At 71.4% G+C, this 41279-nt stretch carries 33 protein-coding genes, 3 tRNA genes and 1 pseudogene; 20 read left to right on the forward strand and 17 right to left on the reverse strand.

What is annotated here, in order from left to right:
• Nucleotides 1-96 precede the first annotated feature (96 nt).
• Nucleotides 97-450, reverse strand: a complete 354-nt coding sequence (locus tag FM125_RS02510) for a hypothetical protein (RefSeq protein ID WP_087133556.1) — start codon at nt 448-450, stop codon at nt 97-99.
• Between the two features lie 291 nt (nt 451-741).
• Here FM125_RS02510 and FM125_RS02515 point away from each other — a divergent pair.
• Nucleotides 742-818, forward strand: a tRNA-Pro gene (locus FM125_RS02515).
• Nucleotides 819-914: 96 nt separating this feature from the next.
• Here the strand turns inward: FM125_RS02515 and FM125_RS02520 are convergent.
• From FM125_RS02520 to FM125_RS02535, 4 genes are all read right to left on the reverse strand, one after another.
• Nucleotides 915-1415 (reverse strand): carboxymuconolactone decarboxylase family protein, encoded by a 501-nt coding sequence (locus FM125_RS02520; RefSeq protein WP_070637950.1) that lies wholly within the window; start codon nt 1413-1415, stop codon nt 915-917.
• Between the two features lie 147 nt (nt 1416-1562).
• A complete protein-coding gene (locus FM125_RS02525; protein WP_087133557.1) occupies nt 1563-3257 on the reverse strand; it encodes a DUF5129 domain-containing protein in 1695 nt (564 codons plus the stop codon).
• Nucleotides 3258-3306: 49 nt separating this feature from the next.
• Nucleotides 3307-4059 (reverse strand): NAD(P)-binding domain-containing protein, encoded by a 753-nt coding sequence (locus tag FM125_RS02530; RefSeq protein WP_087133558.1) that lies wholly within the window; start codon nt 4057-4059, stop codon nt 3307-3309.
• Nucleotides 4056-4958 (reverse strand): fumarylacetoacetate hydrolase family protein, encoded by a 903-nt coding sequence (locus FM125_RS02535; protein ID WP_087133559.1) that lies wholly within the window; start codon nt 4956-4958, stop codon nt 4056-4058. The genes FM125_RS02530 and FM125_RS02535 overlap by 4 nt, the downstream gene beginning before the upstream one ends.
• Nucleotides 4959-5299: 341 nt before the next feature.
• Between FM125_RS02535 and FM125_RS02540 the strand changes: the two genes are divergently transcribed.
• From FM125_RS02540 to treZ, 5 genes are all read left to right on the forward strand, one after another.
• The gene (locus FM125_RS02540) at nt 5300-5866 is read left to right on the forward strand and encodes a hypothetical protein (RefSeq protein ID WP_070637962.1); all 567 of its coding nucleotides are present in this window, start codon (nt 5300-5302) and stop codon (nt 5864-5866) included.
• Nucleotides 5867-5885: 19 nt separating this feature from the next.
• On the forward strand, nt 5886-6902 hold the full coding sequence (locus tag FM125_RS02545) for an aldo/keto reductase (protein ID WP_245829739.1): 1017 nt from the start codon (nt 5886-5888) through the stop codon (nt 6900-6902).
• Nucleotides 6903-6934: 32 nt separating this feature from the next.
• Nucleotides 6935-7414 (forward strand): hypothetical protein, encoded by a 480-nt coding sequence (locus tag FM125_RS02550; protein ID WP_067191590.1) that lies wholly within the window; start codon nt 6935-6937, stop codon nt 7412-7414.
• 95 nt (nt 7415-7509) lie between these two features.
• On the forward strand, nt 7510-10113 hold the full coding sequence (treY, locus tag FM125_RS02555; RefSeq protein ID WP_245829740.1) for a malto-oligosyltrehalose synthase: 2604 nt from the start codon (nt 7510-7512) through the stop codon (nt 10111-10113).
• Nucleotides 10110-12119 carry a malto-oligosyltrehalose trehalohydrolase gene (treZ, locus tag FM125_RS02560; protein WP_245829741.1) on the forward strand — a complete coding sequence of 670 codons (2010 nt, stop codon included), beginning with the start codon at nt 10110-10112 and terminating at the stop codon, nt 12117-12119. Before treY ends, treZ begins: the two co-directional genes overlap by 4 nt.
• Nucleotides 12120-12137: 18 nt before the next feature.
• Here the strand turns inward: treZ and FM125_RS02565 are convergent, their stop codons facing one another.
• Nucleotides 12138-13427, reverse strand: a complete 1290-nt coding sequence (locus tag FM125_RS02565; RefSeq protein WP_070637971.1) for a DUF4032 domain-containing protein — start codon at nt 13425-13427, stop codon at nt 12138-12140.
• A 203-nt stretch (nt 13428-13630) separates the two neighbouring features.
• Here FM125_RS02565 and FM125_RS02570 point away from each other — a divergent pair, with 203 nt between their 5' ends.
• Both FM125_RS02570 and FM125_RS02575 read left to right on the forward strand, forming a co-directional pair.
• Nucleotides 13631-14518 (forward strand): DsbA family protein, encoded by an 888-nt coding sequence (locus tag FM125_RS02570; RefSeq protein WP_245829742.1) that lies wholly within the window; start codon nt 13631-13633, stop codon nt 14516-14518.
• Nucleotides 14519-14636: 118 nt separating this feature from the next.
• A tRNA-Thr gene (locus tag FM125_RS02575) sits at nt 14637-14710 on the forward strand.
• Nucleotides 14711-14846: 136 nt separating this feature from the next.
• On the opposite strand, the gene FM125_RS02580 is transcribed toward FM125_RS02575, so the two are convergent.
• Complete coding sequence (locus FM125_RS02580) at nt 14847-16016, reverse strand: acyl-CoA dehydrogenase family protein (RefSeq protein WP_087133563.1); 1170 nt, start codon at nt 16014-16016, stop codon at nt 14847-14849.
• Between the two features lie 217 nt (nt 16017-16233).
• Here FM125_RS02580 and FM125_RS02585 point away from each other — a divergent pair, with 217 nt between their 5' ends.
• A complete protein-coding gene (locus FM125_RS02585; protein ID WP_070637977.1) occupies nt 16234-17982 on the forward strand; it encodes an AMP-binding protein in 1749 nt (582 codons plus the stop codon).
• Between the two features lie 258 nt (nt 17983-18240).
• Here FM125_RS02585 and FM125_RS02590 read toward each other — a convergent pair whose 3' ends face one another.
• Genes FM125_RS02590 through FM125_RS02600 form a run of 3 tightly spaced genes read right to left on the reverse strand, consistent with a single transcriptional unit; the run spans nt 18241 to nt 21558 of the window.
• Nucleotides 18241-19032: an enoyl-CoA hydratase gene (locus FM125_RS02590; RefSeq protein WP_087133564.1), complete on the reverse strand. Its 792-nt coding sequence runs from the start codon at nt 19030-19032 to the stop codon at nt 18241-18243.
• A complete protein-coding gene (gene mmsB / locus FM125_RS02595; protein ID WP_070637980.1) occupies nt 19029-20003 on the reverse strand; it encodes a 3-hydroxyisobutyrate dehydrogenase in 975 nt (324 codons plus the stop codon). Before mmsB ends, FM125_RS02590 begins: the two co-directional genes overlap by 4 nt.
• Nucleotides 20004-20031: 28 nt before the next feature.
• On the reverse strand, nt 20032-21558 hold the full coding sequence (locus FM125_RS02600) for a CoA-acylating methylmalonate-semialdehyde dehydrogenase (protein WP_369804909.1): 1527 nt from the start codon (nt 21556-21558) through the stop codon (nt 20032-20034).
• Between the two features lie 372 nt (nt 21559-21930).
• On the opposite strand from FM125_RS02600, the gene FM125_RS02605 reads away from it, so the two are divergent.
• The 4 genes from FM125_RS02605 (at nt 21931) to FM125_RS02620 (ending at nt 28166) form a co-directional block, all read left to right on the forward strand.
• Complete coding sequence (locus FM125_RS02605; RefSeq protein ID WP_245829744.1) at nt 21931-23901, forward strand: S8 family serine peptidase; 1971 nt, start codon at nt 21931-21933, stop codon at nt 23899-23901.
• A gap of 468 nt (nt 23902-24369) precedes the next feature.
• The gene (locus FM125_RS02610) at nt 24370-25842 is read left to right on the forward strand and encodes a S8 family peptidase (protein WP_087133565.1); all 1473 of its coding nucleotides are present in this window, start codon (nt 24370-24372) and stop codon (nt 25840-25842) included.
• 172 nt (nt 25843-26014) lie between these two features.
• Nucleotides 26015-26088, forward strand: a tRNA-Val gene (locus tag FM125_RS02615).
• A gap of 176 nt (nt 26089-26264) precedes the next feature.
• On the forward strand, nt 26265-28166 hold the full coding sequence (locus FM125_RS02620) for a threonine/serine exporter family protein (RefSeq protein ID WP_245829746.1): 1902 nt from the start codon (nt 26265-26267) through the stop codon (nt 28164-28166).
• Nucleotides 28167-28268: 102 nt separating this feature from the next.
• On the opposite strand, the gene FM125_RS02625 is transcribed toward FM125_RS02620, so the two are convergent.
• The gene (locus FM125_RS02625; protein WP_067190871.1) at nt 28269-28946 is read right to left on the reverse strand and encodes a uracil-DNA glycosylase; all 678 of its coding nucleotides are present in this window, start codon (nt 28944-28946) and stop codon (nt 28269-28271) included.
• 144 nt (nt 28947-29090) lie between these two features.
• Here FM125_RS02625 and FM125_RS02630 point away from each other — a divergent pair, with 144 nt between their 5' ends.
• The 3 genes from FM125_RS02630 (at nt 29091) to groL (ending at nt 32434) form a co-directional block, all read left to right on the forward strand.
• Complete coding sequence (locus tag FM125_RS02630) at nt 29091-29384, forward strand: DUF3263 domain-containing protein (RefSeq protein ID WP_245232192.1); 294 nt, start codon at nt 29091-29093, stop codon at nt 29382-29384.
• Nucleotides 29385-29390: 6 nt separating this feature from the next.
• Nucleotides 29391-30488: a LytR C-terminal domain-containing protein gene (locus FM125_RS02635; RefSeq protein ID WP_087133567.1), complete on the forward strand. Its 1098-nt coding sequence runs from the start codon at nt 29391-29393 to the stop codon at nt 30486-30488.
• A gap of 311 nt (nt 30489-30799) precedes the next feature.
• The gene (groL, locus tag FM125_RS02640; RefSeq protein ID WP_067190866.1) at nt 30800-32434 is read left to right on the forward strand and encodes a chaperonin GroEL; all 1635 of its coding nucleotides are present in this window, start codon (nt 30800-30802) and stop codon (nt 32432-32434) included.
• A 162-nt stretch (nt 32435-32596) separates the two neighbouring features.
• On the opposite strand, the gene FM125_RS02645 is transcribed toward groL, so the two are convergent.
• The 5 genes from FM125_RS02645 to FM125_RS02665 all read right to left on the reverse strand — a co-directional run bounded on the left by FM125_RS02645 (nt 32597) and on the right by FM125_RS02665 (nt 36706).
• Entirely contained in the window at nt 32597-33529 is a 933-nt protein-coding gene (locus FM125_RS02645) for a DUF4031 domain-containing protein (RefSeq protein ID WP_087133568.1), read from the reverse strand.
• A gap of 35 nt (nt 33530-33564) precedes the next feature.
• Entirely contained in the window at nt 33565-33855 is a 291-nt protein-coding gene (locus FM125_RS02650; protein ID WP_067190862.1) for a WXG100 family type VII secretion target, read from the reverse strand.
• Between the two features lie 107 nt (nt 33856-33962).
• Nucleotides 33963-35579 carry a sensor histidine kinase gene (locus tag FM125_RS02655; RefSeq protein WP_082739842.1) on the reverse strand — a complete coding sequence of 539 codons (1617 nt, stop codon included), beginning with the start codon at nt 35577-35579 and terminating at the stop codon, nt 33963-33965.
• A 5-nt stretch (nt 35580-35584) separates the two neighbouring features.
• Nucleotides 35585-36292 (reverse strand): response regulator transcription factor, encoded by a 708-nt coding sequence (locus FM125_RS02660; protein WP_087133569.1) that lies wholly within the window; start codon nt 36290-36292, stop codon nt 35585-35587.
• 150 nt (nt 36293-36442) lie between these two features.
• Nucleotides 36443-36706 (reverse strand): hypothetical protein, encoded by a 264-nt coding sequence (locus FM125_RS02665; RefSeq protein ID WP_135103348.1) that lies wholly within the window; start codon nt 36704-36706, stop codon nt 36443-36445.
• Nucleotides 36707-36935: 229 nt separating this feature from the next.
• On the opposite strand from FM125_RS02665, the gene FM125_RS02670 reads away from it, so the two are divergent.
• Nucleotides 36936-37319 (forward strand): cold-shock protein, encoded by a 384-nt coding sequence (locus tag FM125_RS02670; protein WP_067190855.1) that lies wholly within the window; start codon nt 36936-36938, stop codon nt 37317-37319.
• Between the two features lie 3 nt (nt 37320-37322).
• Nucleotides 37323-37970: a DUF3027 domain-containing protein gene (locus FM125_RS02675; protein WP_070637997.1), complete on the forward strand. Its 648-nt coding sequence runs from the start codon at nt 37323-37325 to the stop codon at nt 37968-37970.
• Here FM125_RS02675 and serC read toward each other — a convergent pair.
• A complete protein-coding gene (gene serC / locus FM125_RS02680; protein ID WP_087133572.1) occupies nt 37958-39085 on the reverse strand; it encodes a phosphoserine transaminase in 1128 nt (375 codons plus the stop codon). The two genes, FM125_RS02675 and serC, sit on opposite strands and share 13 nt — an antisense overlap.
• 212 nt (nt 39086-39297) lie before the next feature.
• Between serC and FM125_RS02685 the strand changes: the two genes are divergently transcribed.
• Together FM125_RS02685 and FM125_RS11700 are read left to right on the forward strand one after the other, a co-directional pair.
• Entirely contained in the window at nt 39298-39999 is a 702-nt protein-coding gene (locus FM125_RS02685; RefSeq protein ID WP_067190853.1) for a metal-dependent transcriptional regulator, read from the forward strand.
• A 400-nt stretch (nt 40000-40399) separates the two neighbouring features.
• Nucleotides 40400-41279 (forward strand): annotated as a pseudogene (locus FM125_RS11700) (hypothetical protein); the annotation flags it as partial.

Genomic DNA, 41279 nt, shown 5'->3' on the forward strand with positions numbered 1-41279 from the left:
GTGGTGTGTTGGTGCGCGGGGCCTTCTCTTGCCGGTGCCGGCTGGACCAGTGCCCGTTGTGCCGGCGCCGGGTGGCTGCACCCAGGCGGGCCTGCGTCAGGTGTCCCCGCGCTGCGCGCGCAGCGACTCCAGCCGGATCCGTGAGACGGCGTGGAGTCTGCGTACTGCCTTCAGATGGGACTGTTCCAGCTGCTCCAACTGCTCGAGCAGCTCCGGTGCAGCAGTCGGCTTCTGGGAGTCGGGGACGGCGAGGAAGGCCTCCAGGCGTCGGGGCAGGTGCCGGCACACCACGTCTTCGACGACGAGCGCCTCGGCTGCCCGTCCTTCAGTGAGTTCCGTCCACTGGGGGAGGAGCTCCGCTGTGCGCTCCACGATCTGTGAGGCACGCTGCCAGGTGTCAGGGCGCAGCCGGGTCCGTTCGACCTTCAGGAGCGTCCGCAGCTGCTCCACAGAGTCGGTCAGCGACTGGTGTTGTTCTCCTGCGGCGTCGTGATGCCCGGATGAGGCCGCACCAGGGCTTGCGAAGGGATTCCACCACGGTCGTCGTGCACGTCCCATCGCCGTCGTCCTCCTTGAATTCTCAGGTCTTTGGTCTGTGTCCCATCCTGTCAGGAGTGAGAGCAGGGACGCCCGTCCTGCAGGACCTCCGGCTCTCCACCAGGATCCGCGTGCTTCCGTTTTGCGCGCGGCTGGGGACGCTGGTAGTGTTGTCCTCTGTTGGAAACGCGCAAGCGTGTCCGACGGGGTGTGGCGCAGCTTGGTAGCGCGCGTCGTTCGGGACGACGAGGCCGCAGGTTCAAATCCTGTCACCCCGACCATATGGGGAAGCCCCTGCTCAGCAGAGCGGGGGCTTCGTCGTGTCCGGGGGCCACCATTCGAGCTCGCGTGAGGAGGGACGTCGCGTCCCCGCCGCGTCAGCCCCTCCTCTTCACGGGATGGTGGGAGAGGATGCTGATCCGGTTCGTCGCGTTCATGGTCACGGCGATCCACTGGACCGCCGCGTACTGCCTGTCCGTCAGGTCCCCGTGGGCCATCATCTGCGCCACCTGCTGCTCCTCGGTCTCCGGCAGCCTGGTGGCCGTCTCCGCCAGCCTCAGAGCGGCCCGCTCCTGCGGCGTGTAGACGTCTCCGGCCTCCTCCCACGCCGGCAGCAGGGCCATCCGCTGGGCGCTCAGTCCGGCCTTCTCCGCCAGGCGGGTGTGGATGTCCAGGCAATAGGCGCAGCCGTTGATCTGGGAGATCCTCAGGGAGATCAGCTCCACGAGTTCGGCGTCCAGCTCCGCGTCCTCTGCGAATGCCGCCACGGCCTTGCGCAGGCCCGTCATGGCATCCCACACCTCAGGGGACGCCTTGTCCAAGTAGAAGCGCAGCGGGTCCTCGCGGTCGTCCGCCGGCGTGGGCGCATCGGTGCTCATACCGGACACTGAAGCACGACGACGGCTTCCCCGCCAGGTCTTCCCGTCCTCCTCGGCCTGTCCCTCACCGGCGTCGGCCCGGCGTCAGAGGCGGTGCCCGGCGCGGACGGGCGCCCGCCTCTGCAACCAGGAGCGGTCGGTCACGACTCAGAAGCGCCCGGAGGACCCGGAGCCGGAGAAGCTGCCGCCTCCGCTGCCGTAGCCGGTGCCGCTGGACGAGGAGGAGCTGCTGCGGGACTCGTCCACGGAGCTCCGCCCGGCGTTGTAGCCGGCGCTGTAGGACCAGACTCGCCAGTAGAAGCCGGAGTCGTGGGTGGTGTCCAGGATGGATCCGCTTCGCCCGGGCCTGCGCGTGCGGCGCTGGTCGTCCATGCTGCGGCGCATGGCCACCCTCTCCTTGGACGTCTTCGCGTAGGCGTCGATCTGCGCCTCGGCCAGGGCGTCGAGGCGATCGGTGAAGTCCTGGCGCATCCGGTCGAGCTCGTCGAGGGCCGCCTCAGGGGTGGCCTGCTGCTCGGACAGCTCCGCGCCGAGGGCGGTCAGCCGCTGCCTCATGCTCGTCACCGAGGAGCTCAGGGCCTGGGCGGCGGGGGAGCCGTGCACGGACGAGTCCAGGTCGTCGAGGAGCTGTTCGGCGCCGTCGAGGTCCTCACGCAGGGGTGTGGTCTGCAGGTCCCAGGCGTCCTCCCATCCGGGGTGGCGGTTGAGGAAGGTGTTCGCGGCGCCGATGGTGTCGTCGAGGGCGTCGAGGGTCTGGGCCTCCGTCTTCAGTCGCGAGGCGCGACGGACGATGTCGGCCTTGTGGTGCTGCTTCCGGTCGAGGGCCTCGAGGCTCTCGAGCTCCTCGGTGAGGTCGATGGAGCGGTGCTTGAAGCCGCGGAAGCGCTCCATGAGCGCGGCACCGTACGGGTTGTCCGTGGGCACGGTGGAGGCGTTGACCTCGGTGGCCTCCATGTCCATGGTGACGTTGGTCAGGTGGGTGCGGGACGCCTCGAGATTGCTCCGGGTCTGCTTCCGCAGCGTTCTGCGGTGGTAGGCCAGACCGGCACCGATGCCGCCGCCGGCCAGCGCGGCGCCGCCGGCCCCCAGGTAGACGACCGGGTTCTGGTACCAGGGGCGGGCGATCAGCTCGGCGGCCTCGTCCACGGCGGCGTCGGTCCACTTGGCCTCCCGGGCGGCGCCGGTGGCCGCCTCCCGGATGCTCTCCTGCTGCCCCAGGCTCAGGTCGAGGTCCTCGCCGGCGTAGACGCCCATGATGCGATTGTCCGGGTCCAGGGCGTAGATCAGCAGCCCGTCGGCCCACTTCTGCCCGTCCTGGCTGATCCATTCCGGGCGTGCGGAGCGGGCGTGCTGCAGCACACGGCCGTTGAACTCCTGGGAGGCGCGGTCGTCGCTCAGGTGGTCCAGGCTCGCGCCGCGCTCGGTGTACACCGCCACCTTCACCGGTCCGCGGAACTCGATCTCCGCCAGGTCCCGCTCCAGCTGTGCCGGATCGATGATCCCGGCGGTGTCGTCCAGCACCACCTCGGTGATCGGCTGTCGGTCGGTGCTCCGCTCGCCGGCGGCCTGTTCGGCGGCGGCCGGCCTGGGCTCCTGCCCTGCTGCCGAGGCGGAGAGCAGGGAGGCGCCGACGACGGCCGTCCCCCCGGAGCGCGACGGCCCGCCGGCCGCCGTCGTCTCCGCGAGGGCCGGGGAGGGGCCGAGCAGGGCCAGGCCGAGGACGGCGCCCGCCGCCACCGCGACCGGGAGGCGGGGCCGGTCGGCCTCGAGACGCGCGGACGAGCCGTGCGGCGGCGTGCTCGCCTCGGTGGCGCGGATCTCGGGGCGGTCGGCTCGGCTCATGGCGTTCCTCCAGTGCGGGCTGTCCAGTTCACGGCCGGCGTGGCCGCGCTCACCACCCTAGATGAGAGGAGGCTGTGTCCAGCAGGTGCCGGAGCTCGTCGGCGGTGTGTTCCCCGCCGAAGCCGGGGCCCTCCGGCTCCACGACGGCGGCGCGGCGCAGGCCCGTGAACTGCACCGGGGCGTAGCCCATGGCGGCCACGAGCAAGGCCAGCGCCGCCCGGGCCTGCTCGCCGCCGTGGTCGCTGCCGACGGCCAGCGCGCGGAGGGGTTCCTCGGCCCTGCCGGCGCTGTCCAGGTCGTGGTGCGAGATGTCGAAGAAGGCCCGCAGCACAGGGACGGTGACGCCCCGGTCGCGCAGCCAGGCGGCCACGGCGAGCGTGTCGTCCCCCGGCCGGGAGCCGCCGGCGACGTCGGGCAGGAAGGAGGTGACGTCGTCGGGAAGGCCGTAGCCGCCCCAGGAGTTGGTGAGGTCCACGACGCCCAGCGTGCGCGGGCCGACGAGGTCGGGCACCTCGATCTCGTCGAGGTCCTCGCGGGGGACGGCGATCACCGTCAGCTGCGTGTCCGCGGCGAGCTGGTCGGGACGCACGGCCTCGGCCTCCGGCGCGTAGATGCCCAGGTGGTGGCGCAGCGCGGCCGGCGGACGGGTGGCGGCCATGAGCACGCGCGGGGCGTCCGTGCCGGGGGCCAGCCGGGGGATGCGTGCCAGGGCGCGGGCCAGCGATGTGCCGGCCCGGCCGGCGCCGAGGATCCCGACGGAGTCGGGCAGACCGGGCGCGGAGGTCGGTGTGGAGCCGCTCAACGGATCTCGGTGCGCTGACGGCCCAGGCCGGAGATCTCCACCTCGACGACGTCACCGGCAACGAGCCAGGGGCGCTTGCCGTCCTTGCCCTTGCGGCCGAGGGCGACGCCGGCCGGGGTGCCCATCATGATGAGGTCGCCCGGGTGCAGGGTCACCATCTGGGAGATGTAGGAGACGATCTGTTCGGGGGCGAACACCACGTCGAGCGCCTTGGCGGACTGGCGCTTCTCTCCGTTGACCGTGGTGGTGATCTGGGCCTTCGAGGAGAACTCGTCCGGGGTCACCAGCCAGGGGCCCACCGGAGTGGAGGCGTCCCAGACCTTGCCCTGCAGCCACTCGGAGGTGCGGCCCTGGAAACCGCGGACGGACACGTCGTCCGCCACGGCATAGCCGGCGATGTGCTCACCGGCCTGGGACTCCGGGATACGGCGGCCCGGCTCGCCGATGACGATGCAGAGCTCGCCCTCGTAGTCGAGGCGGTGGTCCTCCTGAGGGATCTCCACGTCGTCCAGGGCTCCGGTGAGGGACTGGGCGAACTTCGCGAACAGGGTCGGATGCTCGGGGGCCTCGAGCCCGGTCTCCTTGATGTGGTCACGGTAGTTCAGGCCCACGCCGATCACCTTGGTGGGGAACGGCACGAGGGTCTCGTACATGAGGGTGGAGACGTCCAGCACGCGGGAGCGATCCTGCTCGGCGGCGGCCAGGGCCTCCTCGACCATGCGGCGCTGCTCGGCCGGCTCGGCGGTGAGGTACTCGCCCACGTCCGTACAGCCTTCGATCTCCACGGCCTCGACGGCGATCTGCGGATCGGCCTCGTCGACGGCGGTGATCACGGCGGCGAACGTGTTGCCCGGGTAGGCGGCGTCCTCGGACGGGCGGCGGAACGTGGCGAGCTTCATGCGTCCCATCACATCACAGCCGGGCCGGTCGGCGGCACCGGGCCGTGCCCCTTGCGCGGCATCCCCGCCCGGCGGCCCCGCCCTGCGCCCGGCCGCGGAACGGCCTCGCCACGTGATGCGGCTCACACCGTCTTGCTAGGGTGGACCTGTGGAGCGCGCCCGGCGGGGCCGTCCGGTCCCCGCTCCCGCTCCGCCCGCTCGGCCCTGGGCGGCCGAGGTGCAACGAGAGAAGGGTCGGACCACGAGCCGTTCGTCGGCGGCGTCCAGGTCGAGCTCGAGGAACAGACTCGAGGAGCAGGACTGAGTGCGCGCTCGTCCTGACTGGAGGAGGGGAGGACGCCGTGGTCCTGGTCTACGGCTACCGCACCGTCTACACCTGGGAGCCCTGGGCGCTCTACGCGGGCGCGCTCCTGTTGCTGGTCGCAGGCATCGGCCTGTTCGTGTGGGGCCGGCGCCGCGCCGCCGAGGAACGGGAGTCCATCCGCGCCGCCGAGGCCGCCGCAGGCCCCGGCGCGGACCGGCGGCGCACCCTGGAGCGGGACGACTGGCGGCGCCTGCGCCGCTGGGAGCTCGTGCGCACCGCGGGCATCGTCGCGGCGTGCGGGTTCCTCCTGCTCGGCTTCCTCGGCCTCCACACCCGGGACGAGGCCCACGTGAACCTGCGGGACAACCTCAAGGCACGCTACGGCGCGGCCCTGATCGTCGCGGACGAGGTCGAGGCGGTGGACGGCGGCTACCTCGTGGAGCTGCACTGGCGTCGCCCAGAAGGGCGTCCGGACCTTGCACCGGACGTCTACGACGCGATCGTGGTCCCGGACGTCCTGGTGACCGTCGAGGACCGCCGTGTCCCCACCGTCACGCAGATCCCGCCCGAGGTGCTGGCGGAGTACCCGGAGCTGAGCGGCTGAACGTGGCACCATGACCGCCATGGACCTGCACCACGACGACGTCCGCGCGCCTCGGCAGACCGCCTCGCCCCTCGTGCTCGGCACCATGGGGTGGGGCACCGACGGGGAGCGCCCGGTGCGCGCCGCGGCGGCCCTGGACGCCGCACTGGCGGCGGGCGTGACCGTGCTGGACACCGCGGACATCTACGGTGACGGCGACTCCGAACGCGCCGTGGGCGCCGCGCTCGCCGGCCTCGCCCCGCAGGTCCGCGACGGACTGCGGGTGCAGACCAAGTGCGGCATCGTGCTGCCGGGGACCACGCCGCCGGGTGCGGCGCCCGGCACCTGCCCGGCGCCGACCACCCGCTACGACTCCTCGCCGCACCACCTGAAGGCCTCGCTCGCAGCCTCGCTCGAACGCCTCGGCACGGACTGGGTGGACACCCTGCTGATCCATCGCCCGGACGTGCTGACCCCGGTGGAGGACACCGTCCGCGCCTTCCTGGACGAGCGCGAGGCCGGCCGGGTGGAGCGCCTCGGCGTCTCCAACCTGCCATGGGAACGGGCGCAGCGGTTCCACGCGGCGCTGCGCAGCCTCTCCGCGGACGGCACCGGCCTGGACTGCGTGCAGGTCGAGCTCGGCCTGCACCACCGGGCCCTGGTGGAGGCCGCGGTGCTCGCCAACCACGACGACGCCGTCCCCACCTCCGGAGCGGCCACGCTGCCGCAGTGGTGCGCGGACGAAGGCATCGCCCTGCAGGCGTGGGGTCCGCTGGGCCAGGGACGCTACACCCGCCGCACCACGGACGAGGCGAGGAGCCCCGAACAGGAGGCGGCCGTCGTCGTGGAGGAGATCGCCGAGCGGCTCGGGCAGCCGGGTGAAGCCGTGGTGCTGGGCTGGCTTCGCCGGCTGCCGTGGGACGTGCGGCCGGTGGTGGGGACGACGGACCCGGGGCGCATCGCGGCGTGTTCACGCGCGGACGACGCCGCCGCGGCCCTCGACCATTCAGACTGGTACCGACTGCTCACCGCGGCCCGCGGTGTACCCCTGCCCTGACCGCCCCCTGGGCCCTGCGAACGGACTCCGCCATGGACGAGAACATCCACTACGAGACGATCAGCTTCACCCTGCCGTGGGTCGGCCTGTGGGCGACGCTGATCTGCGGGGCCATCGCGCTGACGCTGATCCTTGTGGCCGTCGTGCGGGTGCGCCGCCACCGCGCCCACTCGGCCCGGGAGAGTCGCAACGTGGACCCGAACCTGCTGCACGACACCGCGATCCAGCGGCGGGTCGGGTACGGCTTCGCCGTGCTCGCGGCGGCCGCGGCGGTCATGGGCGTGGTGGTCTTCATCCAGGACCGGGCGGCCTTCGAGAGCAACGTGAAGGCGAAGTACCCCGAGATCGTGGAGGTCACGAACGTGAAGCAGACGGGCACGTCCTTCACCGCGGACCTCACCTACGCGGACGGGCACACCGCCGTCGGTGAGCTGGTCATGGTCGAGCAGGCGACCGGCGAGCCCCGGATCGGCGAGGACATCCTGGGCGAGCCCGGCACCGGCGGCATGTGACCCCCGTGCCGGCACCGGCGGCTTATGACCCCACGTGCCCGCACCGGGCCCGCACCCGCAGCCCGGACGGGCACCCGCCTGCTAGCGTCGCTGCCGTGAGCAGCACCGTTCCCGCCGCATCGTCCGGCCGTCGCATCCCCTCCTCCACCTATCGCCTCCAGGTCGACGCGAGCATGGACCTGGCCCGCGTCCGTGCCCTGGTGCCCTACCTGCGCCGCCTCGGCGTGGACTGGATCTACCTGTCCCCGCTGCTGGCCGCCGAGCCCGGCTCCGCCCACGGCTACGACGTGGTGGATCCGACCACCCTGGACCCCTCCCGCGGCACGGACGAGGACTTCGCCGCCCTGGCCGCGGACCTCGAGGCCGCCGGCTCCGGCCTGGTCCTGGACATCGTCCCCAACCACGTGGGTGTGGCCACCGCCGCCGCGAACCCCGCCTGGTGGGACCTGCTGCAGCACGGGCAGGACGCCGCGCACGCCGGCTGGTTCGACGTGGACTGGGGGGCCTTCGACGGCAGGGTGATGGTGCCGATCCTCGGCGAGGGCACCGAGGAGGACCCGGAGGCCGAGCTGGCGCACCTGCGGATCGTGGACCACGAGGGCGAGCCTGCCCTCGGCTACTGGGATAACGTCCTGCCCCTGGCTCCGGGCAGCCTGGACGCCGCCCGCGCCGCGCTGGGGGAGCGGACCGATGACGCGGACGCCGGGGACGAGGCGGCACAGAACGAGCTCGCCCGCGCCGCCCACGACCGCCAGCACTACCGGCTCGTGCCGTGGACCCGCGGCGACGCGCAGCTGAACTACCGCCGCTTCTTCACCATCACCACCCTCGCCGGCGTGCGCGTGGAGGACCCCGAGGTCTTCGCGGCCACGCACGCCGAGGTGGCCCGCTGGATCGACAACGGCTGGGTCCAGGGCCTGCGCGTGGACCACCCGGACGGCCTGGCCGACCCGGGCCAGTATGTGGAGCGCCTGCGCCGCCTGCTGCCGGGCGGGCCGATCTGGATCGAGAAGATCCTCGAGCCCGGCGAGGACCTCCCGGCCGCCTGGGACGTGGAGGGCACCACCGGCTACGACGCCCTCGGCGCGGTGGACCGTGCCCTCACCCCGTCCCGCGCCGCCGGCACCGCCGAGGAGGACGCCGCTGAGAAGGACCGCTGGAACTCGATGGTGCTCGAGGCCAAGCGGGACGTGGCCGCCGGCCAGCTGGCCGCCGAGACCACCCGCCTGGTCCGCGAGGTCCGCCGAGGCCTTCCCGACGACGGCGCCCTCGCCTCCGCCGCGGAGGCAGACCTGGCCGCGGCCCTCGGGGAGGTCATGGCCCACCTGCACGTGTACCGCACCTACCTGCCCACGGGCCGGGCACGGCTGGACGGCGCGCTGGCCGATGCCGCCGCGGCGCGCCCGGAGCTGGCCGGGGTGCTGGACGCGCTCGCTCCGCTGCTCACGGACCCGGCCCATCCGGCGGCCCGCCGCATGCAGCAGACCTCCGGCATGGTCATGGCCAAGGGGGTGGAGGACCGCTGCTTCTACCGCTACACCCGCTGGGCCCACCTCAACGAGGTCGGCGGCGACCCCTCGGACGCCGGCGGAGACGCCGAGGCGCTGCTGCGTGCCTGGGCCCGCCGCTGCGCCGAGTGGCCGCACGCCATGACCACGCTGAGCACCCACGACACCAAGCGCGGCGAGGACACCCGCGCCCGGATCATGGCGCTCGCCGAGCACGCCGACGACTGGGCGGAGGCGTTCGACGAGCTCGACCGGCTGCATCCGCTGGAGGATTCGGACTTCGCCCGCCTGCTCTGGGAGTCCGTGCTCGGCGTGTGGCCGGTGGACGGCACCGCCCCGGAGCCACAGCGCCTCGTGGACTTCGCCCTCAAGGCGGCTCGCGAGGCCGGCCTGCACACCACGTGGACCGCGCAGGACGAGGACTACGAGGCCCGCGTCACCGCCGCCATGGACGCCGCCTGCGCCCAGGACGGGCGGGTCCGCGAGGTCCTGCAGTCCTTCGCCGACCGCATCGCGGCCACCGGCCAGGTGCTCCAGCTGTCCCAGAAGCTGCTGCAGCTCACCGGCCCCGGCGTCCCGGACGTGTACCAGGGCACCGAGCTGCCCACCCCCACCCTCGTCGACCCGGACAACCGCCGCCCGGTGGACTACGAGCGCCGCGCCGCCCTGCTGGAACGGATCGACGCCGGTCTGGTTCCGGCCGGCCCGGTGCTGGAGACGACCGCCGAGGGTCTGGCCTGGACCGCCGCGAGCGGAGACGATGCCGATGCCGCGAAGCTGGCCGTCGTGGCCGCCGCACTGCGTGCCCGCCGGGACCGCCCGCACGCCTTCACCCGCGCCCGTCCGCTGGACGTCACCGGCGCGGCCGCGGACAAGGCGATCGCGGTCGACCGGGGCGAGGCGGTCGTCGTCGTGGTCCGTGAGCCGCTCGCCCTGGCCGCCGCCGGCGGCTTCGGGGACACGGTCGTCCAGCTGCCCTCCGGGCCCTGGCGGGAGGTGCTGACCGACCGCCTCGTGGCCGTCGGCGGGGACGGCTGCGTGCGCCTGGCGGATCTGCTGGCGCGCACCGGGCAGGACGGCACCGTGGCCGGCACCGGGGCCGTGGCGCTGCTGCTGCGGGACGAGACGACCGAGACCGAGACCGAGACCGCGCTGCCGGAGACCGCCGGCGAGGAGGCCGAGACCGCATGACCGACCGTTCCGTGACCGGGCCGATGGCCCCGGCCGAGCAGACCCCGTACAACGACGCCGCAGTCACCGGCGGCGCCGCCTGGTCCCGCCTGGACGGTGCCCGGCTGGACCCCGGTGCCCAGGCCAAGGCGGCGGCGGACGCCGCGCGCGAGGTGCCCTACGCCGTGTGGGCGCCGCATGCCGAGACGGTCGAGATCGTCCTGGTGGACACCGAGCCCGGCGAGCTGCACGACGCCGAGGACCGCTGGCCCGTCAGCGCAGCGGTGCGCATGGAGCGCGCCGGCGGCGGCTGGTGGACGCCGGCGGCGGACGTGGAGGAGGCCGCCGGCAGGGCGAACCCCGGCTACGGCTACCGGGTGGACAGGTCCGCCCCCGTCCCGGACCCGCGCTCCCGCCGACAGCCGGACACCGTGCACGGTCCCTCCCGCCGAGACCGTGAGGCGGCGGACTTCGCGTGGACCGACGCCGGCTGGGCCGGCCCGGACGGCGTGGAGCGGGACCCGTCCGCACCGCAGGGCGGCGGCCTGCGCGGCGCCGTCCTCTACGAGCTGCACGTGGGCACCTTCACCGCCGAGGGCACACTGGACGCGGCGATCGGGCACCTGGACGAGCTCGCCGAGCTCGGCGTCACCCACGTGGAGCTGCTGCCGGTCAACAGCTTCGGGGGTGAGCACAACTGGGGCTACGACGGCGTCGGCTGGTATGCGGTGGACGAGTCCTACGGAGGCCCCGAGGCCTACCGCCGGTTCGTGAACGCCGCCCACGCGCGCGGCCTCGGCGTGGTGCAGGACGTGGTCTACAACCACCTCGGCCCCTCGGGGAACTACCTCGGCGTCTTCGGCCCCTACCTGTCTGCGGGAACCGGCTGGGGCGAGGGCCCCAACCTGGACGGACCGGACTCGGACGAGGTCCGCCGGTTCATCCTGGACAACGTCACCCTGTGGCTGAAGGACATGCACGTGGACGGGCTTCGGCTGGACGCCGTGCACGCCCTGCGCGACACCCGGGCCGTGCACCTGCTGGAGGAGATGGCCGCCCACGCGGACGCCCTGGCCGCGCAGCTGGGCCGCCCGCTGCCGCTGATCGCCGAGTCCGACCTCAACGACGCCTCCCTCATCACCCCACGCGCGGCGGGCGGGCTGGGCCTGGCCGGCCAGTGGAACGACGACGTCCACCACGCGATCCACGTGGCCACCACCGGGGAGACCCACGGCTACTATGCCGACTTCGCCGCCGACGGCGCCCTGGCCAAGACGGTGGAGGCGGGGTTCTTCCACGACGGCACCTTCTCTTCCTTCCGCGGCCGTGACCACGGCCGCCCGGTGGCCGAGGACGTCCCGAACCACGCGTTCGTCTCCTCGATCCAGAACCACGACCAGGTGGGCAACCGCGCCGCCGGCGACCGCACCGCCGCCGCCCTCTCCGAGGGGGCCCTGGCCGCCGCGGCCGCCCTGCTGCTCACCGGACCGGCCACCCCCATGCTGTTCATGGGGGAGGAGTTCGCCTCCTCCGCGCCGTTCCCGTTCTTCACCGCCCACCGTGAGCCCGAGCTCGCCGAGGCGGTGCGCACCGGACGCCGCCGCGAGTTCGCCGCACACGGCTGGGACGAGGCTGCCGTGCCGGACCCGCAGGACCCCGCCACCCGGGACTCCGCCGTGCTGGACCGCGCCGAGGCCGTGGCGGGGCGTGGGGCCCGGATCCGCGGGACCTACCGCGAGCTGATCCGTCTGCGCCGCACCGTGCCGCAGCTCACCGAGCCGCGGCGCGCCGCCACCGCCGTGCAGTCTGCCGCCGACCAGCGGTGGGTGCGCTGGGACCGCCGGACGGCCGGGGGCGGCGACGGGTCCGTCGTCGTGCTCCTGGCGGCGCTCGGCGAGGAGCCGATGCCCCTGCCGGAGGACCTCGTCGGCGCCGAGCTGCTCGCCGGGCACGACGACGACGGCCCGCTCACCGCGGTGCCGGACGTCCTGCCCGCCCCGGGGTTCCTCCTGCTGCAGCGGGGCTGAGCCCGGGACGACGATGCGTCAGGCGTCGTCCGAGGCGAAGGGCGTGGGGATCGCCTTCAGCATGGTGGTGGTCGGGTGGAGGACCACCGCGTCCTCGTCCCGGCGGGCGCGCAGGACCTGGTCGATGTAGTCCTCCACGGCCTCCCAGAAGTGCACCTCGCGCTCCTGGCGCTCGGCCATGTACCAGCGGTGCTCCAGCACCTGGTGCATCACCTCCGCCGGCTCGAGCTTGTGCCGCAGGTCCTCCGGGACCTGCCGGGCCAGCGGCTCGAAGATCTCCACGAGCCAGCGGTGCGCGGCCTCGGACTCCGATGCGTCCGGGTAGACGGCCTGCCGGCGGGACTCGATGTCCTGCAGCAGGCGGCGGGCCTGGTTCTCCTGCACGTCCAGGCCCGTGAGCTGCATGAGCCTGCGGTGGTGGTGGCCGGGGTCCACGACCTTCGGCTGCAGGACCAGGCGGGCGCCGTCGTCCACCGGGCGCAGGGCGTACTCCTCCACGTCGAAGCCCAGCTCGTTGAGGCGGCGGATGCGCTCCTCCACCCTCCAGGCCTCGTCCGGGGTGAACTCCGTGTCAGCGGTCAGCTCCTCCCAGAGCCGGGTGTAGGCCTCCACGAGCATCTCGGAGGTCTCGAAGGGGTCCACGTCCGCGTCCGCCATGTCCCCGGCGGCCAGGTCCATCAGCTCGCCGACCACGTTGGTGCGGGCCACCTCCAGGTCATGGGCTCGCTGGCCGTCCGAGAGCTGCTCGCGCAGTTCCCCGGTCTCCGCGTCCACCAGATAGGCGGCGAACGCGCCGGCGTCCCGGCGGAACAGCACGTTGGACAGGGAGACGTCGCCCCAGAAGAACCCCTCCAGGTGCAGCTGCACCATCAGCAGGGCGAGCGCGTCCATCAGGCGCACCAGAGTGGGCCGGCGCATCCGCTGGGAGAACACGGCGCGGTAGGGCAGGGAGAAGCGCAGGTGCTTCGTCACCAGGATCGCCGGCAGCGGCCGGCCGTCCGCGTCCGTGCGGCCGGTGACCACGCCGACCGGCTCCACTGAGGGGACCTCCTTGCGTTCCAACGCCCGCAGCAGGTGGTACTCGCGGAACGCCAGCTCCTCGGTGGTCTCCTTCACCGCGACCGTCGCGTCCCCGAGCCGGGCGAAGCGCACCACGTGGCGGGAGATGCCGCGGGGCAGGGCCGCCAGCACGTCCTCGGGCCACTGGGCCAGCGGAACGGACCAGGGCAGGGTCAGCAGCTTCGCCGCCGGCCCCGAGGCGCGGCCGGGCGCGGTGATGGACAGGCCGGTGCGGGCGGTGCTCGCCATGGCGGGGCTCCTCGTGACGGCGATCGGGACGGGGGCCGGAACGTGACGCGCGTCGGCCCGGAACACGATCCTCCCAGATCGGCCCAGTATGCTCACATGGCAGTTCACCCCGCTCGACGCGTTCCGTCACGGCGCCGCCGTGTGCCCTGCGCGGCCGGGTGCGGGGACGCCGCATGAGAACACCCGTCCCTCAAGGAGGACCCGTGGCCACCAACAACTCCCGGAAGACGAAGGCCGAGCGCGTGGCCGACTCGCGCGCCCGCGCCCGTCAGATGCAGGAGCAGCAGCGGCGCAGGGAGCGCCGCAACCGCACCATCGCGATCTGGGGCACCGTCGGCGCGATCGTGCTGGTGGTGGGCCTGGTGATCGCCTTCGTGCTCACCCGTGGTTCGCAGAGCATTCCCGACCAGGGCGAGGCCGCCTCCATTGCCAACCAGCAGGGCGGCGTGACCATGACCGGCAAGAAGACCCTCGCCGAACCGAAGGACAAGCTGGGTGCAGAGGTGGACGCCTCCACCGTCAACGTGCCGGAGGAGCCCTCCGAGGAGCAGCCGGAGTCCATCCCGGGCGCCGAGGAGCCGGCGGACGGAGACCCGGCCCAGATCGTCATCTACGCGGACTTCAACTGCTCGCACTGCGCCGAGTTCGAGGAGAGGAACAACGGCTACCTGCAGGACCTGATGGCCGAGGGCAAGGCGACCGTCGAGTACCGCATGGTCGGGTTCCTGGACCGCCCGGGCACCGGCAACTACTCCTCCCGTGCCGCCGCCGCGTCCTACTGCGTGGCAGAGGAGGCGCCGGAGTCCTACGACGCCTTCGTGTCCGACGTGTTCGCCACCTACTCGCAGAAATCGGGCGCCGGCCTCTCGGACGACGAGCTGATTGCCATCGCCAACTCCGCCGGGGCGGATATCTCCTCCTGCGTCAAGGACGGCACCTACCGCCCGATGGTGAAGTACACCACCGCCAAGGCCCAGGAGGCCAAGATCCCGGGCACCCCGGGTGTTTTCGTGAACGGCAAGAACTGGGCTGTGGACGGCAAGGACCAGTCCTTCCAGGAGTTCGCCGACGCCCAGATGGGCGACGAGTGAGCCGCGCCGGAGTGCGCTGAGCGGCGGCGGCCGGGACACCCCGTCCCGCCGCCGCGGCCGCGCAGGCCGCACCCGGTAGGCTGAGGGGACCCGCCGATGCACTCGGCGGGTCCGCTTCGCCTCCTTAGCTCAGCTGGCCAGAGCATCTGTCTTGTAAACAGAGGGTCACCGGTTCGAATCCGGTAGGGGGCTCGCAGACGCGAAGGACCCCCGGAACCACGGTTCCGGGGGTCCTTCGCCGTTCCCCGGCCCCGCCGACCCGGTGCGGGGAGGGGCGGGGGCGAGGGGCCGTCGTCGCCGCGGGCGGGGCCGCAGCCTCACCGGCGGCTCAGCGGAAGGCGGAGACGCCGGTGAGGGCGCGGGCCACGATCAGCGAGTTGATCGCGTAGGTGCCCTCATAGGAGTAGATGGCCTCGATGTCGTTCATGACCTTGGTCATCTCGTAGTCCGCCACGATGCCGTTGCCGCCCAGGGCGTCACGGCCGAGCGACGCGGAGGAACGGGCCAGGCGGGTGGAGGTGGCCTTCGCGGAGGCGGCATGCATCATCACCAGGTCTCCGGCCTCGGCCAGGCGGGCGATCTGACGCATCATGCCGGCCGACGCCATGAGGTTGCCGGCGATCTCGGCGATGTGCTGCTGGATGATCTGGAAGCCGGCCAGCTTCTTGCCGAACTGCTCGCGCTGAAGGGCGTAGGAGCGCAGGATGTCGAACACGGCCTGCTGGGCACCGACGCCCTGCCAGCCGACCCAGGCGCGGGAAGCCAGGAGCAGGTCGTTGGCCTGGGCGAAGGAGGTGGCGCCCGGCAGCAGGGCGTCCTGGCCGACCTCGACGTCCTCGAACACGATGTCCGCGTTCTGCATGATCTTCAGGCCGGTCTTGTGCTCGATCTTCGTGGCCTTGTAGCCCGGGGTGTCCGTGGGCACAAGGAAGCACTTGATCTGGTCGTCTGCGGTGTCGCGGGCCCAGACCAGGGCGATCTGGGCCAGGGTGCCGGCGCCGATCCAGCGCTTGGAGCCGCGAATGGTCCAGCCCTGCTCGGTGCGCTCGGCGGTGGTGGCCAGGCCGCCGGCGATGTCCGAGCCGTGCTCCGGCTCGGTGAGGCAGAACGCGCCGATGGCCTCGAGGGCCTGAAGCTTCGGCAGCCACGCGGCCTTCTGCTCCTCCGAGCCGAGGTGGGCGATGGTGCCCACGATCAGCTCGTTGTGGATGCCGACCAGGGCGGACAGGGACAGGTCCACGCGGGCGATCGCGGCGTGCACCAGACCCTGGAACAGGGCGGAGGAGCCGTCGGTGAAGATCGTGCCGAGGCCCAGGGCGCCGAGGCCCGGGAGCAGATCCGGCACGAACTCGTCCCGGGTCCACGGCTCGATCACGGCCGGGCGCACCACGGTCTGCAGGTGCTCTTCGATCCGCTCCAGACGGGTGCGCTCCTCGGCCGGGAGCTCGGCGCGGAGGTCGAGGAGGTCGGGCGAGGGGAGGGCGTCGGACTGGGGCATCGTCGTCTCCTTCGAAGGGGTGAAGGCACCGCGCCGGTGCGGTGCGTGTCTGGTCGCAGGGTGCTGTGTCTCACGGCGTGACGTGCTCTGGGCGCCCGGGTCGGTGACGTGCCGTTCACTGGGTGAAACAGTCTTCCGTGTGACCTGGGCCACGCCTATGGTGGGAGTCATAGAAACCCGATGTTCCGATCATTGTACGTCCACAGGAGGTAGCACGATGACTGTGACCGAAGAGCTCCGCGCTGCGCGCGACCTGCTCGTGAAGCACCAGCAGGACTATGACGCGGCCCGCCGCGAGTTCGTGTGGCCCCGCTTCACCGAGTTCAACTTCGCCACCGACTGGTTCGACCAGCTGGCCGCAGACCCGCAGCGCGGCACCGCCGACGCCCTCGTGATCGTCGAGGAGGACGGTCGCGTGCTGCGTCGCACCTACGCGGACCTCTCCGCCTCCTCGAAGAAGGTCGCCGCCTGGCTGCAGCAGACCGGTGTGCAGCGTGGCCACCGCCTGATCCTCATGCTGGACAACCAGGTCGAGCTCTGGGAGACCATGCTCGCCTGCATCCGCATCGGCGCCGTCATGGTCCCCACCACCACCCAGATGACCGCGGTGGACCTGCAGGACCGGGTGGACCGCGCCGAGGCCCGCTGGGCCGTGGCCAACGCCAAGAACCTCGCCAAGTTCACCGACGTCGAGGGCGACTGCACGCTCATCCACGTCCCGGGCGTCTATGCCTCCGACGCCGAGAAGGAGGTCCCCCAGGTCGGGGATCGGAAGGTCCTCTTTTACGAGGACGCCTACACGGTGGACGCCGAGCCCGTCCTGGACACGCCCACCGCCGCGGACGAGACCCTGCTGCTCTACTTCACCTCCGGCACCACCTCGAAGCCGAAGCTCGTGGAGCACACCCACACGTCGTACCCGGTGGGCCACCTCTCCACCATCTACTGGATCGGCCTGCAGCCCGGAGACGTGCACCTGAACGTGGCCTCCCCGGGCTGGGCCAAGCACGCGTGGTCCAACGTCTTCGCCCCCTGGCTGGCCGAGGCCACGATCTTCGTGCTGAACTTCGGCAAGTTCGAGGCCGGCGCGCTGATGAAGGCCATGCAGGACGGCGGCGTGACCAGCTTCTGTGCCCCGCCGACCGTGTGGCGCATGCTGATCAAGGCCGACCTGACCCAGCTGAAGACCCCGCCGAAGAAGGCCATCTCCGCGGGCGAGCCCCTCAACGCCGAGGTCATCGACCAGGTGCAGCGCGCCTGGGACGTCACCATCCGCGACGGCTTCGGCCAGACCGAGACCACCCTGCAGATCGCCAACACCCCCGGCGCCCGCATGAAGATCGGCGGCATGGGCCGCCCGCTGCCGGGCTACGAGATCGTCCTCATCGACCCGCTCACGGGTCAGGAGGCCGACGAGGGCGAGATCTGCGTGAAGCTCGACCCGCGCCCGGTGGGCGTGCTGAAGTCCTACTTCGGCAACAAGGAGAAGACGGATGAGGTCTTCCGCGACGGCCTCTACCACACCGGCGACATCGCCTCGAAGGACGAGCAGGGCGTCTACACCTATGTCGGCCGTGCGGACGACGTCTTCAAGTCCTCGGACTACAAGGTGTCCCCGTTCGAGCTCGAGTCCGTGCTGGTGGAGCACCCTGCCGTCATGGAGGGCGCGATCGTCCCGACCCCGGACGAGATGCGCCTGGCCGTGCCGAAGGCCTTCGTGACCCTCGCCGCCGGCTATGAGCCGAACGAGGAGACTGCGCGCGAGATCCTGCAGTACACGGTCACCAAGCTGCCGCCGTACAAGCGCATCCGCCGCATCGAGTTCCGTGAGCTGCCCAAGACCATCTCCGGCAAGGTGCGCCGCGTGGAGCTGCGCTCCGAGGAGGTCAAGCGCCACGGCGGCGAGGAGGTCGGCGGCGTCGAGTACCGCGAGGAGGACCTGGGCATCCAGCGTCCGAAGCGCTGAGGCAGGTCTCCGCGCGGGGACATCTGCCTCGCGCGGGGACACCTGCCTCACGAACTGGTGAGGACACACCGTCATGACGGGGCCTGAGGGGGCTCGAGACGGCGTGTCCTCACCAGTTGGCGAAGGGCGGTGACGGGACAGCGGCAGGCACGCGCACCCCGGGGCAGGCGGTGGGGCAGAACGCCGGCAGGACGACGACGGCCTCGCACCTGACGCTGTCAGGTGCGAGGCCGTCGTCGGGAAGGAACGGGCGGGCCGTCAGGCCTGCTCCCACTCGGGCTTGCGCTTCTCGGCGAAGGCACCCATGCCCTCCTTCTGGTCCGCGGTGGCGAACAGGGAGTGGAAGATGCGGCGTTCGTGGACGATGCCCTGCTGCAGGGTCGTCTCGAACGCGGCGGCCACGGCCTCCTTGGCCATCTGCGCGGACGGCTTGGAGAAGGACGCGATCTTCTGCGCCACCTCGCGCGCCTCGTCCTGGACCTTCTCGTCCTCCACCAGGCGGGAGACGAGGCCGATGCGCTCGGCCTCCTCGCCGTCCACCTGGCGGCCGGTCAGCACCATGTCCATGGCCTTGGCCTTGCCCACGGAGCGGGTCAGTCGCTGGGAGCCGCCCATGCCCGGGATGACGCCGAGCTGGATCTCCGGCTGGCCGAAGCGGGTGCCCGGGCCGGCGATCAGCACGTCCGCCATCATGGCGAGCTCGCAGCCGCCGCCGAGGGCGTAGCCGGTCACGGCCGCCACGACCGGGGTGCGCACACGGCCCAGACGCTCCCACGCCTGGAACCAGTCCGAGGCGTACATCTGGGTGAAGGTCCGGTCCTTCATCTCCTTGATGTCCGCGCCGGCGGCGAACGCCTTGGGGGAGCCCAGCAGCAGGATCGCGCCGACGTCCGGGTCCATGTCGAAGGCCTCCGCGGCCTCGACGACGGCGTTCATGGTGGCCTCGTTGAGGGCGTTCAGCGCCTTCGGACGGTTCAGGGTGATGACGCCGACGCGGCCGTCGGTCTCCGTCAGGATCACGGGCTCGTCAGCGGTGGTCTTCTCGGTCACGCGGTGTCCTCCTTGGACTCGAGGGAGGCCGACGCCTGGTCGGCACGGACGGTCTCGATGATGCCGGAGAAGTCCTTGCGGGCGCCATCGCCGTCGGCGTACGCCTGGTACAGGCGCTGGCTTGTGCGGCCCAGCACGGCGTCCACGTTCTCGCGGTCGAGGGCGGACAGGGCCAGGCCCAGGTCCTTCGCCATCAGCGCACCCATGAACCCGCCGGCGAAGTCCCGGTTGGCCGGGGAGGTCGGCACCGGGCCCGGGACCGGGCAGTTCACGTTCACGGACCAGCACTGGCCGGTGGACGTGCTCATGACGTCGTACTGGACCTGCGGGTCCAGGCCCAGGCGCTCGCCCAGCACGAACGCCTCGGCGGCGCCGATCTGGGTGATCGCCAGCATCATGTTGTTGCATATCTTCGCGGCCTGGCCCATGCCGTGGTCGCCGCAGTGGACGATCTTCGCGCCCATGATCTGCAGCAGCGGCTCGACGCGGGCGAACGCGGCGTCCCCCGCGCCGACCATGAAGGCCAGGGTGCCGTTCTGGGCGCCCACCACGCCGCCGGACACCGGGGCGTCCACGGAGTCGAAGCCCGCGTCCTTCGCCATCTGTGCGGCCTCCTGGGCCTCGGCGATGTCGATGGTGGAACAGTCCACGAACAGGGTGTTCGGCTTCGCGACGGCCAGCAGGCCCTCGGAGCCCTCACCGCCGGCGTAGGTGGCCTTCACCAGGCTGCCGTTCGGCAGCATGGTGATGACCACGTCCACGTCCCGCGCGGCGTCCGCGCCGGTCGCGGCGATCTCGACGCCGGCGGCACGGGCGGCCTCCACGGCCTCCGGCACCGGGTCGAAGCCGGTGACCTGCACGCCCGCCTTCACCAGGTTCGCGGCCATCGGGCCGCCCATGTTGCCCAGGCCCAGGAAGGCCACACGGCGGGCATCCTCGGGGACGACGACGTTCTCGGTGTTCTCGCTCATCTCGGAGTCCTCCTCAGCGGTCTGCGGATCAGGAGCCCTCGGGCATCACGAACGAGGCGCCGGAGCGGATGCCCGAAGGCCAGCGCGTGGTGACGGTCTTGGTCTTGGTGTAGAACTTCAGGCCGTCGGTGCCGTACTGGTTCAGGTCGCCGAAGCCGGAGGCCTTCCAGCCGCCGAAGGAGTAGTAGGCGATCGGCACCGGGATCGGCACGTTCACGCCGACCATGCCGACGTTCACACGGGTGGAGAAGTCGCGGGCCGTGTCGCCGTCGCGGGTGAAGATCGACACGCCGTTGCCGAACTCGTGTTCGGACGGCAGGCGCAGGGCCTCCTCGTAGTCCTTCGCGCGCAGCACGCAGAGCACCGGGCCGAAGATCTCCTCCTTGTAGATGCGCATGTCCGCGGTGACGCGGTCGAACAGGGTCGCGCCCACGTAGAAGCCGTTCTCGTGGCCCTCGACGGTTGCGCCGCGGCCGTCCACCAGCAGGTCCGCGCCCTCGTCGACGCCGGCCTGGATGAGTCCCTCGATGCGCTCCTTGGCCTGCGCGGTGACCACGGGGCCGAAGTCGGCGCCCTCCTGGTCGGAGGCGCCCATCGTCAGGTCCTTCATGCGCTCCTGGAGCTTGGCGACCAGCTTGTCCGCGGTCTCTTCGCCCACCGGGACGGCCACGGAGATGGCCATGCAGCGCTCGCCGGCGGATCCGAAGGCGGCGCCGATGAGGCCGTCCGCGGCCTGGTCCAGGTCCGCGTCCGGCATGATCACGAGGTGGTTCTTCGCGCCGCCGAAGCACTGGGCGCGCTTGCCCAGGGAGGTGGCGTGCGCGTAGATCGACTGGGCGATCGGGGTGGAGCCGACGAACGCGACGGCCTGCACGGCCTCGTGCTCGATCAGGGCGTCCACGGCGTCCTTGCCGCCGTTGACCACGTTCACGGCGCCGGCGGGCATGCCGGCCTCGACCGCCAGCTCGGCCAGGCGGACCGGCACGGAGGGGTCACGCTCGGACGGCTTGAGGACGATGGTGTTGCCTGCGGCCAGGGCGCAGCCGGCCTTCCACAGCGGGATCATGGCCGGGAAGTTGAACGGGGTGATGCCGGCGACCACACCGAGCGGCTGACGGATGGAGTGCACGTCCACGCCGCGGCCCACCTCGGAGGAGAACTCACCCTTGAGCAGGTGCGGGGCGCCGGCGGCGAACTCGACCACCTCGACGCCGCGCTGGATGTCACCGTGGGCGTCCGGCACGGTCTTGCCGTGCTCCCGGGCGATGGAGCGGGCCAGCTCGTCCGCGTTCTCGTTGATCAGGCGGACCCACTCGAGCAGGATGCGGCCGCGGCGCTGCGGGTTGATGGTGGACCAGGTCTGGAAGGCCCTCTGGGCGGACTCCACGGCCTCGGCCACGCGCTCGGCGCCGCCCAGCGACACCTGGGCGGACACCTCGCCGGTGGCGGGGGTGAAGACGTCCTGCGTCGGCTCGCCGGTGCCCTCGACACGCTGGCCGTCGATGAAGTGGGGGATCAGGGTGGTCATGGTGCGCCGTCCGTTCTGCTCGTCCATGAGCGTTCGATTCCGGAAGATCTGAGGCGGCCGGCCCTGTCCGCAAGCACTGCGGAGGCGGGGTGTGGGCCACGTCTCAGGACGACCATACGCCCTCGAGACGTCCAGGGCACTTTTATGTCCGACTTTCGGAACCGCCGGGCTGATATGGACGTAGGTGCAGCGATCTGTCCGAAGGTGCCGCCGCCTGTCCGATCGTGCCATCGACAGGCACCATGGGACGACGTTTCTCGACGATCGTCCAGGAACGCCCTGCCCTGCTTTCCGGCCTGGTCAGCGGCGCCTACTGTTATCCACATCACCACCGGACCGGGGGGGACGCAAGGGTTGCGGCGGTGTGCCATCATCACCTCTTCCATCAGGAGAACCATCATGGTGAAGACGACCATGACCACCGCCGAAGACCGCCCGACCCGCCGTCTCGGCGCCGCTCTGGCAGCCGCCGTCGTCGCCGGCTCCGCCCTCGCGGCCACTCCGGCCGCCACCGCCACCGAGGTCCCGGCCCCCGCCGAGAAGGCCCCGATCCTGGCGACCCCCGTCGCTGACCTGGCGGCCCGGGGCATGGAGGTCCCGGATCCGAACGCGGACGGCTATGACAAGTTCATCGTCACCTACAAGGAGACCGCCTCTGCGGCCGCCACCGCACAGGGCCGTGCCCATGCCTGGGGCAAGGCCGCGAAGCAGGCCGGCGTCTCCGTGAAGGAGCTGCGCGCCACCGCCGTGGGCTCCCGTGTGATCAAGGCGGACAAGAAGCTGTCCCAGGCCGAGTCCGCGGAGTTCATGGAGACGCTCAAGGCCGATCCGGCCGTCGAGTCGGTCGAGCCGGACGTCATCTTCACCGCGGCCCTTGACCCGAAGGACGCCCTCTATAACCAGCAGTGGGGGTTCCACGGCGCCAACGGCATGCGCGTCCCCGGCGCCTGGGACCACTCCACCGGCTCCGGCGTCACGGTCGGCATCATCGACACCGGCCAGACCAGCCACCCCGACCTGGACGCGAACACCGTCCCGGGCTACGACTTCATCTCCGACCCGGGGAACGCCCGTGACGGCGACGGCCGTGACGCGGACCCGACCGACGAGGGCGACTGGTCCGTCGCCGGCGAGTGCAACTCGCCCTACGCGTCCGACTCCTCCTGGCACGGCAGCCACGTGGCCGGCACCGTCGGCGCCGTGGCGAACACCGAGGGAGTCGTGGGTGTGGCTCCGGATGTGAAGCTGCAGCACGCCCGCGTGCTCGGCAAGTGCGGCGGCTCGCTGTCCGACATCGCCGATGCGATCGTCTGGGCTTCGGGCGGATCCGTGCCCGGAGTCCCGGACAACCAGACCCCGGTGGACGTCATCAACATGTCCCTCGGCGGCTCCGGTGCCTGCAGCGCGACCTATCAGAACGCGATCGACTCGGCCGTGTCCCGCGGCGTCCCGGTCGTGGTCGCCGCCGGCAACGACAACAGGGACGCCTCCGGGGCCACCCCGGCCAACTGCGACAACGTCATCACCGTGGCCGCCTCGGACTCCAGCGGCAACCGTTCCTCGTTCTCCAACTACGGATCCCCTGTGGACGTGACGGCCCCCGGCACGGACATCATCTCCACCGTGAACGCCGGCAAGACCACCCCGAGCTCCTCGACCTACGCCGCCTACAACGGCACCTCCATGGCCACCCCGCACGTGGCCGGCGCGGTAGCGCTGATGCTGGCCAAGGACGGCTCCCTCACCCCGGCCGCCGTCGAGTCGGCGCTGAAGGACAACGCCCGTTCCATGCCGGGATCCTGCTCCGGCGGCTGCGGCGCAGGCCTGGTGGATGCCGCCAAGACCCTCGCCTCTCTGGGCGGCGGCTCGGACCCTGCTCCGGAGCCGGACCCGGAGCCGGACCCGGACCCGATCGGCGGGGAACTGCTGACCAACGGCGGCTTCGAGCAGGGCGCCACCGGGTGGCTCGGCACCGGCAACTCCACCCCGGTGTACTCCGCGGCGGGCTCCCACTCCGGCAACTACCACGCCGCCATGAACGGACTGGGCTACCGCAACACCGCCACCATCGAGCAGCGGGTGTCCCTGCCGGCCGGCAAGACCTCGACCCTGTCCTACGCCCTGCGCGTGGACTCGAACGAGGGAACCTCCGCCGTCTATGACCGCATGAGCGTGATGGTCAACGACGGCATCGCCTCCTACACGCTGAAGACGCACTCCAACATGGAGCAGGGCCGCGGGTACGCGACCCACACCGTGGACCTGTCCCGCTTCGCGGGCAAGGACGTGACCGTGTTCTTCCGTGGCGAGGAGGATGCGTACTCCGCGACCGTCTTCCGTCTGGACGACGTCTCGCTGACCGCCCGCTGAGTCTGCTGACGCGTCGGTGACGCCGCAGGTCCCGCCGGCCTGCACTGACCCGACGGCCCGGCCCGGGGAGCGCCCGCTCCCCGGGCCGGGGTCGTCTGTGCCGGCGCCTGATGTCAAGTACCCCTAGTGCCCGACGACGGCCGCCCACCCCGCGGGGGTGCGCGGCCGTCGTCGTGGGTGCCCCCTCCGGCACCACGGTGCCGGTCACGGTGTACCGGCGTGCAGGCGGACCGTCCCGGCCGACGGGACCAGGGTGCTGACCGTCGGTGCCGCCGGACGTCGACGACCGTGCCGGGATCCGGCACCAAGGTGCCGGATGTGCGCCCACGGATTGAAAGTGACCTGGCTCACCTGCCTAGCGTGAGGGCATCGCCGGACGTCGCGGCGAGGGGAGCTCCCCCAGGGGAGTTCAGGCCGCGACGGACGGAAGCAACCAGATCACCGATCACCTGTCAGAGGAGAAGCCCGATGGCTGCCCACCGAGACAACACCCGCAAGACCGCCCGCCGCGCCGGCGCCCTGCTCGCCGCCGCAGCGCTGGGAGGCAGCGCGTTCGCCGCCGCCCCGGCCCTCGCCGACCAGACCGCGGCCCCGGCCGAGAAGGCCCCGACCATCGCCACCCCGGTTGCCGACCTCGTGGCCCAGGGCATGGCCGCCAAGGACCCGAACGCGGACGGTTACGACAAGTTCATCGTGACCTACAAGGAGGGTGCGCAGGCCGCGACCACCTCCCAGGGCCGCGCGAACGCCTGGGGCAAGGCCGCCAAGGCCGCCGGAGTCTCCGTCAAGGAGCTGCGCGCCACCGCCTCCGGCTCCCACGTCGTGCAGGCGGACAAGAAGCTGGACCAGGCCGCCTCGAAGGCCTTCATGCTCCAGCTGGCCGCGGATCCGTCGGTCGAGTCCGTCGAGCCGGACGCCATCATGACCGTCGCCGCATCCACCCCGTCCGATGCCCTGTACTCGGAGCAGTGGGGCTTCCACGGGGAGAACGGCATGAACGTCGAGGGCGCCTGGGACGCCGGCACCGGCGAGGGCTCCACCGTCGCCGTGCTGGACACCGGCATCGTGGACCACCCGGACCTGAACGCCAACGTCTCCGGCGGCTATGACTTCATCTCGGACGCGGACTCCGCCCGTGACGGCGACGGCCGTGACGCGGACCCGAGCGATGAGGGTGACTGGATCGAGTACGGCGAGTGCAACGCCATGATGGAGTCCGGCTCCTCCTGGCACGGCACCCACGTGGCCGGCACCATCGGTGCGGTCGCGGACACCGAAGGCGTGGTGGGCGTGGCCCCGGACACCACCATCCAGCCGGTCCGTGTGCTCGGCAAGTGCGGCGGCTCCCTGTCTGACATCGCCGACGCGATCGTCTGGGCCTCGGGCGGCTCCGTGCCGGGCGTCCCGGACAACCCCGAGCCGGCCGATGTGATCAACATGTCCCTGGGAGGCTCCGGCATGTGCGGCACCGCCTACCAGAGCGCCATCGACCAGGCCGTGGCCAACGGCACCACCGTCGTGGTCGCCGCAGGCAACGAGTCCCAGCCGGCCGCCAACTCCCGCCCGGCCAACTGTGACAACGTGGTCACCGTGGCCGCCTCCGACGAGCAGGGCTCCAAGGCCTCCTTCTCGAACTACGGCGACGCCGTGGACGTGACCGCCCCGGGCGCGGAGATCATCTCCACCGTGGACTCCGGCACCACCACCCCGGCCGGCGCGGACTACGCCGCCTACCAGGGCACCTCGATGGCCGCCCCGCACGTGGCCGGTGTGGCCGCCCTGCTGGTCGCCAACGGCACTGCCGACCCGGCCGCCGTCGAGCAGCAGCTGAAGGACACCGCCCGCACCATGCCCGGCACCTGCGCCGAGGGCTGCGGTGCCGGCCTCGTGGACGCTGCCGCGGCACTGGGCGGCTCGGACGTCGGCGGCCGCCCTGAGTGATCCGCTGACCTGACACACCGATTCCCCTCGGCGTGAGGGGCGGGGCGGGGACCTGACGGTCTCCGCCCCGCTCCGTGCCCGGGGCAGGGCCCGGTCGACGGTTTGGACGACCGCCGGGACATCGTGTATATTTCAGCGAGTTGCTCCGCCCGCTGTGGGGGAGTCAGACCATGGATCTTTAGCTCAGTTGGTTAGAGCGTTCGCTTCACACGCGAGAGGTCGCTGGTTCGAGTCCAGTAAGATCCACCGCCGCGAGGCCCTCCGTCATGGAGGGTCTCGCTTTTTTCGTGGAGGTGCCTTCCGTGGAGGCGCCCAGGGCGACGGCCGTGCCGGGCCCGGCCCAGACCGGACCGCGCCACGTGCCCGGCGCACATGGTGTACTGGACCGCGTCAGCGGAGCCCAGCAGAGGCAGGAGGTCACGGTGTCACAGGATCCCCAGCAGGAGTCCTTCGACCCGCGCATCCCGGAGGCGCCCGTCGAGGTCTCGGCCATCCCCGTCATCCGGTCCGCCCACGCCGATTCCGACCCCGTCACGTCCCCGGTCCCGGCCGTCCCGGACGCCGCCCTCGACCCCGTGGAGACGGACGCGGGCACCGGCATGGTGGAGATGTCCACCGAGCCGGTGGCGGACTCGCCCCTCACCCAGCCGCCGTTGTCCGAGCCGGTGACCACCTCCGTGCTGGCCCCTGCCGACGGCGACGGCCGCGTCCCTGCCCCGCAGGCCGTCCCCGACCCGGACGCCAACGCCCTCGAAGCGTTCGCCGACGCGGCCCTGCACGAACCCCAGCTCGAGGAGTCCGGCTTCGCCGACGCCCCGTTCGCGGTTCCGGGAGAGCGGTCGCGGGGCCGCCGCCTGCCCCGTCCGCGGCTGCGCCGTTCTCCCAAGCCCGCGGCGGACCCGAATCCAGACCGGGTCGTCTACGGCGAGCACATGCCCACCCAGGCGATCGCCCTTGTGGAGCGCCTCGGCAGCTCCGCCTACGGCCGCCGTATGCGCTCCCGGCTCAGCGCCCGCAAGGCCGATCAGGACGCGGCCGTGGACGCCCGCACCACCCTGGACTTCGCCCTCAAGCTCGGTGAGACGATGTTCAGCTTCGGGGCGAGCTCCATGGACGTGGAGTCCTCGATCATCGTGGTCACCCAGGCCTTCGGCATCCACGAGATCGAGATCGACCTGACGAACCAGGCGATCTCCCTGAACTACGCCCCGGACTCCTCACGGGGAGAGGTGCCGTACACGCTGCAGCGCGTGGTGCGCTCCTGGTCCACGAACTTCGCCGGCCTCGGCCTGCTCCACCGACTCGTGGAGGAGATCGCCGACGGGGAGACGACCCGTGCCGAGGCGCAGCGCCGCCTCGTGGAGATCCGGCGCACGCCCAAACCGTTCCCGGCCTGGTCCGAGGTCATCATGGCCGGCGTCTTCTGCGGCCTGTTCGTGCCGTTCATCGGCGGCACGTGGCGAGGGGCACTGGTGGGCATGGTGTCCACATGGATCGTGTTCTGGCTGAAGATCAAGGTGGAGAAGCGCGGGCTCCCGGAGATCTTCAGCACCATGCTCGGCAGCTTCCTCGCCACCACGATCGCGCTGACGCTGCACGCGGTGAATGTGGGCATCGACCCGTCCCTGGTGATCGCCGGCGGCATCATGATCCTGCTGCCGTCCTCCCGCTTCGTGGCCGCCGTGCAGGACGCCATCAACGGCTTCCCCCTCACCGCGGCAGGCCGCCTGACCTCCGCGCTGCTGGGCTACATGGGCCTGATGGGCGGCATCATGATCGGCGTCATCGGCTCGGAGATCGCAGGCCTGCCGACGTTGGACCTGGCCGAGGCGCCGACGGGATCGGAGCTGCCGGCCATCATCCTGATGCTGCTCGTGGCCTGCGCTGCGATGTCCGACTCGATCGTCGAGCAGGCCACATGGAAGGCACTGATCGCCTCTGGCCTGGTGGCCTCCGCCGCCTACGGCGTCTGGCTGCTGTTCGACGGCATCGGCACGGGCCCGCGCCTGACCCCGGCGATCGCCGCCATGGCGGTGGGCTTTCTGGGCCGCATCGCGGCCCTGCGTCTGGGCTTCCCGCAGATCGTGGTGGTGCTGCCCAGCATGCTCTTCCTGCTGCCCGGTCTGGCGATCTTCCGTGCTCTCTACGAATTCACGGTGGAGTCCGGCTCCACCCTGCTCGGCGTGGCCGGCATCTTCAACGCGACCGTTGTGGTGGCCGCGATCGCCGGCGGCGTGGTCTTCGGCGACATCCTCGCCCGGCCGCTGACAGACCGGATCTTCGTGGGGTCGCGGCCGGCCACCGGCGTCGGCCACGTCCGCTGACCGGAGGCCGCCGCCCGGACCCGGCCGTCGGGTCGGGTGCGCCTGAAGGCGGCGGCGCGTGCCGTCGTCGGGGCGGACAGGGGACGACGACGGACGCCCGCCTCAGGCGGGCAGGCTCCAGTCCACCGGCTGCGCACCGTGCTCCGTCAGCCACGCATTGGCCCGGCTGAACGGCCGCGAGCCGAAGAACCCGCGGTGGGCGCTCAGGGGAGACGGGTGCGGGGACTCGACGACGCCCACCCCGTGTGCACGCAGCGGCGCGGCGAGCCGGCGGGCGTCGGCGCCCCAGAGCAGGGCGACCAGCGGAGCGTCACGCTCGGCGAGGGACTTCACCGCGGTCTGCGTGATCTGCTCCCAGCCGATGCCGCGGTGCGAACCCGGGGAGCCGGCAGCCACGGTGAGGCAGCGGTTCAGCATGAGCACTCCGCGCTCGGTCCACGCGGTGAGGTCGCCGTGCTCGGGTGGGGTGACGCCGAGGTCGTCGGCGAGCTCGCGGTAGATGTTGACCAGGGAGCGGGGGAGCGGCCGGACATCCGGGGCGACGGCGAAGCTCATGCCGATCGGATGCCCCGGCGTGGGGTAGGGGTCCTGGCCGAGCACGAGCACGCGGACGTCGTCGAACCGCTGACGGAAGGCCCGCAGCACGTTCTCCGGGGCCGGCAGGATCTGCTCGCCGGCGGCGCGGCGGGCGCGCAGCTGTTCGGCGACGGCGGCGAAGGCGGCGTCGTGGTCGGCGAACACCCGGGCCCAGCCCGGCTCCAGCGGCGCGATGAGGTCCATCCCGCCAGGCTATCCGGACACGCTCTGCGCTCGCCTGCGGCAGGCCGTCCGGCAGTCCGCGGGCGCGACGGGCTTCCGGTACGTGTGCCGCGCCACGGTGACACGTCCGCCGAGGTGGGGGCGGGGGAACGTACCATGTGGGACATGCCGACGACCCCACGAGACGAGCTCACCCCGCTGGAGCGGGAGGTGCTCGAACTCGAGGACCTGCGCTGGCGGTACCCGGGGGCCAAGGACCAGGCCATCCGCGAACGATTGGGACTGACCCCCACCGCCTACTATCAGATGTTGAACGGCCTGCTTGATCGGGAGGCCGCGCTCGCCTGCAGGCCCCTCCTCGTTCAGCGGCTTCGCCGCAGGCGAGGGACCCGTCGACGTGCCGGACGACCTGCCCGACCGGCCGCCTCTACTTCCCCCACTGTCGCCCAGGAGACCTGATTCACGATGGCCTACACGCCTGATCGCTTCGACGACGTCCCCGAGTACACGGACCAGCGCGGCGCTCACCGCGACCACTTCGAGGGGGCGGCGGCCGCCGGTGCCGGCGTCCGTCCGTTTCTGCTCATCGCCGTGGCCGCCATCTTGGTGGGCCTGTTCGTGGGCGTTGCCCTTCCGTTCCTCCAGCGCGGGGACGACTCCACCACCGCCGACGCCACCGCGTCCGTGACCGCCACTGCGTCCGACGATGCCGCCTCCGCCTCTGGTGACGACGAGCGCGAGGGCACGGCCGCCTCCGAGACGGAGGAGGCGACGAAGTCCGAGGACGCTGAAGAGTCGAAGAAGGCGGAGGCGTCCACGAAGGCAGAGGAGTCCCGCAAGGCGGAGGCGTCGAAGCGGGCCGAGGAGTCGAAGCAGGCCGAGGAGTCCCGCAAGGCCGCCGAAGAATCCAAGCAGGCTGAGGAATCGAAGAAGGCCGAGGAATCGAAGCAGGCGGAGGAGTCCCGCAAGGCGGAGGAGTCGAAGAAGGCCGAGGAGTCCCGCGAGGCTGCCGCCGCTGCCGCTGAGGAGTCCCGTAAGGCGGAGGCGTCGAAGCAGGCCGACGAGTCCCGCGCCGCCGCCTCGCGTGCCGCAGAGGAGTCCCGCAAGGCCGCGGAGGCCCGCGAGGCCGAGGCATCGAAGAAGGCCGAGGCGTCGAAGAAGGCTGAGGCGTCGAAGAAGGCTGAGGCGTCGAAGAAGGCTGAGGCGTCCAAGAAGGCCGAGGCGTCGAAGAAGGCCGAGGCGTCGAAGAAGGCTGAGGCATCCAAGAAGGCGGAGGCATCCAAGAAGGCGGAGGCGTCGGTCAAAAAGAACCGCGTGGTCGTCTACAACGCCACTCGCGTCAACAAGCTCGCCGCCGGCTACGCCGACCGGCTGGAGAAGGCCGGCTTCACCAACGTGACGGCGGAGAACTGGAACGGCTACGGCCTGAGCAGCTCCGCGGTGCTGTACAACCAGTCCTCGTTCAAGGGCACCGCCGAGGCGGTCGCCAAGGAGCTGGGCATCCCGGCGTACCAGACCCCCAACCTGAAGCTGAACGGCGTCGCGGCAGTCATGTTCAAGTGACCGACGCCTGATCCCTGTGCCGGCCCGGCCGGCGCGGATCGCCTCCGGCGCCCCGTCCACCCGCTCTCCGGCGGGCAGGCGGGGCGCTGTTGCGCCGTCAGCGGACCTTTTGCACTCACCGAGCGAGAGTGCTCATAATGGCTTTAGCACTCCGGTGTGCCGACTGCCAGCCGCGTCCCGCGGCAGACCAGGGCGCATGCGGAGCAGGACCTGACAGCGGTGAGGCGCTCCCGGTGGGACGCCGTCCGTCGCGGGCACTGCACAGGTCACCGACCGCTGAGAACGCAGCCGTCCAGAAAGGACATGCAGACATGGCCAAGACCATCGCATTTGACGAAGAGGCACGCCGCGGCCTGGAGAAGGGGCTGAACACCCTGGCCGACGCCGTGAAGGTGACCCTGGGCCCCCGCGGCCGCAACGTCGTGCTGGAGAAGAAGTGGGGCGCGCCCACCATCACCAACGACGGCGTCTCCATCGCCAAGGAGATCGAGCTCGAGGACGCATACGAGAAGATCGGTGCCGAGCTCGTCAAGGAGGTCGCCAAGAAGACCGACGACGTGGCCGGCGACGGCACCACCACCGCCACCGTGCTGGCCCAGGCCCTGGTCCGTGAGGGCCTGCGCAACGTGGCCGCCGGTGCCGACCCGATGGCCCTGAAGCGGGGCATCGAGAAGGCCGTCGAGGCCGTCACCTCCGAGCTCCTGGGCGCCGCCCGCGAGATCGAGACCAAGGAGCAGATCGCCGCCACCGCGTCGATCTCCGCCGCCGACGAGCAGATCGGCTCCCTCATCGCCGAGGCCCTGGACAAGGTCGGCAAGGAGGGCGTCATCACCGTCGAGGAGTCCAACACCTTCGGCCTCGAGCTCGAACTCACCGAGGGCATGCGCTTCGACAAGGGCTACATCTCCGGCTACTTCGTCACCGACGCGGACCGCCAGGAGACCGTCCTCGAGGACCCGTACATCCTGATCGTCAACTCCAAGATCTCCACCGTGAAGGACATGGTGTCCGTCCTGGAGAAGGTCATGCAGTCCGGCAAGCCGCTGCTGATCATCGCCGAGGACGTCGAGGGCGAGGCCCTGGCCACCCTCGTGGTCAACAAGATCCGCGGCACCTTCAAGTCCGTCGCCGTGAAGGCCCCGGGCTTCGGCGACCGCCGCAAGGCCATGCTGGCCGACATCGCGATCCTCACCGGCGGCCAGGTCATCTCCTCCGAGGTCGGCCTGTCCCTGGAGACCGCGACCCTGGACATGCTGGGCCAGGCCCGCAAGGTCGTCGTCACCAAGGACGAGACCACCATCGTCGAGGGTGCCGGCGACGCCGACCAGATCGCCGGCCGCGTCTCCCAGATCCGCTCCGAGATCGAGAACACCGACTCGGACTACGACCGTGAGAAGCTGCAGGAGCGCCTCGCGAAGCTGGCCGGCGGCGTGGCCGTCATCAAGGCCGGTGCCGCCACCGAGGTGGAGCTCAAGGAGCGCAAGCACCGCATCGAGGACGCCGTCCGCAACGCCAAGGCGGCCGTGGATGAGGGCATCGTCGCCGGCGGCGGCGTGGCCCTGATCCAGGCCGGCGCCAAGGCCTTCGACGGCCTGCAGCTCGAGGACGACGAGGCCACCGGCGCGAACATCGTGAAGGTCGCCATCGAGGCCCCGCTGAAGCAGATCGCCCTCAACGCCGGCCTGGAGCCGGGCGTTGTGGCGGACAAGGTCAAGGACCTCCCGGAGGGCAACGGCCTCAACGCCGCCACCGGCGAGTACGAGGACCTGCTGGCCGCAGGCATCAACGACCCGGTGAAGGTGACCCGCTCTGCCCTGCAGAACGCCGCCTCCATCGCCGGCCTGTTCCTCACCACCGAGGCCGTCGTGGCCGACAAGCCGGAGAAGGCCGCCCCGGGCGCCGACGCGGGCATGGACCCGATGGGCGGCATGGGCGGCATGATGTGACCGCCTGCTGACGCCTGACCCGGCCCGCAGCCGGGTCGACCGACGCAGGCGAGGCCCGGCCCCCTCACAGGGGGCCGGGCCTCGCCGCATGTCTGGAGACATTGCCGCTCAGCCAGGTGGGCGGCTTCCCAGCCGGGGCGGCGAAGCGGCAGGAGCGGTGCCTCAGCGCAGCAGGTCGCGCTCCCGGGTCAGGTTGGCCCGTGCTGCCTGCTCCCAACGACGACGGCCGCTCGCCGTCGTGTACAGCCGTTCCGTCGCCAGCAGGTCGTCCAGGACAGCAGAGCGTCCGCGGCGCCAGTCGGGCTCGGCCACGTGGGCGAAGTCCTTTCGGACGAGGGCCACGTAGGCGTCATAGGACTCCGGGTCGCGGCCCAGGACCTCGAGGTCCGCGTCCGAGAGTGCGGCACCTGCGGAGTCCTCTTCGTCCGGCCGGTGGCGGGCTGTGAGCCGCACCAGGCGGGCGGTCTCGGCGATCTCCGCGTCCGGCACGGCCAGCGGCGGTGCGGAGAGCAGGTCCTCGGCCAGACGGGCGGAATCCTCCTCGTCCTGACCGGCGGGGCGGGACGGGTCGGCGTCGTAGACGGCGTCATGGAACCACGCCGCCAGCGGTACGGCACGGGGGTGCGGACCGAGCTCCTCGCCGTCCGTGCGCAGCCGGTCCACGGCCTCGAGGACCGCCAACAGGTGGTCCGGAGCGTGGTAGTGGCGGTGCGGCTGGCTCCACCGGGCCAGCAGGTCTCGGCCGAGCTCTCCGACCGCGGCGGGGTCGGCGGCCGGCCCGGCGGCGAAGAGGTTCTCCCAGCGCCGCAGGAGCATGGGATCCCGACGCTTCGGCCGGCGCCGCGAGGGCACCCGCAGGCCGGAGCGGGTCAGCCGCCGGGTCAGGTCCCGTCCACTGACCGGCACGGCGCCCGCGGCGATCAGCTCGTCGTAGCGGTGGGCAGGCACGTCGTAGTGGTCCAGGTCGAACGCCCGTCGGGTGATCCCTGTGGCCTCGGCGAAGGCGTGCAGCTCCTCGAGGCTGGCGTCCGAGACCAGGTGGGAGAACACCGTCCCATGCGCGGGCCAGACGGGCGGGTCGATGTAGACGGCCATGGAGGCCACCTTAGACCCGCCCGTCGGCCGTCTGCTCAGAAGCGGAACATCGCGGCGTTCGCCTGCTCTGCCTCGGAGTACTGGGCACCGGCCTGGTCCATGGCACGGCGGATGCCGGCCAGGGCCTCCTCCACGCGGGCCTGGGTGCCGCGCCACTCGGTGAGCACGGTCTGGAAGTTCGTGGACGCCTGGCCGCGCCAGGTGTCCTGCAGCTGGCGGAGGTTGGCCTCCATGGCGTTGACCTCGGCCTGCAGCCGGCCGATCGAGCCCTCCACGGCGGCGCTCTTGGCGAACAGGTCCTCGATGTCGATCTGGACGACGGTCATGACAGTCTCCTTGCGTCTCGTCTCCGGCGGCGGGGTGCCGCCGTGACCACCACGCTGACAGAAGGAGGGACCCGGGCGCTCGGCCGGGTCCTGCTGCTGTGGACGGATCAGGCGTTTCGGTCGCCTGTGGAGGAGGGGTCGTCCTGCTCGAGCTCCTCGTCCGGCTCGAAGTCGTCGTCCTCGTCGTCGAAGGCGTCTTCCACGTAGGACCAGGGAAGGTGCACCGAGAAGGTGGCGCCGCCGCCCTCGGTCTCACGCAGTCGCACAGAGCCGTCGTGCTGCGCGACGATCGCGGCGACGATCGCCAGTCCCAGGCCCGTGCCGCCGGTCTCGCGGTGGCGGGAGCTGTCCGCACGGTAGAAGCGCTCGAAGATGCGGTTCGCCTCCTCCTCGGAGATGCCGTGGCCGTGGTCCCGGATCTCGATGACCGAGTCGCGGGCACCCTTGACCTGGTGTCCCGAGGCGTCGGTGGAGCCGGGCAGCACGTCCACGGTGCCCACGGCGATCTCGATCGGCGTGCCGACCGGCGTGTAGCGCAGCGCGTTGGTCATCAGGTTCACGACGACCTGGCGGATGCGGCCCTCGTCGCCGTACACGGTGGCGGAGGTGGCGCGGCCCCCGTCCAGGCCCACCATGGTGACCTCGCGGTCCGGGGCGTTGACCTTCGCATCCAGCACAGCGTCCATGGCGAGCATCTGCAGGTCCAGCGGCTGCGACTCCAGGGCGCGCTGCTCGTCCAGCCGGGCCAGTGTCAGCAGGTCCTCCACCAGCTGGTGCATGCGGGTGGCCTCGGACTCGATGCGGCCCATGGCCGCGGCCACGTCCTCCTCCTTCGTGATGCCGCCGTGCCGGTAGAGCTCGGAGAAGCCACGGATGGTGACCAGCGGGGTGCGCAGCTCGTGGGAGGCGTCCTGCACGAACCGGCGCATGGTGGACTCGGACTGCTCCTTGTCCCGGAACGCGGACTCGATGTGCGCGAGCATCGCGTTGAGCGAACGGGAGAGGCGGCCGACCTCGGTGTCCGGGGGCGCGTTCTCCACACGCTGTGAGAGGTCGCCTGCGGCGATCATGGAGGCAGTCCGCTCCACGCGGTTGAGCGGACGGAAGGCGCGGCGCACCCCCATGTTCGCGAGGATCACCGCGCCGGCGGTGGAGATCAGGCCGATCGTCACCACGAGCGTGGTCACGCGCTCCACGGAGGAGGTCACGGTGCGCAGGGGCAGGGCGACCGCCACGGTGCCCTCACCGCTGCGGAGGCGGTACAGGCGGACGCGCCAGCCGTCGGAGTTCTCGGTGCTGCCGGGGACCTCGAACGCCTCCGAGCCGCGCTGGGTGACCTGCTGCTCGGTGAGGGCGTCCAGGCGGGGGCCGTCCATGTCCGCGGCCACCGGGGTGCTGACCAGCTGGTTGCCCTCGTTGTCCCAGAGCTCGCCGTAGAAGCGCAGGATCGAGTGCGGCGGCGTGTAGTAGCCGCCGGACTGGCCCACCGACGTCAGGTAGATGGAGACGTTGTCACGGTTGGACTGCAGGTCCTCGTCCAGCTGGCGGACGAGCTCGTTGCGGAAGAGCGTGGCCGTGAACAGCGCGGTGAGGGCCACCGTGAGCAGCATCAGTGCGGTGATGAGCACGATGAGCTTGCTGCGCAGCGAGGAGTTCTTCCACGTGTAGCGCAACGAGGCCCACGGGCGGATCCCGGGGCCTCTCGCGGCGCTGAGGCCGGTCATGCGCCTCAGCGCTTGTCCGCGGTGCGCAGCATGTAGCCCACACCGCGCTTGGTGTGGATCATGCGCTCGCGGTCGCCGACGTCGATCTTGCGGCGCAGGTAGGAGATGTAGGACTCGACGATCGAGGCATCGCCGTTGAAGTCGTACTCCCAGACGTGGTCGAGGATCTGGGCCTTCGAGAGCACGCGGTTGGGGTTCATCATCAGGTAGCGCAGCAGCTTGAACTCGGTGGGGGACAGGTCCACCACGTCGCCGCCGCGGCGGACCTCGTGCGCGTCGTCATCCAGTTCGAGGTCGTCCACACGCAGCACGGCGGCGTCGTCCTCGGCGGGAGCGGTGCGGCGCAGCACGGCGCGGATGCGGGCCACCACCTCGTCGAGGGAGAAGGGCTTGGTGACGTAGTCGTCGCCGCCGACGGTCAGGCCGGTGACCTTGTCCTCGGTGCCGTCGCGGGCGGTGAGGAAGACGACCGGGAAGTGGCGGCCGGCTGCGCGCAGGCGGCGGGTGACGGTGAAGCCGTCCACGTCCGGGAGCATCACGTCCAGCACGGCCAGGTCCGGCTGGAATTCCTCGGCGGCCGCGAGGGCGTCGTGCCCGTTCTCAGCGGCGACGACGTCGAAGCCGGCGAACCGCAGGGAGGTTGAGAGCAGCTCGCGGATGTTCGACTCATCGTCCACGACGAGGAGGCGGGCTTCGGGGTTCTTGTTCTGCATGCGTCCAGTGTGGCCCCGGAACCTGGGGGTTGTCTGCACGTCGCCTGCGGGTCTGCCACGGGATTTGTGGGAGGCCTGCGACGACGGTCGCCTGCGCTCCCGGGGCGGCTCGCCCCGGTCGCCGGGCCGGGCGGCGTCGGGCATCGCCGGTCAGAGGCGGGAGCGGCGGATCGCCGCGAGGATGACGTAGAGCAGAAGCAGGGCGAAGCCGGCAGGCATGCCGAACAGTGAGAGCCCGTACAGGGCGGCATGGCTCACAGCGCCGGCGAAATAGCCGACCAGCAGCCACACGAGGGCGATCAGGGAGACCGCGGTGAGCAGCACGCCGACGACCAGGACGCCGGTCAGCAGCGTCGAGCCGGAGCGGCCGGTCGGGCGGGCGGTGGAGTCGTGCTGCGCAGGGGTGGAGGACATGCCGCCCATGGTAGGCCGAGCGGGTATCCTGAGCCGTCAGAGAAGACACGTCCCCTCGTCAACGGGAGCCTTCCCGGCAGGAACGGTCCCACCGATGCCGCGGCCTCGCCGCGCCGGTGTGTTGGACCCCGCCCGCTCCCGGCACGACGGCCACCGTGCACGCCGGAGGACTCGGCGGTGCCGGAGCCGCAGTGGGACGCCACGACGACTGAAGCAGGGAAGTGATCCGATGCCCACCGGACGCATCAAGTTCTACGACGCCGCCAAGGGATTCGGCTTCGCACAGGCGGACAGCGGCGAGGAGGTGCACGTGCCCTCCTCCGCGCTGCCGGCCGGGGTGAAGGAGCTGCGCGCGGGCACCCGCGTCGAGTTCGGCATCGCCGAGGGCCGCCGCGGCCTGCAGGCGCTCTCGCTGCGCGTGCTGGAGTCCGGGCCCTCCTCCGTGCGCAATCACCGTCCGAAGCCGGACGAGATGGCGATGCTCATGGAGGACCTCATCAGGTGGCTCGACCAGACGTCCAACGGTCTGCGCCGCGGCAGGTACCCGCAGCGCGCCCAGGCCGAGAAGATGGCGCAGGTCTTGCGCCGCGTCGCCGACGACCTGGAGGCCTGAGCCGTGACCGAGCAGACCGTGGCAGATGAGGTGCCGCAGAACGGGCAGGTGGCCGAGGAGAAGGCCGCCGGGAAGAGTGCCGCACACCAGAAGGCGGCGGACAATCCGGTGAAGAAGCCGGCCCGTCGCAGGGCCCCGCGCCGCGACGAGGTCCTCGCCGAGGCCATCCACACCGCACGGGCCGGCCTGGCCGGTCTGGCCGAGGACGAGCAGATCGGCGAGCATCGCGGCGCCACCGTGGACGACGACCGCCTCATGACCCACCGCTGGGACGCGAAGCTGCCCGGCTACCGTGGCTGGCAGTGGTATGCCACCGTCGCCCGCGCGCCGCGTTCGAAGCTCGTCACCGTGTGCGAGGTCGGCCTGGCAGCCGGCGAGGACTCGATCGTCGCCCCGGCCTGGGTGCCCTACGCAGACCGCGTCTCCGAGGAGGAGCGCGAGCGCATGAAGGCGGTCGCCGAGGGGCGCGACCCGAACCGCGCAGCCGAGAGCGACGACGAGGAGACGGCCGCGAAGGACGACGGTGCCGAGAAGCCCGCCGATGGGAAGGCCCCTGCCGGCACTGAAGCGGCCCCGGAGACGGATTCGGCCTCCGACGCCGAGGCATCGGAGGCCGAGGACGCTGCGGAGGAACCGACTCAGGTGAGCTGACCGGCCACGTGGTCGATGCAGCCGAGCAGGGCCGACACGTCGTCCGGCTCGATGGCGGCGAAGGTTGCGATGCGCAGCTGGTTGCGGCCGAGCTTGCGGTACGGTTCCACATCCACCACGCCGTTGGCGCGCAGCACCTTGGCGATCGCGGCGGCGTCCACGGCGTCGTCGAAGTCCATGGTGCAGATGACGTTCGAGCGCTCGTCCGGGTTCTGCACGAACGGGGTTGCGACGCCCGAGGCTTCGGCCCACGCGTAGACCCGGGAGGCCGACTCCGCGGTGCGGGACGTGGTGAACTCCAGTCCACCGTTGCCGTTCATCCACTTCAGCTGCTCGTCCAGCATGACGAGGGTGGCCAGTGCCGGGGTGTTGTAGGTCTGGTCCTTGACCGAGTTGTCCACGGCGATGGACAGGTCCAGGAACTCCGGGATCCACCGGCCCGAGCCCTTGATCTCCTGCACCCGGTCCAGGGCCTTCGGAGAGAACAGAGCCAGCCACAGGCCGCCGTCTGAAGCGAAGTTCTTCTGCGGAGCGAAGTAGTAGACGTCGGCCTCGGCCATGTCCACGGTCAGTCCGCCCGCGGCGGAGGTGGCGTCCACGACCACGAGGGAGTCCGCGTCGGCTCCTTCCGGTCGGACGACCGGAGCGAAGACACCGGTGGAGGTCTCGTTGTGCGGCCACGCGTACACGTCCACACCGGCCACCGCTTCCGGGGCGGGACGGGTGCCCGGCTCCGCGGTGCGGATGTCTGAGGATTCCAGAAACGGGGCGTTGTCCGTCGCCCGGGCGAACTTGGATCCGAACTCGCCGAAGCTCAGGTGCTGGGCCTTCGCCCGGACCAGGCCGAAGCTCGCCGCGTCCCAGAAGGCGGTGGAGCCGCCGACACCCAGCACGACCTCATAGCCCTCCGGCGCGGAGAACAGGGTGGAGACGCCCTCGCGGACGCTGCGGACCAGGTTCTTCACCGGGGCCTGACGGTGCGAGGTGCCGAGCAGCTTCGGGCCTGCGGCGACGAGCGCCTCGACCTGTTCGGCGCGGACCTTGGACGGGCCGGCGCCGAAGCGGCCGTCGGCGGGGAGCAGGTGGGCGGGCAGGGTGATGGCGGACGGATCCATGGCCACGGCGGGACACCTCGTCTTCTCTTGCCTGGGGAGCCGGGAGGGGAGAGTGCACGGTGCGCGGGGCACGTGCATCAGGCCATTGTGCTCCGGCCCGCCGGGGGCGTGGTGAACGTGACGACGCGCAGGCGGGCAGCGCTCGCTAGACTGGGGCGGCGCCGAGACGCAGTCCGGACGCGGTGGCAACGAGTTGAGAAGGGCGACGGCGGATGACCGATCTGATCGACACCACGGAGATGTACCTGCGCACCATCCTCGAGCTCGAGGAGGAGGGCATCCCGCCGCTGCGCGCCCGCATCGTCGAACGCCTCGAACACTCCGGACCCACCGTGTCCCAGACGGTCGGCCGCATGGAGCGCGACGGGCTCGTGCATGTCGGCGAGGACCGGCGTCTGCAGCTGTCCGAGCAGGGTCGTGAACGGGCCGTGGCGGTGTTGCGCAAGCATCGGCTCGCCGAGCGCCTGCTGGCCGACGTCATCGGCTTGGACTGGGCCTATGTCCATGACGAGGCCTGCCGCTGGGAGCACGTCATGAGCGACCAGGTCGAGCAGCGTCTGCTCGAGATCCTCGACGACCCCGACACCACCCCGTACGGCACCCCGATCCCGCCGCGGCCGGACCGTCAGTCCGCCGCCGAATGGAGCTCGAGCATGGGGCTGTCCTCCAAGTCTCTTGTGGACGCCGCGGGGGGTCGGGCGACCGTTGCCAGTCTTGCCGAGGCGGTGCAGGCGGATGCGGAGCTGCTCGAGGAGCTGTTCCGGGCCCACATCCGACCGGGCGTGGTGCTGGAGGTCAGTGAGACCTCAGATCCGGAGTACCTGCGTGTGCAGGCCGTGGATGTGGAGGGTGCCCCGGCCTTGGAGTTGGGCCGCGAGACCGCCGCCCACGTGCGGATCGCCACCGGAGCCTGAAGGGCGGCAGCTCACCGGTGCAGGGCCTGAGACTCCGGAGTCGCGGACGGGGGTGCTCCAGCTGCGACTCGGTCTCGATCGTGATGATCGGTCACGGTCTGCGTCGCGGGGGACCGATCGGTCGGTATTTCTCATGATTGCTCCTGACAAGGGGCGATCATGTCTGATCGACGGAAGGGGATGCGACGTTTCGTGATGAACGCGTGACATTCCTGTGACCTTGTGTGTAGCCTGAGCCGGTGCCCGGATGCAGGAGTCGGTCCGGGCGCCCCGTGTCCACACCGTGTGCGTCCTCCGAGTGGACAGCGGGGAGTCACTCGTTTCGACGGCAACCGCCATGGTCGGAGGCTCTGCAGGGAGCGCAGGGATCGCACACGGACATGCTCGGAAGAGGATCACCGTGACTGACAACCTGCACTCGCGCAATGCAAAGCGTTCCGGCCGCACTGCAACCAAGGCGACCGTGGCCGTCCTCGCCGGCGGCCTGGTGGTGGCCGGCGGCGTCGCTCAGGGACAGATCGGCAAGGGCGAGGACAACGTCATGGCCGAGGAGGCCAAGGTCGAGGTCGAGCGCAGCGCGCAGGTGGAGCGTCAGTCCTCCGTGGACGCCGAGGCCGCGGAGAAGGCCGCCGCCCAGAAGAAGGCCGAGCTCCAGAAGAAGAAGGCGGAGGCCGCCAAGAAGGCAGCCGCGAAGAAGAAGGCCGCTGCGAAGAAGGCTGCGCAGGACAAGGCGGCCCAGGAGGAGGCGGCCCAGGAGGCCGCCGCTGAGAAGGCTGCAGCTGAGAAGGCTGCGCAGGAGAAGGCCGCAGCTGACAAGGCCTCTCAGGAAAGGGCAGCCGCCAAGAAGGTTGCCGCCAAGAAGGCTGCCGCGAAGAAGGTCGCAGCTGAGAAGGCTGCGCAGGAGAAGGCCGCTGCCGAGAAGGCGGAGGCGGAGAAGCAGGCTGCCGCCGAGCAGCGCTGGCGCGAGAAGGTTGCCGCCCAGGAGGCCGCGAAGAAGGCCGCCGCCGAGCGCGCCGCTGCCCAGCGTGCTGAGCAGGCCGCCCAGCGCGAGGCTGCTCAGGAGGCCGCCGAGCGCCAGGCCGCTGAGCGTGAGGCCGCTGAGCGTGAGGCCGCCCAGGAGGCCGCCGAGCGTCAGGCTGCCCAGGAGGCTGCCGAGGCCGCTGAGCGTGAGGCTGCCCAGGGGGCTGCCGAGCGTCAGGCCGCGCAGGAGGCTGCCGAGGCCGCTGAGCGTCAGGCTGCCCAGGAGGCTGCCGAGCGTGAGGCCGCTGAGCGTGCCGAGG

The organism is Micrococcus lylae (genome assembly GCF_900163825.1).
GTDB lineage: Bacteria > Actinomycetota > Actinomycetes > Actinomycetales > Micrococcaceae > Micrococcus > Micrococcus lylae.

Excerpts from the sequence above, each read along its gene's own strand:
- FM125_RS02545 (WP_245829739.1), top strand. The coding sequence starts at position 5,886 with ATGGACCTGCACCACGACGACGTCCGCGCGCCTCGGCAGACCGCCTCG.
- FM125_RS02660 (WP_087133569.1), bottom strand. The coding sequence starts at position 36,292 with ATGCAGAACAAGAACCCCGAAGCCCGCCTCCTCGTCGTGGACGATGAG.
- FM125_RS02625 (WP_067190871.1), bottom strand. The coding sequence starts at position 28,946 with ATGGACCTCATCGCGCCGCTGGAGCCGGGCTGGGCCCGGGTGTTCGCC.
- serC (WP_087133572.1), bottom strand. The coding sequence starts at position 39,085 with ATGGATCCGTCCGCCATCACCCTGCCCGCCCACCTGCTCCCCGCCGAC.
- FM125_RS02550 (WP_067191590.1), top strand. The coding sequence starts at position 6,935 with ATGGACGAGAACATCCACTACGAGACGATCAGCTTCACCCTGCCGTGG.
- FM125_RS02645 (WP_087133568.1), bottom strand. The coding sequence starts at position 33,529 with ATGGCCGTCTACATCGACCCGCCCGTCTGGCCCGCGCATGGGACGGTG.
- FM125_RS02520 (WP_070637950.1), bottom strand. The coding sequence starts at position 1,415 with ATGAGCACCGATGCGCCCACGCCGGCGGACGACCGCGAGGACCCGCTG.
- FM125_RS02610 (WP_087133565.1), top strand. The coding sequence starts at position 24,370 with ATGGCTGCCCACCGAGACAACACCCGCAAGACCGCCCGCCGCGCCGGC.
- FM125_RS02600 (WP_369804909.1), bottom strand. The coding sequence starts at position 21,558 with ATGGACGAGCAGAACGGACGGCGCACCATGACCACCCTGATCCCCCAC.
- FM125_RS02670 (WP_067190855.1), top strand. The coding sequence starts at position 36,936 with ATGCCCACCGGACGCATCAAGTTCTACGACGCCGCCAAGGGATTCGGC.
- FM125_RS02685 (WP_067190853.1), top strand. The coding sequence starts at position 39,298 with ATGACCGATCTGATCGACACCACGGAGATGTACCTGCGCACCATCCTC.
- FM125_RS02630 (WP_245232192.1), top strand. The coding sequence starts at position 29,091 with ATGCCGACGACCCCACGAGACGAGCTCACCCCGCTGGAGCGGGAGGTG.
- treZ (WP_245829741.1), top strand. The coding sequence starts at position 10,110 with ATGACCGACCGTTCCGTGACCGGGCCGATGGCCCCGGCCGAGCAGACC.
- FM125_RS02525 (WP_087133557.1), bottom strand. The coding sequence starts at position 3,257 with ATGAGCCGAGCCGACCGCCCCGAGATCCGCGCCACCGAGGCGAGCACG.
- groL (WP_067190866.1), top strand. The coding sequence starts at position 30,800 with ATGGCCAAGACCATCGCATTTGACGAAGAGGCACGCCGCGGCCTGGAG.
- FM125_RS02565 (WP_070637971.1), bottom strand. The coding sequence starts at position 13,427 with ATGGCGAGCACCGCCCGCACCGGCCTGTCCATCACCGCGCCCGGCCGC.
- FM125_RS02585 (WP_070637977.1), top strand. The coding sequence starts at position 16,234 with ATGACTGTGACCGAAGAGCTCCGCGCTGCGCGCGACCTGCTCGTGAAG.
- FM125_RS02580 (WP_087133563.1), bottom strand. The coding sequence starts at position 16,016 with ATGCCCCAGTCCGACGCCCTCCCCTCGCCCGACCTCCTCGACCTCCGC.
- FM125_RS02655 (WP_082739842.1), bottom strand. The coding sequence starts at position 35,579 with ATGACCGGCCTCAGCGCCGCGAGAGGCCCCGGGATCCGCCCGTGGGCC.
- FM125_RS02605 (WP_245829744.1), top strand. The coding sequence starts at position 21,931 with ATGGTGAAGACGACCATGACCACCGCCGAAGACCGCCCGACCCGCCGT.
- FM125_RS02665 (WP_135103348.1), bottom strand. The coding sequence starts at position 36,706 with ATGTCCTCCACCCCTGCGCAGCACGACTCCACCGCCCGCCCGACCGGC.
- FM125_RS02650 (WP_067190862.1), bottom strand. The coding sequence starts at position 33,855 with ATGACCGTCGTCCAGATCGACATCGAGGACCTGTTCGCCAAGAGCGCC.
- FM125_RS02635 (WP_087133567.1), top strand. The coding sequence starts at position 29,391 with ATGGCCTACACGCCTGATCGCTTCGACGACGTCCCCGAGTACACGGAC.
- FM125_RS02535 (WP_087133559.1), bottom strand. The coding sequence starts at position 4,958 with ATGAAGCTCGCCACGTTCCGCCGCCCGTCCGAGGACGCCGCCTACCCG.
- mmsB (WP_070637980.1), bottom strand. The coding sequence starts at position 20,003 with ATGAGCGAGAACACCGAGAACGTCGTCGTCCCCGAGGATGCCCGCCGT.